The sequence below is a fragment of the Maritimibacter alkaliphilus HTCC2654 genome (genome assembly GCF_000152805.1).
GTDB lineage: Bacteria > Pseudomonadota > Alphaproteobacteria > Rhodobacterales > Rhodobacteraceae > Maritimibacter > Maritimibacter alkaliphilus.
The window spans coordinates 2,003,354-2,060,380 of the sequence record NZ_CH902578.1; the positions used below are offsets into that span (position 1 = coordinate 2,003,354).

The 57,027-nt window shown below is 63.5% G+C and carries 48 protein-coding genes and 2 tRNA genes (2 of these 50 only partly in view); 29 read left to right on the forward strand and 21 right to left on the reverse strand.

Annotated elements, in window-relative coordinates; all coding sequences use genetic code 11:
* Nucleotides 1-1,384 carry the 5' portion of a transglycosylase domain-containing protein gene (locus RB2654_RS10820; RefSeq protein WP_008331359.1) on the reverse strand. 818 nt of this gene lie to the left of the window's left edge, so the window shows 1,384 of its 2,202 coding nt (coding positions 1-1,384); its start codon is at nt 1,382-1,384; the stop codon falls past the left edge of the window.
* A gap of 268 nt (nt 1,385-1,652) precedes the next feature.
* Between RB2654_RS10820 and RB2654_RS10825 the strand changes: the two genes are divergently transcribed.
* Nucleotides 1,653-1,991, forward strand: a complete 339-nt coding sequence (locus RB2654_RS10825; RefSeq protein ID WP_008331361.1) for a P-II family nitrogen regulator — start codon at nt 1,653-1,655, stop codon at nt 1,989-1,991.
* Between the two features lie 25 nt (nt 1,992-2,016).
* Entirely contained in the window at nt 2,017-3,369 is a 1,353-nt protein-coding gene (locus RB2654_RS10830; RefSeq protein WP_008331362.1) for an ammonium transporter, read from the forward strand.
* 160 nt (nt 3,370-3,529) lie between these two features.
* On the opposite strand, the gene RB2654_RS10835 is transcribed toward RB2654_RS10830, so the two are convergent.
* From RB2654_RS10835 to RB2654_RS10845, 3 genes are all read right to left on the reverse strand, one after another.
* Nucleotides 3,530-4,228, reverse strand: a complete 699-nt coding sequence (locus RB2654_RS10835; RefSeq protein ID WP_008331365.1) for an intradiol ring-cleavage dioxygenase — start codon at nt 4,226-4,228, stop codon at nt 3,530-3,532.
* Nucleotides 4,229-4,312: 84 nt separating this feature from the next.
* Complete coding sequence (locus RB2654_RS10840) at nt 4,313-4,978, reverse strand: GntR family transcriptional regulator (RefSeq protein ID WP_008331367.1); 666 nt, start codon at nt 4,976-4,978, stop codon at nt 4,313-4,315.
* Nucleotides 4,979-5,008: 30 nt separating this feature from the next.
* Nucleotides 5,009-5,749: a M48 family metallopeptidase gene (locus tag RB2654_RS10845; protein WP_050772035.1), complete on the reverse strand. Its 741-nt coding sequence runs from the start codon at nt 5,747-5,749 to the stop codon at nt 5,009-5,011.
* 120 nt (nt 5,750-5,869) lie between these two features.
* Here RB2654_RS10845 and RB2654_RS10850 point away from each other — a divergent pair, with 120 nt between their 5' ends.
* The 3 genes from RB2654_RS10850 to RB2654_RS22415 all read left to right on the forward strand — a co-directional run bounded on the left by RB2654_RS10850 (nt 5,870) and on the right by RB2654_RS22415 (nt 11,027).
* On the forward strand, nt 5,870-6,202 hold the full coding sequence (locus RB2654_RS10850; RefSeq protein WP_008331371.1) for a TIGR02300 family protein: 333 nt from the start codon (nt 5,870-5,872) through the stop codon (nt 6,200-6,202).
* A gap of 207 nt (nt 6,203-6,409) precedes the next feature.
* Nucleotides 6,410-6,485: transfer RNA gene (locus RB2654_RS10855), tRNA-Ala, on the forward strand.
* A gap of 261 nt (nt 6,486-6,746) precedes the next feature.
* A complete protein-coding gene (locus RB2654_RS22415) occupies nt 6,747-11,027 on the forward strand; it encodes a beta strand repeat-containing protein (RefSeq protein ID WP_050771956.1) in 4,281 nt (1,426 codons plus the stop codon).
* Between the two features lie 116 nt (nt 11,028-11,143).
* On the opposite strand, the gene RB2654_RS10865 is transcribed toward RB2654_RS22415, so the two are convergent.
* Entirely contained in the window at nt 11,144-11,608 is a 465-nt protein-coding gene (locus RB2654_RS10865) for a hypothetical protein (protein ID WP_040884728.1), read from the reverse strand.
* Nucleotides 11,609-11,749: 141 nt separating this feature from the next.
* Entirely contained in the window at nt 11,750-12,976 is a 1,227-nt protein-coding gene (locus tag RB2654_RS10870; protein ID WP_008331376.1) for a polysaccharide biosynthesis/export family protein, read from the reverse strand.
* 204 nt (nt 12,977-13,180) lie between these two features.
* Here RB2654_RS10870 and RB2654_RS10875 point away from each other — a divergent pair, with 204 nt between their 5' ends.
* The 4 genes from RB2654_RS10875 to RB2654_RS10890 are packed head-to-tail and all read left to right on the forward strand — an operon-like array spanning nt 13,181 to nt 17,361.
* Nucleotides 13,181-14,416: an oligosaccharide flippase family protein gene (locus tag RB2654_RS10875; protein ID WP_008331377.1), complete on the forward strand. Its 1,236-nt coding sequence runs from the start codon at nt 13,181-13,183 to the stop codon at nt 14,414-14,416.
* A gap of 3 nt (nt 14,417-14,419) precedes the next feature.
* A complete protein-coding gene (locus RB2654_RS10880) occupies nt 14,420-15,343 on the forward strand; it encodes a glycosyltransferase family 2 protein (protein WP_008331379.1) in 924 nt (307 codons plus the stop codon).
* A gap of 11 nt (nt 15,344-15,354) precedes the next feature.
* Complete coding sequence (locus RB2654_RS10885) at nt 15,355-16,341, forward strand: glycosyltransferase family 2 protein (RefSeq protein ID WP_008331381.1); 987 nt, start codon at nt 15,355-15,357, stop codon at nt 16,339-16,341.
* A 15-nt stretch (nt 16,342-16,356) separates the two neighbouring features.
* Nucleotides 16,357-17,361 (forward strand): glycosyltransferase family 4 protein, encoded by a 1,005-nt coding sequence (locus tag RB2654_RS10890; protein WP_008331383.1) that lies wholly within the window; start codon nt 16,357-16,359, stop codon nt 17,359-17,361.
* 57 nt (nt 17,362-17,418) lie between these two features.
* On the opposite strand, the gene RB2654_RS10895 is transcribed toward RB2654_RS10890, so the two are convergent.
* From RB2654_RS10895 to RB2654_RS10905, 3 genes are all read right to left on the reverse strand, one after another.
* Entirely contained in the window at nt 17,419-18,696 is a 1,278-nt protein-coding gene (locus RB2654_RS10895; protein ID WP_008331384.1) for an O-antigen ligase family protein, read from the reverse strand.
* Nucleotides 18,693-20,147: a GumC family protein gene (locus RB2654_RS10900; RefSeq protein ID WP_008331386.1), complete on the reverse strand. Its 1,455-nt coding sequence runs from the start codon at nt 20,145-20,147 to the stop codon at nt 18,693-18,695. The genes RB2654_RS10895 and RB2654_RS10900 overlap by 4 nt, the downstream gene beginning before the upstream one ends.
* A 115-nt stretch (nt 20,148-20,262) precedes the next feature.
* Nucleotides 20,263-20,874 (reverse strand): response regulator, encoded by a 612-nt coding sequence (locus RB2654_RS10905; protein ID WP_008331388.1) that lies wholly within the window; start codon nt 20,872-20,874, stop codon nt 20,263-20,265.
* 285 nt (nt 20,875-21,159) lie between these two features.
* Here RB2654_RS10905 and RB2654_RS10910 point away from each other — a divergent pair, with 285 nt between their 5' ends.
* The 7 genes from RB2654_RS10910 (at nt 21,160) to RB2654_RS10940 (ending at nt 29,878) form a co-directional block, all read left to right on the forward strand.
* On the forward strand, nt 21,160-22,518 hold the full coding sequence (locus RB2654_RS10910) for a WecB/TagA/CpsF family glycosyltransferase (protein WP_008331390.1): 1,359 nt from the start codon (nt 21,160-21,162) through the stop codon (nt 22,516-22,518).
* 23 nt (nt 22,519-22,541) lie between these two features.
* Nucleotides 22,542-23,429 carry a UTP--glucose-1-phosphate uridylyltransferase gene (locus tag RB2654_RS10915; protein WP_008331392.1) on the forward strand — a complete coding sequence of 296 codons (888 nt, stop codon included), beginning with the start codon at nt 22,542-22,544 and terminating at the stop codon, nt 23,427-23,429.
* Between the two features lie 107 nt (nt 23,430-23,536).
* Nucleotides 23,537-24,061, forward strand: a complete 525-nt coding sequence (locus RB2654_RS10920; protein ID WP_187432412.1) for a putative pterin-binding protein — start codon at nt 23,537-23,539, stop codon at nt 24,059-24,061.
* A gap of 42 nt (nt 24,062-24,103) precedes the next feature.
* The gene (locus tag RB2654_RS10925; protein ID WP_008331396.1) at nt 24,104-26,647 is read left to right on the forward strand and encodes an ATP-binding protein; all 2,544 of its coding nucleotides are present in this window, start codon (nt 24,104-24,106) and stop codon (nt 26,645-26,647) included.
* A gap of 82 nt (nt 26,648-26,729) precedes the next feature.
* Nucleotides 26,730-27,716, forward strand: coding sequence for a LacI family DNA-binding transcriptional regulator (locus tag RB2654_RS10930; protein WP_008331397.1), 987 nt, complete (start codon nt 26,730-26,732; stop codon nt 27,714-27,716).
* 81 nt (nt 27,717-27,797) lie between these two features.
* Nucleotides 27,798-29,126 carry a histidinol dehydrogenase gene (hisD, locus tag RB2654_RS10935; RefSeq protein ID WP_008331403.1) on the forward strand — a complete coding sequence of 443 codons (1,329 nt, stop codon included), beginning with the start codon at nt 27,798-27,800 and terminating at the stop codon, nt 29,124-29,126.
* The gene (locus tag RB2654_RS10940; RefSeq protein ID WP_008331406.1) at nt 29,123-29,878 is read left to right on the forward strand and encodes an SDR family NAD(P)-dependent oxidoreductase; all 756 of its coding nucleotides are present in this window, start codon (nt 29,123-29,125) and stop codon (nt 29,876-29,878) included. Before hisD ends, RB2654_RS10940 begins: the two co-directional genes overlap by 4 nt.
* Nucleotides 29,879-29,887: 9 nt before the next feature.
* Here RB2654_RS10940 and RB2654_RS10945 read toward each other — a convergent pair whose 3' ends face one another.
* From RB2654_RS10945 to RB2654_RS10955, 3 genes are all read right to left on the reverse strand, one after another.
* Nucleotides 29,888-30,973 (reverse strand): FAD-binding oxidoreductase, encoded by a 1,086-nt coding sequence (locus RB2654_RS10945; protein WP_008331408.1) that lies wholly within the window; start codon nt 30,971-30,973, stop codon nt 29,888-29,890.
* Nucleotides 30,974-30,976: 3 nt separating this feature from the next.
* Complete coding sequence (locus RB2654_RS10950; protein ID WP_008331410.1) at nt 30,977-32,215, reverse strand: aromatic ring-hydroxylating oxygenase subunit alpha; 1,239 nt, start codon at nt 32,213-32,215, stop codon at nt 30,977-30,979.
* A 271-nt stretch (nt 32,216-32,486) separates the two neighbouring features.
* Nucleotides 32,487-34,523, reverse strand: coding sequence for an NADH:flavin oxidoreductase (locus tag RB2654_RS10955; protein ID WP_008331412.1), 2,037 nt, complete (start codon nt 34,521-34,523; stop codon nt 32,487-32,489).
* 115 nt (nt 34,524-34,638) lie between these two features.
* On the opposite strand from RB2654_RS10955, the gene RB2654_RS10960 reads away from it, so the two are divergent.
* The 3 genes from RB2654_RS10960 to RB2654_RS22900 all read left to right on the forward strand — a co-directional run bounded on the left by RB2654_RS10960 (nt 34,639) and on the right by RB2654_RS22900 (nt 37,636).
* Nucleotides 34,639-35,262, forward strand: a complete 624-nt coding sequence (locus RB2654_RS10960; protein WP_008331415.1) for a TetR/AcrR family transcriptional regulator — start codon at nt 34,639-34,641, stop codon at nt 35,260-35,262.
* 435 nt (nt 35,263-35,697) lie between these two features.
* Nucleotides 35,698-36,315: an MT-A70 family methyltransferase gene (locus RB2654_RS10965; protein WP_083783459.1), complete on the forward strand. Its 618-nt coding sequence runs from the start codon at nt 35,698-35,700 to the stop codon at nt 36,313-36,315.
* 25 nt (nt 36,316-36,340) lie between these two features.
* Nucleotides 36,341-37,636 (forward strand): HNH endonuclease, encoded by a 1,296-nt coding sequence (locus RB2654_RS22900; RefSeq protein WP_161600690.1) that lies wholly within the window; start codon nt 36,341-36,343, stop codon nt 37,634-37,636.
* A gap of 121 nt (nt 37,637-37,757) precedes the next feature.
* On the opposite strand, the gene RB2654_RS10970 is transcribed toward RB2654_RS22900, so the two are convergent.
* On the reverse strand, nt 37,758-38,309 hold the full coding sequence (locus RB2654_RS10970) for a recombinase family protein (protein WP_008331417.1): 552 nt from the start codon (nt 38,307-38,309) through the stop codon (nt 37,758-37,760).
* A 249-nt stretch (nt 38,310-38,558) separates the two neighbouring features.
* Between RB2654_RS10970 and RB2654_RS10975 the strand changes: the two genes are divergently transcribed.
* Nucleotides 38,559-39,047 (forward strand): hypothetical protein, encoded by a 489-nt coding sequence (locus tag RB2654_RS10975; protein ID WP_040884731.1) that lies wholly within the window; start codon nt 38,559-38,561, stop codon nt 39,045-39,047.
* On the opposite strand, the gene RB2654_RS23395 is transcribed toward RB2654_RS10975, so the two are convergent.
* The 6 genes from RB2654_RS23395 to RB2654_RS11015 all read right to left on the reverse strand — a co-directional run bounded on the left by RB2654_RS23395 (nt 39,044) and on the right by RB2654_RS11015 (nt 47,760).
* Entirely contained in the window at nt 39,044-39,694 is a 651-nt protein-coding gene (locus RB2654_RS23395; RefSeq protein WP_008331419.1) for a hypothetical protein, read from the reverse strand. The two genes, RB2654_RS10975 and RB2654_RS23395, sit on opposite strands and share 4 nt — an antisense overlap.
* Nucleotides 39,695-42,582: 2,888 nt before the next feature.
* Nucleotides 42,583-43,959, reverse strand: coding sequence for a DUF6538 domain-containing protein (locus RB2654_RS10990; protein ID WP_083783380.1), 1,377 nt, complete (start codon nt 43,957-43,959; stop codon nt 42,583-42,585).
* Nucleotides 43,960-44,038: 79 nt separating this feature from the next.
* Nucleotides 44,039-44,115 (reverse strand) — tRNA-Arg (locus RB2654_RS11000).
* A gap of 57 nt (nt 44,116-44,172) precedes the next feature.
* The gene (locus RB2654_RS11005; RefSeq protein WP_008331424.1) at nt 44,173-45,591 is read right to left on the reverse strand and encodes a sensor histidine kinase; all 1,419 of its coding nucleotides are present in this window, start codon (nt 45,589-45,591) and stop codon (nt 44,173-44,175) included.
* A 19-nt stretch (nt 45,592-45,610) separates the two neighbouring features.
* The gene (locus RB2654_RS11010; RefSeq protein ID WP_008331426.1) at nt 45,611-46,978 is read right to left on the reverse strand and encodes a dihydrolipoyl dehydrogenase family protein; all 1,368 of its coding nucleotides are present in this window, start codon (nt 46,976-46,978) and stop codon (nt 45,611-45,613) included.
* Nucleotides 46,975-47,760, reverse strand: a complete 786-nt coding sequence (locus RB2654_RS11015) for a TVP38/TMEM64 family protein (RefSeq protein ID WP_008331437.1) — start codon at nt 47,758-47,760, stop codon at nt 46,975-46,977. The genes RB2654_RS11010 and RB2654_RS11015 overlap by 4 nt, the downstream gene beginning before the upstream one ends.
* Nucleotides 47,761-47,928: 168 nt before the next feature.
* Between RB2654_RS11015 and rpmH the strand changes: the two genes are divergently transcribed.
* Complete coding sequence (rpmH, locus tag RB2654_RS11020) at nt 47,929-48,063, forward strand: 50S ribosomal protein L34 (RefSeq protein ID WP_008331438.1); 135 nt, start codon at nt 47,929-47,931, stop codon at nt 48,061-48,063.
* Between the two features lie 26 nt (nt 48,064-48,089).
* Nucleotides 48,090-48,494: a ribonuclease P protein component gene (gene rnpA / locus RB2654_RS11025; RefSeq protein WP_008331440.1), complete on the forward strand. Its 405-nt coding sequence runs from the start codon at nt 48,090-48,092 to the stop codon at nt 48,492-48,494.
* Here rnpA and RB2654_RS22420 read toward each other — a convergent pair.
* Entirely contained in the window at nt 48,488-48,952 is a 465-nt protein-coding gene (locus tag RB2654_RS22420) for a hypothetical protein (protein WP_008331441.1), read from the reverse strand. The two genes, rnpA and RB2654_RS22420, sit on opposite strands and share 7 nt — an antisense overlap.
* 209 nt (nt 48,953-49,161) lie before the next feature.
* On the opposite strand from RB2654_RS22420, the gene RB2654_RS11035 reads away from it, so the two are divergent.
* Complete coding sequence (locus RB2654_RS11035; protein WP_008331442.1) at nt 49,162-50,484, forward strand: UDP-glucose dehydrogenase family protein; 1,323 nt, start codon at nt 49,162-49,164, stop codon at nt 50,482-50,484.
* A gap of 3 nt (nt 50,485-50,487) precedes the next feature.
* Here RB2654_RS11035 and RB2654_RS11040 read toward each other — a convergent pair whose 3' ends face one another.
* Nucleotides 50,488-51,501, reverse strand: coding sequence for an NAD-dependent epimerase/dehydratase family protein (locus tag RB2654_RS11040; RefSeq protein ID WP_008331445.1), 1,014 nt, complete (start codon nt 51,499-51,501; stop codon nt 50,488-50,490).
* A gap of 111 nt (nt 51,502-51,612) precedes the next feature.
* Between RB2654_RS11040 and yidD the strand changes: the two genes are divergently transcribed.
* The 6 genes from yidD to yidC all read left to right on the forward strand — a co-directional run.
* The gene (gene yidD / locus RB2654_RS11045; RefSeq protein ID WP_008331447.1) at nt 51,613-51,858 is read left to right on the forward strand and encodes a membrane protein insertion efficiency factor YidD; all 246 of its coding nucleotides are present in this window, start codon (nt 51,613-51,615) and stop codon (nt 51,856-51,858) included.
* Between the two features lie 11 nt (nt 51,859-51,869).
* Nucleotides 51,870-52,694 carry a hypothetical protein gene (locus RB2654_RS11050; protein WP_008331448.1) on the forward strand — a complete coding sequence of 275 codons (825 nt, stop codon included), beginning with the start codon at nt 51,870-51,872 and terminating at the stop codon, nt 52,692-52,694.
* 112 nt (nt 52,695-52,806) lie between these two features.
* A complete protein-coding gene (locus RB2654_RS22425) occupies nt 52,807-53,628 on the forward strand; it encodes a LytTR family DNA-binding domain-containing protein (RefSeq protein ID WP_050771958.1) in 822 nt (273 codons plus the stop codon).
* Nucleotides 53,629-53,961: 333 nt separating this feature from the next.
* The gene (gene ttcA, locus RB2654_RS11060) at nt 53,962-54,825 is read left to right on the forward strand and encodes a tRNA 2-thiocytidine(32) synthetase TtcA (protein WP_008331451.1); all 864 of its coding nucleotides are present in this window, start codon (nt 53,962-53,964) and stop codon (nt 54,823-54,825) included.
* A 93-nt stretch (nt 54,826-54,918) separates the two neighbouring features.
* Nucleotides 54,919-56,487: a putative bifunctional diguanylate cyclase/phosphodiesterase gene (locus RB2654_RS11065; RefSeq protein WP_008331453.1), complete on the forward strand. Its 1,569-nt coding sequence runs from the start codon at nt 54,919-54,921 to the stop codon at nt 56,485-56,487.
* A 148-nt stretch (nt 56,488-56,635) separates the two neighbouring features.
* Nucleotides 56,636-57,027: the 5' portion of a membrane protein insertase YidC gene (yidC, locus tag RB2654_RS11070; protein WP_008331458.1), read on the forward strand. It continues 1,450 nt past the right edge of the window; only the first 392 of its 1,842 coding nucleotides appear in the window; its start codon is at nt 56,636-56,638; its stop codon lies off the right edge, out of view.

Sequence of the window (57,027 nt, forward strand, 5' to 3'; positions counted from 1 at the left end):
GCTCGTCCACGATCACGTCGGCATAGGACCAGCCGAGGTCGAGCGCGGCGGCGTAGATGAACGGCTTGAAGGCCGAGCCGGTCTGGCGCATCGCCTGCGTCGCGCGGTTGAAGGCGCCCGACACCTTGGTCTTGCGCCCGCCGACCATCGCGCGGACCGCGCCGTCCGCGCTCATCACCACGATCGCGGCCTGCGCTTCGGACCCTTCGGACACCTTGGTTTCGAAGATATGGGCCAGCGCCTCTTCGGCGGCGGTCTGGATCTTCTGGTCGAAGGTCGTCTTGATGATGACGTCCTCGGTCGTGTCGCGGGTCAGGAAGCTCGGCCCCTCGCCCATGACCCAATCCGCGAAATACCCGCCCGCCTTGCGCTCGGCCGCTTCCGACAGTTGTGCGGGATTGGCGCGGGAATATTCCGCATCTGCTTCGGAAAGGTAACCCTGCTGCTCCATCAGCTTGAGCACGGTCAGGGCACGGGCCCAGCTGCGATCCATGCTGCTGGTTGGCGAATAGGTCGAAGGCGCGGTGAGCAGACCTGCGAGCGTCGCGCTTTCCGCCGGGCTGAGTTCGGCGGAGGAAATGCCGTAATAGCGTCCCGCCGCGGCCTCGGCCCCGTAGGAGCCACCGCCGAAATAGGCCCGGTTCAGGTAGATCGTGAGGATGTCGTCCTTGGAGAATTTCAACTCCAGCGCCATCGCGTAGATCGCCTCTTTGGCCTTGCGGGCAAGCGACGAGCGGCGGCAATCGGCCTCGTATTCCGCTTCGGTCATGCCGGACGAGGAATCGTAGGGCGTGCCGAGGCACAGCAATTTCGCGGTCTGCTGCGTGATGGTCGAGCCGCCATGACCTTCGAGCGGGCCGCGCCCCTCGGCCATGTTGATGCGGATCGCGCTGGCGATCCCGCGCGGGCTGACGCCGAAGTGGCGATAGAACCGCCGATCCTCGGTCGCGACCACAGCATTCTTGAGATGCGGGCTGACGGTTTCGGCCGTGACGAGCCCGCCGAACTGGTTGCCGCGCCACGCATAGGTGTTGCCGTAACGGTCGAGCATGGTGACCGACCCCTTGGCGCGCCCGTCCACGAGCTGATTGAGCGGCGGGATCGTCGTCGAGGTATACCAGACGGCCGCGCCGAGCCCGAGCACGGCGATGATCGCGGTCACGAATCCAAGGCGGAAGACGATACGGAAAACCCAACGGACCAGACCGATGGGCAACGCGAGGATCAGGGGCAAGTTGCGACGGGGTTTGCGCTTGGCCGATTTCCGCGTCTTGCGCGGCGGTTTCCCCGACGGACCCTTGGTCGGTTTTTTCCTTGTTTTCTGCGGCTTTGCATAGCGCTTGTCCGCGACGAGCGGCGGGCGCCGATTTCCGTTCTGTGCCATGTGTCCGCTGTCTCAGCTGCTCTTTTCGGCCCAAGGTAACGACTCGCCGGACCGTTTGCGAGGGCTATGGCGGGAGTCCGCTTAAATGCTGCTTTCTTGTGCGCTCAATTCTTGCACACGGCGCGTGGTTATTGACTAAAATTTGTGCAGTTGCCCACAATGCGGGCACATGGACCCCGTGGATTCCTTGTTGGCCGGGGTCCGCATGCGCTTGCTAAGGGCGTGATTTCGCGCGGGGACACACCCGCATAAATAAAAGGGGAATGACGTGAAACTGATCATTGCAGCGATCAAGCCGTTCAAGCTGGAGGAGGTCCGCGAGGCGCTGACCACCATCGGCGTGCGCGGCATGATGGTGACGGAAATCAAGGGTTTCGGTTCCCAGTCTGGCCACACGGAAATCTATCGCGGTGCGGAATACGCCGTGAACTTCGTGCCGAAGGTCAAACTGGAAATCGTCGTCGAAGACGGGCTTGCCGAGCAGGTCGTCGAAACCATCGCCAAGACGGCCCAGACGGGCAAGATCGGCGACGGCAAGATCTTCACCATGGACGTTTCGGGCGCTCTGCGCGTGCGGACCGGCGAAACCGACGGGGACGCGCTTTAAGCGCGGGAAACAGGGGAACAACGACATGCAACTCAAGAAACTTCTTCCGCTTGGCGTCGCGGCAGCTACCCTGCTGCCGATGGTCGCCTTCGGTCAGGACGAAGGGCCCGCCGCGGGCACCGATGCGTCGTCCGACTCGATCTTCATCTTCAACTCGCTGCTTTTCCTCATCGGCGGTTTCCTCGTCATGTGGATGGCTGCCGGCTTCTCGATGCTCGAAGCCGGTCTCGTTCGCTCCAAGAACGTGACCATGCAGCTCACCAAGAACATCGCGCTCTTCTCGCTCGCGGCGATCATGTACTACCTCATCGGCTACAACCTCATGTATCCGCTGGGCAACTGGTCCATCGGCACCGATGAAACCGGCGGCTACCTCGGCGCCTTCGGCGTGGCGGTACTGGAAGCTGTCGGCGTTGGCCGCGACGCAGCCGACGACTACGGCTACGCCTCGACCGGCTCGGACTTCTTCTTCCAGCTGATGTTCTGCGCCACGACCGCTTCGATCGTGTCCGGTACGCTCGCCGAGCGCATCAAACTGTGGCCGTTCCTGATCTTCACGATCATCCTGACCGGCTTCATCTACCCGATCCAGGCCTCCTGGAAATGGGGCGGCGGTTTCCTCGACAGCCAGTTCGGCTTCCTCGACTTCGCCGGTTCGACCGTCGTGCACTCGGTCGGCGGCTGGGCGGCTCTCGCCGGTGCGCTGATCCTCGGCCCGCGTCTCGGCAAGTATGTCGACGGCAAAGTGACGGCCTTCCCGGGTTCGAACCTGACCCTCGCAACGCTGGGGACGTTCATCCTGTGGCTCGGCTGGTTCGGCTTCAACGGCGGCTCGCAGCTTGCCATGGGCACCGTGGGTGACGTGGCCGACGTGTCGCGCATCTTCTCGAACACCAACACGGCCGCTGCCGGTGGCGCCATCGCCGCCCTTATCCTGACCCAGATCGTCTACAAAAAGGTCGACCTGACGATGGTTCTGAACGGCGCGCTCGCCGGTCTCGTGTCGATCACCGCTGAACCGCTCACCCCGTCGCTGGGTGCCGCGACCATCATCGGTGCCATCGGTGGCGTCATCGTGGTCTTCACCGTGCCGCTGCTCGACAAGCTGAAGATCGACGACGTGGTCGGCGCCATCCCGGTGCACCTCTTCGCCGGTATCTGGGGCACCATCGCGGTGATCTTCACCAACTCGGACGCGACCTTCGGCGGTCAGATCATCTCGATCATCATCGTCGGCATCTTCGCCTTCGTCGTCTCCGCGATCATCTGGTTCATCCTCAAGGCCATCATGGGCCTGCGCGTCAGCGAAGAGGACGAGATGATGGGCCTCGACAAGGCCGAGCTGGGTATGGAAGCCTACCCGGAATTCACCAGCTAAACCTTACTGGACAGTGAAGTGGGAAAGGCCCGGGCAATCGTCCGGGCCTTTTCATTCGGTCCAGCCATGAAAAAGGCCGGGGAATTTCCCCGGCCTTTCTGCTGCGCCCGGTTCGGGCACAGCGCGGAAGGGGGCAGGACATCGCCCTCCCGTTTCCCGTTCAGGCGTCGACGCCCACCACCAGTTGCGCCGCGTAAGCCTCGGACTGCTCACGGATGGCCGCATAGCCCCCGTCGCCCACGCTGCGGGCGATCCTGTCGTTGCGGTTCATCACGTCGCGATCCGCACCGTGGGTGCTGTAGGGCTCGACGGACTGGTAGAAATACTGCGACAGCGCATCGGGAAAGAAGACCTGACTGGTCAGCACGGTGCGCTGATCCAGAAACACCTTGTAGTGGATGTGCGTCGTGCGGCCGGGATACCAGCCGGGATAGATCGTGCGGAACGTGACCACGCCGCGTGCGTCGCTGATCTGGGTGCCGCGCAGGAACGTCTCGCCCTCAGTGTCGCCCCCAGCGTTCTGGGCGTAACCGGAGTAATTCCCCTCGGCGTCGCAATGCCAGATGTCCACCCGCGCGTCCGCTATCGGATCGCATGCGGCATCCACCACTTGTATGGCCATGTCGAGCGGCACGCCGGCCCGACCCTCGGTGATGTCGGCGCGCACGAGGCCGGGGTCGAAGTAATAAGGCCCCTCGGTCGTTTCCGGCATCACCATGCAGACGTTCGGCGCGATGAGGCCCGCCGAACTCGCCTGCGCCCGCGCGGCTCTCGGAAAGACGCCGACGCCGGTCAACACGATGGGGGACGCGGCGAAGGCGGCCAGAAGCTGCCGGCGGGTCGGTGAGGTGTCGGTCATGGCGCTGCCTTTCGTTTGCCTGTCCGACCCTAACGTGGGGGCGGCGGCAGTCCGTCGGCAGGGGCGATTACAGATTTGTAATCTTCACAAGCCCACCAGCATCCGCAGCCCTTGCGTCACATCCGTCCGCACCGCCAGCCGCAGCCCCGGCTCGTCGCCTGCCGCGAGGGCGGCGAGAATCGAACGGTGGTGCTTTTGCAGGTCGGAACGGTCGCGGGACTGATAGAGCGCCCGCATCGTCGGCCCGAGTTGCAGCCAGACGGTTTCGACCATCGCAAGCATCGCGGGGGCCTGCGCGCGCAGATAAAGCGTGCGATGGAATTCGAGGTTCGAACGGATGTATCCCGTTACGTCATGCTTCGCCACGACCTCGGCCACCCGTCCGTTGATCGTGCGCAGCCGCTCGATCAGGGCGTTGTGGGCGCGTGGCAGGGCGCGGGCGGCAAGCTCCGGCTCCAGCAGGGCACGCAGGGCGGCCAGTTCCTCGATCCGTTCCGGGGACAGGTCGGGCGTCGTGACGCGACCCGAGGAGGACAGCGTCAGGGCACCCTCGGCCGCAAGACGCCGCACCGCTTCGCGCGCAGGGGTCATCGAGACATCGAATTCCCGCCCGATGCCGCGCAGGGTCAGGGCCACCCCCGGCTCCATCTCGCCCGCCATGATGCGGCCACGCAGAGTGCGGTAGACCCGCTCATGCGCCGAGGTATTCGGGTCGGGCGGCTGGATCGGAGTGGGGGCTGGCTGGTCCATGCCTATTCGTGATCACAAATTGCGGATTGGTCAATCGCGGAAACGATAGCGGTGGAGCGCCCCGCCCTTTTGCCGCAGCCAGCGACGCTGCGCCTTGTGATCCGGGAACAAGTCCGCGCATTGGCGCCAGAACGCATCGGAGTGATCCATATGGACCATGTGCGACACCTCATGCGCGGCCACATAGTCGAGCACGTCGGGCGGCGCCATCACCAGCCGCCACGAATACATGAGGTTGCCCTCGTGGGTGCACGACCCCCAGCGCGAGCGTGTGTCGCGCAGCGTGACCTTGCCGATCTCGCGCCCGATGGCGGCGGCATGGCGCTCGGACGCCGCGACCAGCCGCTCGCGCGCCGCGACCTTGAGGAACGCGCCGAGCCGGGCCGGGGTCGCCTCGACCCCGCTCGAAGGCACTTCGATCCGGCCGCCCACCTGCGCCACGCCACGGCGGGCGACGGCGACGACCTCGCACATCTGCCCTTCGAACGGAATCAGATCGCCGGGCATCGGGCGAAGCTCGCCCGGCAGGTCGGCAAGATGCCCGCGAATCCAGTCGGCTTTCTCATGCACGAAAGCCTCGGCTTCGCGACGCGGAACATGGGTCGGCAGCGTGAGCGTCACCTGCCCGTCGAGCCGCGAAATCCGCAAGGAGAGGCGGCGTGCGCGGGACGACCGCTTGAACCGCACGGTGACCTCGGGTGACCCGGCAACCCGAATCACGCCCGGCCCCGCATCCGGCACCCCACCGAACAATGCCCGTCTCAGCCCCATTTCCGGCCCCCGCTCGCCCATATCGCCAATGCGGTTTTGAAAGGCTTTGACACCCTCTTGCACATATGGCAGTTGCACCCAGATTCTCGCATGACGACACGATGACGGAAAGGGTTATCCATGCCCAAAGAAGAATGGGGCACCAAGCGCGTTTGCCCAACGACCGGCAAACGGTTCTATGACCTGAACGCCAACCCGATCGTTTCGCCCTACACCGGCGAAGTGGTCGAGATCGACACCGGCAAGACCCGGACGATGGTGGCCGACAAGGCCGACAAGAACTCGCGCAAAGACGATACGCAGAGCGACGACCTCATCGACAACGATGATGACGTGATCGACGACGATGACGACAACGATGTCGATCTGGGCGACGACGTTCTCGAAGACGACGAAGACGACGATGTGTCGCTGGACGACATCGCCGACGTCGCCTCGGACGACGACGAGTGATCGTCTGACATGACGGATCTGGGCCGGGCCGCAGCGCCCGGCCTTTTTCGTTCGCGACGGGCGGTTTTCGACCGCGCAGGCCCGGGAAACCCAGATTTTGCAGGGCCAACCGGCGCGTCGACGCAAAAGCCACCGCGGACAACTTTTTCGCTTGAAACGCATCCCCGCCTCGCCTAAACACCGCGAACGAACGGCACAGCCGTCATCGGGGCCTTAGCTCAGTTGGGAGAGCGCTTGCATGGCATGCAAGAGGTCAGGGGTTCGACTCCCCTAGGCTCCACCAAATCCCCCTCCAAGTCCTAGAAGCGGTTTTCTCGCGCGTTTCGATGCGTGTGCTTGATAGCCCTGCACCCGCGTCGCTACGCCTTCGGCCCTGCACAACCCGTCCCCCCGATCGCCGTCAGCCGGGATGGCCGACCGACGCCAGAGTTGCGGGACACGCTCGTTTCCCTATGCTTGTTAACAGTAACTCAGACCTGAGCGCCCAACATTCCGGGCGCCGCTATTCGAGTTGGAAATGCATTGGTTCGGGGGGGACCGCATTATGGCTGCACGCGTTATCGACCTAACTTTTCTGACCTCGGCGCAGGGGTTCATCATTCAAGGCGACGTGTCCGGCAATCAGGCTGGTTGGAGTGTCTCGAACGCCGGTGACGTGAACGGCGACGGGATCGCCGATGTGATCGTCGGGGCGAGATATGGCGACAACGGCGGCTCGTTCGCGGGCGAAGCCTATGTGGTTTTCGGTAAGACCAGCGGTTTCACGAACATCGACCTTTCGAGCTTCACGCTCGCGGACGGGTTCATCATTCAGGGCGATGCGGCAAACGATCTAGCCGCTTACAGCGTGTCCTATGCGGGTGATGTGAACGGGGACGGCGTAGACGACGTGATCGTTGGCGCGCCCAATGGCGACGACGGTGATCCGAACGCCGGCGAAGCCTATGTCATCTTCGGGAAGACGAGCGGGATCGCGAACATCGATTTGTCGAGCCTGACGCTCGCGGACGGGTTCATCATTCAGGGCGACGCGTCGAACGACTACGCTGGATGGAGCGTGTCATATGCTGGCGATGTGAACGGGGACGGGATCGACGACGTGATCGTCGGCGCACCCTTTGGCGATGACGGTGGCTCGAACGCAGGCGAGGCCTATGTCATCTTCGGCAAGTCGAGCGGGATCGCGAACATCGACCTGACGAGCCTGACGACAGCTGACGGGTTCATCGTTCAGGGCGATGTGGCGAACGACCGGGCTGGTTGGAGCGTCTCGGCTGCGGGCGACGTGAACGGCGACGGGATCGACGATGTGATTGTCGGCGCGCCGACGGGCAGTAATGGCGGGACATACGCTGGCGAGGCTTATGTCATCTTCGGCAAATCGACCGGTTTCACGAACATCGACCTGTCCGCTCTCACGCTTGCGGACGGCTTCGTCATTGAGGGTGACACGGATTTCGATAGCGCAGGAGGCAGTGTTTCAGCGGCAGGTGATGTGAATGGCGACGGCATCGACGATATTGTCGTTGGGGCAGAAAGTGGCGGCAATGGCGGCACAAACGCGGGCGAAGCGTATGTGATTTTCGGCAGGTCGAGCGGCTTCACCAATATCGATCTGACGAATCTGACCCTATCCGACGGCTTCGTGATTCAGGGCGACGCCGCCAACGATCTTGCGGGCGTTAGCGTTTCTTCCGCTGGTGACGTAAACGGCGACGGGATCGACGACCTGATCGTCGGGGCTCGAAACGGCGACGATGGCGGCACGGACGCGGGCGAGGCCTATGTCGTGTTCGGCAAGTCGAGCGGGATTTCAAATGTCGACCTGTCTTCTCTGACCGCTGCTGACGGTTTCATCATTCAGGGCGACATGTCTTACGACCGGGCAGGTTGGAGCGTCTCGGGCGCCGGTGATCTGAACGGTGACGGGATCGACGACGTGATCGTGGGCGCCTATGGCGGCGACGACGGCGGCACCGACGCGGGCGAGGCCTATGTCATCTACGGCGGCTCGGCGACCGGGTTCGGTGGGCGGGTCGGTCTCGGTTCACTGGGCGCGGACTTCGGGTCTTCGATTCAGGGCGGCCCTGCGGACTTGGCCGGTTGGAGCGTCTCCGGTGCAGGCGACGTAAACGGCGACGGGATCGATGACGTGATCGTCGGCGCTTTCGATGCCGACGGCGGGGGCGCGGCGTCGGGAGAAGCCTATGTCGTTTTCGGCAAGGCCGGCGGGATTCCCGAGATTGACCTGACCACACTAAGCCTTTCTGACGGCTTCACAATTCAGGGCGATGCCGCATCCGACTGGGCGGGCTACAGCGTCTCGGGCGCGGGCGACGTGAATGGCGACGGCATCGACGACGTGATCGTCGGAGCTTTCCGAAACGACAATGGCGGCGTCAGTGCGGGCGAGGCCTATGTGGTCTTCGGCAAATCCAGCGGGACCGCGAACATCGACCTGTCCAGCCTCGCGCTATCCGACGGTTTCACCATCCGGGGCGACGCGGCGGGCGACGCCGCGGGCGTCAGCGTGTCCGCAGCGGGCGACGTCAACGGCGACGGCATCGACGATGTGATCGTCGGGGCGAATGGCGGCGATGATGGCGGCAGTGCCGCTGGCGAGGCTTACGTCGTCTTCGGCAGGTCGAGCGGGATCGCGAATGTCGATCTGTCTAACCTGACGTTGGCGGACGGCTTCATCATTCAGGGCGGCGCGACCGACGATCAGGCGGGTTACAGTGTCTCGGGCGCCGGAGATGTGAACGGCGACGGCATCGACGATGTTATCATCGGGGCGCGCGCGGGCACCGACGGCGGATTCAACGCCGGTGAAGCCTATGTGATCTTCGGAAAATCGAGTGGCATCGCGAACATCGATTTGTCCAGCCTCACCGTGGCGGACGGGTTCATCATTCAGGGTGACGAGGCGGGCGATTTCGCCGGTTACAGCGTCTCAGGCGCGGGCGACGTGAACGGAGACGGCTTCGCCGATGTCATCGTCGGAGCCACGAGCGCCGACGGGAGCGGAGGCGTAGCGGGCGAGGCCTATGTCATCTTCGGGAAATCGAGTGGCATCGCCAATATCGATCTGTCCGGCCTTTCGGCTGCGGACGGGATCGTCATTCTGGGGGCCACCGATTTCGATAACGCCGGTTACAGCGTCTCAGGCGCGGGCGACGTGAACGGAGACGGTTTCGACGATTTCATTTTGGGTGCGCCTTACGGCGATGATACGGCGCCTAATGCCGGCGAGGCCTATTTGATCTTCGGCAAAGCGACCGGGTGGGCCGATATCGACCTTTCCGACCTCTCGGCCTCGGAAGGTTTCATACTTCAAGGAGCCAATGGAGACGACCGCGCCGGCACCAGTGTCTCGGCTGCCGGCGATGTGAACGGCGACGGGATCGACGACCTGATCGTCGGCGCGCATCAAAATGACGACGGCGGAGCTCAAGCCGGCAAGGCCTACATCGTCCACGGCCGGGCGCCCACGGCGTCTGCGGATCGCACCGGCACCGACATCGGCCAGCGGATCCTCGGGGGCCATCTGGACGACATCCTGAACGGTCTCGGCGGCGAGGACGATCTGCAAGGGGGCGATGGGGACGACACGCTCGATGGTGGGGATGACGACGATCGGGTTCTGGGTGGCGCGGGTTCGGACACCTTACGCGGCGGGGCCGGGCGCGACTGGGTTCGGGGTGGCGATGACGGCGACATGGTCGAAGGCGGGGATGACCGCGACTGGCTTTTCGGGGACGACGGCGACGACGATCTGGACGGGGGCGAGGGCGCGGACCGGCTCGAGGGCGGGGCTGGCGCGGATGACCTCGACGGCGGCCTCGGGGGCGCGGATCTGGCGGTCTACAAGAAGTCCGCGGCGGGGGTGACCGTCGATCTCGGCGCGGGCACCGGCACGGGCGGCGATGCGCAGGGCGACACGCTCACCGGCATCGAACGGGTGATGGGCTCTGACCATGGCGACACGCTCATGGGCGACGCGAACGCCAACCTGCTCATCGGGCGCGGCGGCGACGACGTGCTGACGGGCCTCGGCGGGCGCGACAAGCTGCGCGGCGACGCGGGTGAAGACGAGCTTTACGGCGGCAACGAGCGCGACGTGTTGGAGGGCGGCGCCGACGACGACATCCTCGACGGCGGCGACGGCGACGACCGGCTCACCGGCGGCGCAGGGGGCGACGACATCGACGGCGGCGCGGGCGAGGACACGGCGCTCTACACCGGGTCGGGGTCGGGGGTGACGATCAGCCTCGCGGCGGGCTCGGCCTCGGGCGGCGACGCGACGGGCGACACGCTGACGGGCATCGAGCACCTGACGGGCTCGGACCACGCCGACACGCTGCGCGGCGACAACGGGGCCAACACCCTGAACGGGCGCGGCGGCGCGGACATCCTGTTCGGCTTCGAGGGCAACGACCGGCTGATCGGCGGCGACGGCGACGACACGCTCCTGAACGGGGCCGAGGGGCGCGACGTCCTGATCGGCGGCGGAGGGCGCGATTTCCTGATCGGCGGGGCGGACGCGGACCGGTTCGTGTTCCGCGAGGGCGACACCGGGACCGGCGCGGCCGCCGACCGGATCGACGATTTCGAGGCCGGGGTGGACCGCATCATCCTGCGCTCCATCGACGCCGACACGACCACGGGCGGCGATCAGGCCTTCACCTTCGGCGGCACGCTGACGCTGAGCCAGTCGGGCGGCGACACCATCATCGCGCTCGACACCGACGGCGATACGGTGGCGGATGCGGAGATCCACCTCACCGGGCTGCTCACGCTCACGGCGGGGGATTTCGTGCTGTAGGGGGCGGGGCGGGGCCAATCGGCTTCCAGGTCATACGCGATGCCGACCGACGGTGTTCGCAGGAACGGCTCAACGCATCGCACTTCACCCGCACGCGTCCTTACGCCGCGCAGCCGTCAGACCTGTTTCCGGGCTGGGCCGTCCTTTAACACCTCGAGTTGACCCACAAGCCCGGGCGGCGTTTCGGGCATGAGGCCCGACACCCAGCTTTCCACTTCGTCGGGACGTTCCGACACGAGCGTCTTGGCCTCGGAGGTCACGTCCGAAAGGGCCGAATAGACCAAAGCCAGTCGGACCTTCGCCTGCGCTTCGACACTGTCCACCAGATAGGCGCAATTGACGTTGGTTATGCTCTTGTCGACCGTGCTTTTGAACATGGCGTGGCGCCGCATTTCCGCGTCCGTCAGGCCCGACAGATCGACCCCCCTGAGGTCGATGATGATCGTCTTCAAGGGGGGCATGTCGACGTCGTCGAATGGCGCTCCCCCGCTCAACAGGGCCCGGAATTCATCAAGGCTGAACGGGTCACGCACGCGAAGATGGTGAACGCCGAAGTCGCGCAGATACGTGTGGTCTATCATCCGTTTGCGTCCTGCATCCCGCGCCGATGCGCCCTGACCCGGAGGCCGTGCACCCATTTGCAAAGAGTATGCCGCGCGCGCCGACTTGTCGATCAGCGACGGGGCTAATCGTCCAGGATGAACCGCTCCACAAGCAAGGCGCTAGGGCAGGATCGAGAGCGGCAATGACCCGATCGCGCTGCCCAGACCGGTGGCGTTCGTGACGGCGCTGTCATAGCAGGCAATCGCGTCCCCCGGCAGAAGAAAGGGATCGTAGTCGTCCCGGTCGGCCCGGCGCATCATGCCTTCGATGTCGCGTTCTACGACGGCGGAAACCCCGGTCATCGGGTTGCGGGTGTAGAGCGCGGCGGAGCGGTGGGCGTTGGTCGTGCGGGTGCCGCCCACGCAGTTGGTGTCGATCACGGCCTGCATGTAGCGCGTGCCATAGGGCACTTCGCGCACATCCTTGCCGATCGCGGACAGGGCATTGCCCGCCGCCGGTTGCGTGAGGTTCGACAGGAACAGCGTGATGCCCGGCGGGCTGATCGGACTTGGCACCATCAGGTGATCCTGAAAGCACATGCGGCTGGGCACCGTGATTTCGTCCCCGGTCAGGAGCATGATGTCCGCCCGGTCGCGGCCCGTCAGCACTTCGCGCAGGTCGAGGATATAGAGCTGGCCGTTGCGCCGCAGTTCGACGGCAGACAGGTCTGCATCCGGGCGGATACCGCCTGCGGCCCGGATCGCGTTGGCAAGGTCGCGCGCCTCGGTGGTGGCGCCGAGCGTGTCCTGGCGGCCCCGGTCGACCTCCCCCCCGTTGACGCCGCCAATCTCGACCGGGCGCGGTTCGAACACCGCCCCAGTCACGCCGACGCTGGCCGCCGCGTAGTCCTGCAAGCGGACCGAGACCAGCGGGCGGGTGTCGAAATATCCACCGGACATGAGGGCCGAGGCGATGTCCGCCTCGACCTCTTCGATCCGGCGCCCCTGTGCCACGACCGGGGACAGGTATGGCAGACGGATCACGCCGTCGCGCGAGACCTCGTAACGGTCCGAGAACGTCTCATCCCCCGACACCAGCACCTCGACCAGATCGCCGCGCGACAGGAACTCGCCCCGCAACGCGAACACGGCCCCCACCGTGCCCTTGCCGCCTTCGAAGCTGTCGCCGACCTCGCCCCCGCGGGGCGGCAGACATTTCGAGGCGTTCATGTCGCGGGCGCGCAGGATCGGTGCGTCTTCGCGCGGCGCCGGTTCGCGATACTGTGCCTGATAGGCGTCGCCCTGGGCGACCGGTTCGATGTTGTCGTGATCCACGACGGCGGCGCAGGCGGTTAGGCCCAGCGCGGCGGCGCACAGGGCGAGAAGTGGTTTGGGGGCGGTGGTCATGGCAGCGTCATCGTCCGGTTGCTTCGGTCTCCCTGCCTTGTAGGCGCGCCCCTTGGACCGTGCATCGCGGCAGACGGGTGAACGGGCTACCCTGAAGGATAGCGAGTGATCCGAACGTCCGATCCGGCTCGCCCGTGGCGCGGGAGACAGGCGTCCCGCCAGCGTTCAGAACCGGGACACAACGATCTGAACCCGGACCCCGCCATGCGCCCTGCCCTGCTCAACGCCCCTTTCGCCCGCAATCTTGCGGCCTACGGGGCGTCCGAAGTCGCCGCCAAGGCGTCGCGGATATTCGTGGTCATGGCGGTGGCGCGCAGTCTGGGCGCCGAGGAAATCGGGATCGCGGCGGCGGCCATGGCGGCCTCGGACATCCTGAAATCGCTTACCGAGAACGGGATCGGTCAACGCCTGATCGCCTGCCGCGAAAGCGACCTCGCCGGGTTGGCCCGCACCGCGCTGCGCCTGTTCTGGGTCTGGGCCGTCGCGCTGTTCGTAATCCAGCTCGCCCTTGGCACGGCTCTCGCTCTCGCCTCCGGCGACGTGATGCTGCTGATCCTCGTCGCCGTGCTCGCGGGCGAGTTCCTGTTCATGCCCGCGGGCCTCGTTCAGGCCGCGCTTGCGATGCGGGCCGGCAAGCTCAAGCAGACGGCGGCCATCGCCGGGGGACAGGTGGTCGGGGCGAACCTGCTGACGGCCGTTTTGGTGCTGGTCTGGCCTTCGCCGCTGGCACTCGTCTTGCCGAAACTCCTTTCGGCGCCGATCTGGCTCATCTCTATGCGGCGGCTGCACCCCTGGCGCGCGGATCGCGGCGCGCGCTTCGCCCCCATCCGGCCTTTCATCGGCTTCGGCGCGCCCGTGCTGGGGGTCGAAATGGTCAAGGCGCTGCGCCTTCATGCCGACAAGCTGCTGGTCGGTGCGCTGCTGGGGCCCGAGGCGCTGGGGCTTTACTTCATGGCCTTCAACGCCGGTCTCGGGCTTGCCAATTCGTTTTCCTTCGCCTTCGCAAGCGTGCTCTTCCCGCATCTAGCGACGGCAGAGGATCGCGCGGGCGCATTGAAACAGGCGTTCCTTATGGGGGCCGGGGTCATCGCGCCGGTCGTGGTGCTGCAAGCCCTCGCCGCGCCCTACTACGTCCCGATCCTGTTCGGCGACGGATGGGACGGGGTAAGCCACATCGTTTCGATCCTGTGCCTTGCGGCGATCCCCGGCGTGATCTGGACATCGGCGGCGGGCTGGCTGCGGGCGACGGGACGCCCCGGCATCGAATTCAAGACGACCCTGGGGCTCACCGCCGCCTTGCTCGTCAACACCGTCCTCATGGCGCCCTTCGGGCTGACGGCCATCGCCGTCGGATACCTCGTGACCGCGACGGTCACCCAACTGATCGCGTCCCTTCCCGCGCTTGGCGCCGCGTTCTCACCCCATATGCAGGAAGTCTGACCCATGCCCCGCTTTTCCATCGTCATCCCGGTCTTCAATGCCGAAGCGACCATCGCCGAAACGCTGGACGCCATCGCCGCCCAGACCGTCGCGGATTGGGAGGTCATATTGGTCGACGACGGGTCGACCGATGGCACCGCCGCGATCCTGCGCGAACGTCTGCGTGAGGACAGCCGCCTGCGCGCCTTTCGCAATCCCGGCAAGGGGCCGAGTGCCGCGAGGAACTTCGGCGTGTCGAAACCTGCACGGGGCGACATCATCGCCTTCTGCGACGCGGACGATATGTGGGAGCCGGAAAAGCTTGCGCGCCTCGACCGCATGTTCGCCGATCCGGGCATCGACGCGGCCTATGGTCAGGTCGCGTTCTTTCCGGGTGACCGACGTGGCGCGATGCGGCGCTCGACGGTGCCGAGCGGCGCTTTGACCGCCGAGATGCTGATGGGCGAAAACCCCGTCTGCACGATGTCGAACCTGTCGATCCGGCGCAGCGTCTTTCGGGCACAAGGCGGGCTGGACGAAACGATGGTCTACAACGAAGACCTAGATTTCCTGATCCGTCTGGTCACGCGGGGCATCCGGATCGTCGGGGATCCGGCGCTTCACATTCGCTATCGTACGGACAACGGCGGATTGTCGTCGCGGCTGGTGGCCATGCGCGACGGGCGGCGGGCGGTCCTTGCGCGGGCGAAACGGTCTGGCCTGCGCCCCAGTCGGGCGCAGGAGGCCGTTTTCCTGCGCCACCTCGCCCGCCGCGCCCTGCGCACCGAGGACGGCACGCGGGCCGCGCTCCGGTTCGCGCTCGAAGGTCTCGCCACACACCCCCGCGCTTTTCTGTCGCCCGTGCGCCGGGGGCTGGCGACCGCCGTCGCCGCCCTCGTCTCGCCCGCTCTTCCAAGACCCCTGCGCCGCGCCCTGTTCGCCGCTTGAAAGGATCGCACATGCCCTTTGCCTCCATCGTCGTCCCGGCTTTCAATGTCGAGACCACCCTGTCCGCCACCCTCGCCTCGCTCCTTGCGCAGAGTTTTCGCGACGTCGAGGTGATCGTCGTCGATGACGGCAGCTACGACCGCACCTACGAGATCGCCGACTGGTACACGCGCGACAAACGCCTGAAGGTCGTGCGCCAGTCGAACCGAGGACTGGCCGGGGCCCGCAACACCGGGATCGCACATGCGACCGGCGAGATCGTGGGCTTCTGCGACTCTGACGATTTGTGGCATCCCGAAAAGCTCGCGGCCCATGTCGATTTCCTGCGTGCCAACCCCTCTGTCGGGTTGAGCTATTCGGGGTCGCAACTGATCGACGATGCCGGGGAACCCACCGGGCTTTTCCAACGACCGAAAATGCGCGGCGTCACCCCGGCGCACCTGTTCCGCCGCAATCCGGTGGGCAACGGGTCCGCCCCGGTCATGCGCCGCGCGGCGCTGGAGGATCTGGCCTTCCGCCCGGCCATCGAAAAGGTGCGCGACTGGGTGTTCGATGAAACCTTCGCCCAGTCCGAAGATATCGAATGCTGGATGCGTCTCGCCCTGACGACCGAGTGGGAGGTGGCTGGCCTGCGCGCGCCCCTGACGCTCTACCGGGTGAATGGCGCGGGCCTGTCAGCCGGGACCGAACGGCAGCTTGCAAGCTGGGAGCGGATGGTGACCAAGTTGAGCACAATCGACCCGGCCTTCATCGCGCGCCATGCCCCTGCGGCTCGCGCCTATCAGTTGCGCTACCTTGCCCGCCGCGCGGTGAGCGCGCGCGACGGTGGTCGCGCCCGGGCGCTTTCGTCCCGGTCGCTGTCCACGTCGCTGCATCCGCTTTTCTTCGAGCCGCTCAAGACGATCACCACCCACGCGGCGGCACTGGCGCTGGACCTGTCCGGTCCGCGCGTGGTCACCGCTGCCGAGACCGCGCTTCGGCGCGCGCGCAACAACTGACAAAGGCACACCGGCATGACGACCATCGCACATCTTGTCGACGACACGACCCCGGGCGGGGTCATGCGCGTCATCGAGCACATCCAGCGGGATGCGGACATGGCCCGCCTGGCCCGCCACCGCATCATCCCGCTGCCGCGCACGGGTTGGGCCGTTCCGCGTGTCGAGGCCGACCTGATCGTCTCACACCTGTCGCTGAACTGGCGGCGGTTGCCGTGGCTCATGCAGCTTCGGGCCATCCATTCGGGCACGCCGATGGTGCATGTCGAACACAGCTACACCGCCGCCTTCGCGCGACACAACGTGGCGCGCATGGGCCGGTTCTCAACGATGCTACGGATCTCGTTCTCGCTGTTCGAACGCATCGTCGCGGTGAGCGAGGCGCAGGCCACATGGATGGTGGAAAAAGGTCTGGCCGACGCCGAACAGATCGAGGTGATCGCATCGGCCATCGACGTGGCACCGTTTCTTGCGCTGCACCCCATCCAGAAGGCGCCCCGCGTGATCGGTGCCTTTGGCCGTTTTGAACCGCAGAAGGGTTTCGACACGCTGATCGCCGCGATGCGGGCCAGTCCGCGACAGGATCTCGAGCTTCGCCTTTTTGGCGACGGCGGCGAACGCGAGGCGCTGGTCGCGCTGGCGGCTGGTGACCCCCGCATCCGGTTCATGGGCCACGTGTCCGACCCGGCCCGCGCGATGGGCGAGGTCGAAGCGGTCGCGATGCCGTCAAGGTGGGAGGCCTATGGCCTTGTCGCGCTCGAAGCCCGCGCCGCCGGGCGCGTGCTGCTCGTATCGAATGTTGACGGCCTGCGCGACCACGCCTCAGCCGGTGCGACACTCGTGCGCGATGGCTCGGTGCGTGGCTGGACGGCCGCGCTCGACGGGTTGGACACGCCCGACATGGTCGCGATCAAGCGGGCGCGCGTCGACGCGTCCGAGGCGACGCATTGGTTCGCCGAATGCTGGGAGCGGCTGGTGGAAACGCTTCTGAAAGACAAGGAAACTGCGCACGCGGCATAACGCACCCCCGCTCCGCATGTGCAGGGCCGCGCCTCGGGCAACCGGGCGCGGCCATTTTTATGTGCGGTCGGGTCTGTCGTCCGCCATTTCGCGGGCATGAAGCCCGAGGATCATGAGGCCGGGCCAGAGCATGTAGGCTTCGATCTCGACGTTCTCGCCGAAGCTGAGAAGGATCAGGGTCATCATGATCCCCAGCGGCAGCCGACCCCGCGGCCCGCGTGCCGCGTCGACAAGCGCGAGGCCGGTTTGCCACAGCATCGGCACGAGGAGGGCCAGAAATCCGACGAGCCCTTTGACGAACAAAAGCCCCCACCAGGTGTGGTGACTGCCGATCGGCATGTATTCCACGATATGCGGTCCCGGCTCGGGCCTGCCGTGACCGAACCAGAACGCCTCGTTCCGCCAGCGTTCGCCCGCGATGCGCTGAAGCGTCGCCCTGACTCGCGTGCTGTCGGCGCGCGCGTCCTTGAAGGTGCGCACGGCATCCGACGCGATGCGCGCCACGGCCGGGCCGATCACGGCGAACGAGGCGGCAATGCCAGCACCCACCTTCCACGCCCAGCTTTTCGCAATGAGCGGCATGGCGCGGGGAACCACCGTGCAGGCGACCAGACCAACAAGGCCCATGCGCGATTTCGACGCGAAGATCATCACCATCGCTGCGGTCAGGCCGATGGTGCGCCAGCGTTTATCGCGTTCCTCGAGCGCGAACAGGGCGAGGACGACACCCAGCAAGGCCGCGAAGGGCGACCATGGCGCGTAGAACTGCCAACGCGGGGTCCAGCTTGCCGGATCCCAGGTGAAAAAGAAGACGCTGAAATACTCCGGTCCGGGACCACCCACGGCCTTGAGCGGCGAGGTGAAGATGCGTTCCGGCAGGCCGACATAGGGGGCGGCGATCAGGATCGGCGTCAGGATCAGCGTCCAGAGCGCGATCTTCATCTGGCCCCGCACGTAGACCTCGCGCCGGATCGGCAGGACCGCGCCCGCCAGCGGAAACAGCGCCATGAGCGCCCAGCCCTTCGCCCAGCCGATTGTCGACTTGATGGTCGCGCCCATGCCGTAGGACCAGTTGACGTGGCCGACCCAGAGCGCGACGAGCATGACGACCATGCCCAGCATCCACGCCCAGACGACGGGCGGAATGCGGCCCGTCGCGCGCAGATCGGGCCGGATCGCGGGTCCGAGGTAAAGCGACAGGCCGGCAAGACCCGCCAGTATCCACCCCAGCACCGGCCCGACGACATAGAGCGCCCCGATCCCGTAGAAAGCCCAGGTCAGCGCCTGAGTCCGGTAGACGATCCGCTCGGCCGGGTTGGCGGGCGTCACGTTCACGGTGCGGGCTTTGCGAGCAGGCGATTGATGAGCGGCCTGCGCATCCAGCCGAGTGCGAGGCCCATGAAGAGCATCAGCGTCGCCGCGATCCCCGCGGCGAGGGCGAGTTTCTTGCGCGGCGATGACGGCTGGTCGGGCAGGTTCGGGTCTTCGAGCACCTGAACCAGCGGGTAGGAGGCATAGAGGTCCGACTTGGTGGTCTGCGCCCGCGCCATCGCCGAGGCGAAAACCGCCTCGGCCACCTGAAAATTGCGTTGCAGGTCTTCAAGCCGCGCGGCGGGTTCCAGAAGCGCGGCGGTCTTCGCCTCGTCCGCCGCGAGTTGCGCGGCCAGCGTAGCATGTTCGGCAGCCAGCCCCTGCCGGGCGGCATCGTATTCCACGAGCCGGGCGAGCAGGTCCGCACGGCCCCCGACCGGGGCAAGGTCGAGGGCGTCGAGCTGATCCGCGCTCAGGCCTGTGATGCGCCCCGCGCGCCTGCGCGCTTCGGCCAGCGTCGCTTGGTACTTCGTGCGGATGCCCACTCGCTCGGGATGGTTCGCGCCGTATTGCTGGGCCGCCATCGCCAAGGCGGCGGACTGCTCGGCCATCTGATCGGCCAGCGCCGCAAACTCGCTGTCGGCGTGAAGCTTGATCGTGGCCGCAGCCAGCGTCGGAGAGATCGCGAGTGAGGCGACCAAGGCATCGACCTGCCGTGTCTGTTCGTCCAAGTCGGTTTCGAGGTCGAGCACGCGGCGACGCAGCGCATCGGTTTCCGAGACGATCTGCTCATACTGTCCCGCCGAGACGAGCCCGGTTTCGCGCTGAAGCGCCTCCATCTCGGCGCGGGTCGCGGCGACCGAGGCGCGGAATTCCTCGATCGCACCCTCGCCGCTGGTTTCGCGTGTGCCCAGTTCGTCCGCACGCAGCGCATCGAGTTCTTCGAAGAAGGCCGCGATCAGCGCATCCCCGCGTTCCTGCGCGGCGATGGGCGACCCGGCGGTGATCGAAAGCTGGATCATCCCGGTCTGGTCGATCAGTTGCACCTGTGGCGATCCGAAATCGGCCCGGCTCGTCCCCACCGTTTCGGCCGCGTGCGCGATGATCCGATCCGCACCGATCAGGCGTTTATAGGTGACGGTCGGGCTGACGGAATTGTTGGCGAAGGGCGAACTGGCATGGGACGAGGCCTGCCCGATGCTGTCCAGCGTGACCGACGCGGACGCGCCCGAGCCGGGCAGGATAAGGACGGCCTGAGACGTGTAGCGGGCCGGTGCGGTCGCGAGGTAGCCCAGGATCGGTGCCCAGATCAGCGAGGTGGCCAGAAGCGTGATGCCGATGTAGCGGGGAAGGCGCCCGGCGTCGTCGATGCGACCGCCAACAAGCACCCGGCCGATGCTGGCTTTGCCGATCGGGGTCCGGATCGGGCGCAGATGACGCAGAACGGTCGAAAACTCTCGGGGTCGCGCGAACATGGGGGGCTCCTTCGCGCACAGACCTACGCCAAGTGCCGTGCGAAAGCCCCGGCGCGGGGGGAGGAGCCGACGCCCCCGTTGGGACGTGCCCTATCCGGTCGGATAGTCGGCGCGGTCAGTAAAGCCCGGCTTCACGCGCGACGAGCGCCGCCTGCGTCCGGTTGTTGACGTCGATCTTGCGATAGAGCGTCTTGAGATAAAGCTTGATGGTCGGTTCGGTCAGGTCGAGATCGCGGGCGATTTCCTTGTTCGACTTGCCTTCGGTCAGGCCCTTCAGAACCTGCATCTCGCGTTCGGCCAGCTTTTCGGCCAGCGGATGCTTCGCCTCTTCCTTGGCGGTCATGAAATCGACGGGCACGTATTGCTCGCCCATCGCCATGAAGCGCACGGCGTTGACCAGCGACTTGGCCGACAGCGTCTTCGGCAGGAAACCGGCGGCGCCGAGGTCGAGCGCCTGTTGCGCGATCTCGCGCGTGGCCGTGCCGGTGATGAGGGCGACGCGCTGGTCGCCGCCGATCTTCATCGCCCGCTCCAACCCGTCGATCCCGTTCATGCCCGGCATGTTCAGATCGAGCAGGACGAGGTCGAAGGGTTCGCTTTGCTCCATAAGCGCAATCGCACCGTCGTAATCCGCAGCCGTTTCCGTCTCGAAACCGCTGGCGGCTTCGAGAAAGGCGACGAGCGTGTCGCGCAACAGGTCATGGTCATCGGCAATCAGGATACGCATGGTGCGATAAGCTCTTTTTTGTCGGGGCCGTCCCTTTCGCAAAGGAAATCGGCCAAAATTTGGCAGCGGTGCCAGCTCGTCTCATTAAATCGCGAGTTAATTTAGCGCAAACGGTCATTCGCGGCGTCCGCTATCCGATCGGATAGTCGCCGATACCCGCTGGCTTGGCAACGCGTCCCTTCGGACGGATGGTGCCTCCGTTCAGGCTTGGGGGCTGTCCGCCTGTTCGCTGGAAATGAGGAAGGCCGACAAGCAGAAACTCTGTAATTCAAGGAGTTATCTGCCATGCACCACGATCACGCCGCTTTCGCCCTACCTGCCCCGGAACCGCTCACGACCGTTCGTCTGTTCGACTTCGACGTCGTTTCGGAATCGGGCGACCGGGTCGTCGACCACCTGCTCGCCCCGGGGCGGCGGCGGGTTCATTTCGTCAATGCGCATTGCATCAACCTCGCCGCGCGCGACCTGTCCTATGCCCGTGCCCTGCGCTCGGCGGACGTGGTTCTGCCCGATGGTGCGGGCATCGAACTGGCGTTCCGCGCGGTCGGGCACCGGATGGCCGAGAACCTGAACGGCACCGATTTCGGCCCTCGCCTGCTTGCCGAGGCGGCCGGACGCGGTAAATCGGTGTTCCTGTTCGGCGGGCGCCCCGGCACGGCGGACGCTGCGGCGGCGCGTCTCGCCCGCGACATCCCCGGTCTGGTCATCGCGGGCACCCGCGACGGATACGAGGGCGCGCGCGATACCGAGGCCGCGATCCGGGCGATCAACGCGTCGGGCGCCGACATTCTGATGGTCGCCATGGGCGTGCCGCTTCAGGACCAGTGGATCGCGGATCATGGCGACGACCTTACCCCACCCCTGACGCTCGGCGTCGGCGCGCTGTTCGATTTCCTCGCGGGCAACGTCTCGCGCGCGCCGCGCCTGTTGCGGAAAGTGCGCGGCGAATGGCTGTGGCGACTGGCCGTGGAACCGCGGCGGATGTTTCGGCGGTACGTGATCGGCAATCCCGAATTCCTGTTCCGCACTCTGGGTCTGATCGCGCCGCACACCATCGCGAAGCGTGCGTTCGATCTGCTGGTCGCGGGCGCGGTGATCCTTGCCCTGTCTCCGCTGTTCGCGCTCACCGCGTTGGCGATCAAAGCCGATACGCGCGGGCCGGTGTTCTTTCGCCAGACCCGTGTGGGGCGCAACGGCCAGCCGTTCAGCATGCTCAAATTCCGCTCGATGGCGGTGGATGCCGAGGCGCGGCGCGATGCCCTGCTCGCAACTTCGGACCGCAGCGGCGTGTGCTTCAAGTCCCGGACCGACCCCCGTGTCACGCGCGTCGGTCGCCTCCTGCGCCGTTATTCCATCGACGAGCTGCCGCAGGTCTTCAACGTGCTCACGGGCGATATGTCCATCGTCGGGCCCCGCCCGGCCCTGCCGAACGAAGTCGCCGCCTATCCGCCGCGCGCCCTTGGGCGGCTCGCAGTCAAACCCGGTCTGACTGGCGTCTGGCAGGTGTCGGGGCGTGCCGAGATCGGGTTCGACAAGATGGTCGACATGGACATCGCCTATGCCCGGACCCGGTCGGTGCTGCTCGACGCCGTTCTGCTCGCCCTCACCTTTCGCGCCGTCCTGACCGGGCGCGGCGCTTACTGACGCTTCAATCAAGGAGATTTTTCATGTCCCACATTCGCAAAGCCGTCTTTCCCGTCGCCGGTCTCGGCACCCGTTTCCTGCCCGCGACCAAATCGGTCCCGAAGGAAATGCTGCCTCTCATTGACCGCCCCCTGATCCAATACGCCATCGACGAGGCGCGGGCCGCCGGGATCGAAGAGTTCATCTTCGTGACCGCTGCGGGGAAAGGAGCGCTCGAGGATTATTTCGATACCGCCGAAATGCTGGAAACGCGACTCGCCGCGTTGGACAAGCATGACCTGCTCGCCCGACTGGAGCAGACGCGGCTGGGCGAAGGCGCTCTGACCATCCTGCGGCAGGACAAGCCGCGTGGGTTGGGCCATGCCGTGCGCGTCGCCCGCAAGGCGGTTGGGGACGAGCCGTTCGCGGTCCTCCTCCCCGATGACGTGATCCGCGCGGGGCGCCCGGCCTTGGCGCAGGTGATCGCCGCCCATGCCGAAACCGGGGGGCATATGGTGGCGACGATGGAGGTCGCGAAACCTGACGTGTCCAAGTACGGCGTGCTGGCGGTTCAGTCCACGACCGGGCGGTTGTCGCGCGCAAGCGGCATGGTCGAAAAGCCGCGGCCCGAGGTCGCGCCATCGCGTGAGGCCGTGGTGGGCCGCTATATCCTCGCCCCGTCGATCTTCGACCGTCTCGCGATGATCGCGCCCGGCGCCGGAGGGGAGCTGCAACTGACCGACGCGATCAACGCGGATGCCGCGTCGGTCCCGGTGCACGGCTATGCCTTCGAAGGGACGCGCTATGATTGCGGGTCGCAGGCCGGGTTCGTCGCGGCAACGATCGCCTATGCGATGGACCGGCCCGAACTTGCCGCTTCGGTCCATGACGAGCTTGCGCGGTGGAACCGGCCGGCCGCACTTGCGGGCTGATCTCAGGGCGCACTATCCGAACGGGTAGTGCGCTATCCCGAAGCCCGTTTCGGATGGGACGAAACGTGCGATACATGGACAGCGTCGGAAAAACGGAGGTTGTCTTCATGTTCACCACTCACGGACCCATCGCCCGCGGGGTCGTCGTGGCAGCACTCACGGTCGCTGCCCCACTTTCGGGCATGGCGGATGACCTTCCGCAACCGACCGGCGATGTCGTCCTCCGCGTGACCGGCGACATCGCCGTCACCAATGCCGAAGGCGCGGCGGTCCTCGACACCCAAATGCTTGCCGACATCGGCGAGACCACCTTTTCGACGACGACGATCTGGACCGAGGGCGAACAGAGCTTCACCGGCGTCGAACTCGAAGACCTGCTCGACGCACTCGGCGTCGACGGCGGCATGCTCGAAGCCCGCGCGCTGAACGACTACATGGTCGAAATCCCGGTCTCCGATGCGGTCGAAGGCGGCCCGATCATCGCCTATCTGCGCAACGGCGAACCGATGTCCATCCGCGACAAGGGGCCGCTCTGGATCGTCTACCCGTATGATCTAAACACCGACTATGCCAGCGAACTGATCTATTCGCGCAGCATCTGGCAACTGGACCGGATCGAAGTGGTCCGCTAACACCTCGGGCGGGCAAAGACCCACCCGTTTCGACAGGTCGCCATGCCGTTCACCCGTCGCCACCGTTACCTGCGCACGCTCGCAATCGCCGCATTGGCCATCGCGGGCGTCGTCGTGTCGGTGGCCCTTGGTGGCGAGGTTCTGCGCAAGCTTCGGCTGCTCGAAACGGCCGCATCCGACAACATCCAATGGACCCTGTCGCAGGTCGAGGTCGAATACCTAGACCTCGCCATCGCAATCGAGCAATTCCAACTCGGCCGGACCGACGACCTCGACACCGTCCGGCGCGAGTTCGACATCTTCTACAGCCGTATCCGGACCCTGTCGGAGGGCGATCTTTATGCCGGACTGCGCGAACAGCCTGCTTTCGCCCGCCAGCTTTCCGTCATCCGGGATTTCCTCGATACCTCCGTGCCGCTGATCGACGGTGCGGATGACGCTCTGGCCCGAGAACTCCCCGTTCTTTTCGAGGATATGCTCGACACCCGCACCACCGTGCGCGAACTGGCGGCGACGGGGCTGGGCTATTTCGCCCAACAGGCCGATCTGCGGCGCGAGGAGATCGCCGACACGCTGTTCTATCTGGCGATCCTGACCATCGTGGTCCTGACCGGCCTTTTCGCGGCCTCGGTCGTTCTGTTCCGTTTGAACCGCAGCAACGAGGCGCGCGCGCGCACCATCGAAGCGGCCTCGCGCCGGATGGAGACCATCGTCAACACCTCGCTCGATGCCATCGTCGTCTCGAACCGGACGGGGCGCATCATCGCATTCAACGACGCGGCCGAAATCATCTTCGGCTACAAGCGTGAACAGGTGATCGGGCAACTGATGAGCGAGATCATCGTGCCGCCGCATCTGCGCAATGCCCATGAGGCCGGCATGGAGCGGTTTCGCACGACCGGAGAAAAGCGGGTGATCGGTCAGGGGCGGATCAAGCTGGAAGCGATGCGGTCGGACGGGTCGGTCTTTCCGGCGGAAATGGCCATCGAGTCCGCCGAGGGCAGCGACGGCGAGATTTTCGTCGGCTACCTGCGCGACATTTCGCACCGGGTCAAAGCCGAGACCGACCTCGTGGAAGCCCGCGACAAAGCCGTGGCGGGCGAAAAGGCGAAGTCGGAATTCCTGGCCGTCATGAGCCATGAAATGCGCACCCCCCTGAACGGTCTGCTCGGCACGCTGGCCTTGCTCAAGGGCACCAAGCTGTCTGCGAAACAGGCGCAATATGTCGACAATCTCGAGGTGTCCGGGGGCCTGCTGCTGACCCATATCAACGACGTGCTCGACGTGACGAAATACGAAGCGGGCAAACTCGACGTCGATTTCGTGCCGACCGACCTGTCGGCGCTCGTGCGAAGCGTCGTCGACAACCAGCGCGACCTCGCCTCGGCCTCTGAAAACACGATCGAATGGTCCTGGGTCGGCAAGCCGCTGCCGCCTGTCATGACCGACCCGCAGCGCCTGCGGCAGGTCCTTATCAACCTCGTCGGCAATGCGGTGAAATTCACGCGCGGTGGGCGCATCCGGATCGAGATCGGCGCGGTGCCGCAAGGCGGTGGGGCCGATGTGACGATCACGGTCTCGGACACCGGGATCGGTATCGCACCCGAGGATATCGACAGGCTGTTCGAGGATTTCGAGACCGGCGACCGATCCTATGGACGGGCCCGCAACGGCACCGGTCTGGGCCTTGGCATCGCGCGGCGTCTGACGCGGGCGCTTGGCGGCACGATCGGCGCGGAAAGCGAGCTTGGCGAAGGCAGCACCTTCTGGATCGACCTGCCGCTCGATTACGCAAGCGATCCCGTCGAGACCGGGACCAAGACCAAGCTTCCGGCCCGGCCCGCACAGGCGCAATCGATCCTCGTCATCGAGGACAACGAGATCAACCGCACGGTTCTGCGTGAAATGCTCATCGCGGACGGGCATCGGGTGGTCGAGGCCGAGGATGGTCTGCAAGGCGTTCATCTGGCGCAGTCGGCGGCCTTCGACCTGATCCTGATGGATATTTCCATGCCCGTGCTCGACGGCGTGGCGGCAACGGAACTGATCCGGTCGACGCCGGGGCCGTGCCAGACCGCGCGCATCGTCGCGGTGACCGCGCATGTCATGCCGGGGGAGGTGTCGCGGTTCACCGAGGCCGGGATGAACGGCGTCCTGTCCAAGCCCATCGACCGCGCGAGGCTGCGCCAGCTTCTTGTCGCGCAGGAGACCACGACCGAACCGGCACTGTCCGAGACCGGCCTCGTCGATCCGGGGCGTTTGGCGGAATTCCGGTCGGAAATCGGCGACGACCTGTTCGCCAAGTTGCGCCAGACCTTCGTCGATGACGGCGACGCGCTGGTCGCCATGCTGTCGGCAGGGGGCGAAGGCCCGACCCAAGTCGCGGACCGCTGTCACAAGATGGCGGGCGCGGCGGCGATCTTCGGAGCGGGCCCGCTTCGCGAGGCGCTCAAGACGACCGAAAGCGCGTGCCGCGAAGGCGTTTCCGAGGGTCGTCTTGCCGATCTGATCGCCACGCTCGTGCCCTTGTGGGCCGACACCCGCAAGGCGGTCCTGTCCGACACGGGCGCCCCTGTTGCACTCTGAAACCGCTCGTGGCCCCGGCCGACCCCTTGATCCACGGATTGAAATGTTTTCAAGTCACCTCCCAGCAGAGGGCGAGGATCACGTGGCGCGGAAAATCACTGCTAAGGATGTCGCGGAACGGGCGGGCGTGTCCCGGTCCGCCGTGTCGCGCGCGTTCCGGTCGGATCGGTCCCTGTCCGACGACAAGCGCGTCCGTGTGATCGAAGCTGCCCGCGCGCTTGGCTATGTCTCGCCTGCCGCGCAAGCTGTGGCGTCGGTCACGACCGGGACGATCACCCTCGTCGCGGGTGATCTGGAGAACCCGTTCTATCCCGTGGCGGCTGCCGAGCTTTCACAGGCGATCCACGCGGCAGGGCGACGCCTGATCCTGCATACGGTACCGCCCGACATGGATGTGGACGCGGTGTTGCAGCAGGTGCTCGACTATCGTTCGGACGCGGCCATCGTCACCTCGGCCCATATGTCGTCACGCATTGCGCGCACCTGTCGCGACGCCGGGATGCCGGTGATCCTGTTCAACCGGGTGCAACCTGACGCCGCCATGACGGCAGTGACCTGCGACAACTACGCGGGCGGGCGACTGGCGGCCCAACATTTCGCGAGGCTTGATCGGCAGCGCATCGCCATGGTCGGGGGGAGCGCCGATACATCGACGCACATCGAACGCAGCCGGGGATTTCGCGATGCGCTGACCGCGTTGGGTCGACCGCTCACTGCCGCGCCCGACGGGGCCTATCGCTACGATACGGCCTTTGCGGCGGCGCGGGCTTTGTTCGACGGTCCGAACCCGCCCGACGCGGTTTTTGCCCTGAACGACGTCATGGCGCTGGCGGTGGTCGACGCGGCGCGCGAGGCGGGGCTGGGCGTGCCGGACGACGTGGCGATCATCGGGTTCGACGATATTCCAATGGCCGCGTGGCCCTCTTACCGGCTGACCACGATCCGCCAGCCGCTGCGCCGGATGGTGGCCGAAACGCTGGATCTGATCGACGCGCAGAAGGCCGATCCGACTGTCGGCGGCACGATCCGTATTCTGCCGGTCGAAATGATCCGGCGCGAAACGGCTTGAAAATTTTTCACGCTCAGTGGTCACCCTTGCCCGATCCGCGATGCTGCCGCTAGGTGAAGGCGACGAAGTGGAGGACATCGCATGGCCATCGAACATCTCAAACGCAGCAAACCCGAAACCGAGCGGGCCGAGGACGACGCCAAAGTGCGCGCCACGGTCGAAGCGACGCTGAAAGATATCGAAACGCGGGGCGATGCCGCCGTGCGCGATCTGTCGGAAAAGTTCGACGGCTACACGCCCAAGGCGTTCCGCCTGACCCCGTCCGAGATCGAGGCCGCGATGCAGAAGGTCACGACGCGCGAGATGGAGGACATCAAGTTCGCCCAGACCCAGATCCGCCGCTTCGCCGAGGCCCAGCGCGCCACGATGACCGATACCGAGGTCGAGACGATGCCGGGCGTGATCCTCGGCCACAAGAACATCCCGGTGCAATCCGTGGGCTGCTACGTGCCCGGCGGCAAGTTCCCCATGGTCGCCTCGGCGCATATGTCGGTGTTGACGGCGTCGGTCGCGGGCGTCCCGCGCATCGTCGCCTCGGCCCCGCCGGTCAAGGGTGCCCCCCACCCCGCTATCGTCGCCGCGATGCAATTGGGCGGCGCGCATGAAATCCTCGTGCTCGGCGGTATTCAGGCCGTGGGCGCCATGGCCATCGGGACGGAAAGCATCGACCCGGTGCATATGCTCGTCGGCCCCGGAAACGCCTTTGTCGCCGAAGCCAAGCGGCAGCTTTTCGGGCGCGTGGGCATAGACCTGTTCGCTGGTCCGACCGAGACGATGGTGATCGCGGACGACACGGTGGATGCCGAGATGTGCGCGACCGACCTTCTGGGTCAGGCCGAGCACGGCTACAACTCCCCCGCCTGTCTCATCACCAATTCGCGCAGGCTGGCCGAGGCGACGCTGGCCGAGATCGACCGCCTGCTCGAAATCCTGCCCACCGCCGAAACGGCGAGCGTCAGCTGGCGCGACTATGGCGACGTGATCCTCTGCGACACCTACGACGAGATGCTCTCGGTCGCGAACGACATGGCCTATGAACATGTGCAGGTGATGACGGATCGCGACGACTGGTTCCTCGACAACATGCACTCTTATGGCGCGCTCTTTCTTGGCCCCCGCACCAACGTCGCGAACGGCGACAAGGTGATCGGCACGAACCACACGCTGCCGACGAAAAAGGCCGGGCGCTATACGGGTGGCCTCTGGGTCGGCAAGTTCCTGAAAACTCACAGCTATCAGAAAGTGACGAGCGACGAGGCGGCCACGCTGGTCGGCGAATACGGCTCGCGCCTGTGTATGCTCGAAGGGTTCGTGGGCCACGCCGAACAGTGCAACGTCCGCGTGCGCCGCTACGGCGGGATCAACGTGCCTTATGGCGAGGCCGCACCCTACCGCGGGGCCGCGGAATGAGCGCGCCGGATTTCTCGCTTTCGGGCAAGCGCGCCTTGGTGACGGGCGCGGGCCGGGGGATCGGCCGCGCGATCGCCGAGGCCTACGCCGCCGCCGGGGCCGAGGTCACGCTCTGCGCCCGGACGGGCGCGGAGGTCGAGGCCGTGGCCAAGGCGCTCACCGATCAGGGGTTCAAGGCGGACGCGATGGTCGCGGACGTGACCGACATCGCGGGCTTCGCCGCCCTCATCGCCCAGCGCCCCGCCTTCGACGTCTTCGTGAACAACGCAGGCACCAACCGGCCCAAGCCCTTGTCCGATGTGAGCGAGGACGACTACGACGCGGTCATCGACCTGAACGTCAAAGCCGCGATCTTCGCGGCGCAGGCGGTGTCGGCCAAGATGGTCGAGAACGGCACCAAAGGGTCGATCATCAATATGTCCTCCCAGATGGGTCACGTCGGCGCGGCCAATCGCACGCTCTATTGCGCGTCGAAATGGGCCATCGAAGGTTTCACCAAGGCGCTGGCGGTGGAACTGGGACCGAAGGGCATCCGCGTGAACACGATCTGCCCGACTTTCATCGAAACCCCGATGACCAAACCGTTCTTCGAGGATCCGGCGTTTCTGGACAGCGTGTTGGCCAAGATCAAGCTGGGGCGCATCGGGCAAGTGGGCGATATCACGGGCGCCGCCGTGTTCCTCGCCTCGGACGCCTCCGGACTGATGACCGGAAGTGCAATGATGCTGGACGGGGGGTGGACGGCCGACTAAGCCGCCCGCTCAGGCATCGACTTCGACCGCGCCGATGGGGTGCGAACAGCAGGCGAGCACATAGCCCGCCTCGATGTCGTCGTCCGAAATTCCGCCGTTGTGAACCATGTGGACCTGACCCGAGGTCTTCTTGATCTTGCAGGTGCCGCAGACGCCGAAGGTGCAGCCCGACGGAATCACGATGCCCGAATTGCGCGCGACCTGTAGGATCGTGTCGGTCTCGGTGCAGTCCGCCGTCGTGTCCGACCGCGCGAAGGTGACGCGCGCTTCGGCCGCATCGTCGAGCACCAGATCGTCCGGGTCGGGTAGCTGCTCTTCCGTCTTGACCGGGGCGACGAAGGTTTCCTGCGCATATCGGTCCATGTCGTAGCCGAGACCGATGAGCATTTCGCGCACCGCATCCATGAACGGTTCGGGACCGCAGCAATAGACCTCGCGGTCCATGTAGTCGCCCGCGATCAGACCGATCATCAACTGGTTCAGACGGCCCCGGAACCCGGTCCAGACGTGGTAAGGATCGTCCTCTTCCACGAGGAAATAGAGCTTCAGTTCCGGCACGCGGGCCGCCATCATTTCCAGCCGCTGACGCGCGATGATCTCGCTCGGTCGTTTGGCGCAGTGCAGGAACACGATGTCGGTGCCAGCGCCACGGTCATAGAGATAGGTCGTCATCGACAGGGACGGCGTGATGCCTGAGCCGGCCGAGATGAACAGGTATTTCTTCCGCTCGCGCGTCGGCAGGGTGAAGATGCCCGCAGGCCCCGTGGCCTTGATCTTCATCCCCGGACGCAGATGGTCGAGCATCCAGCGCGTGCCGATGGAATCCGCCTGCGCCTTGACCGTCACCGACAGGGTCAGCGGGCGCGAGGGCGACGAGCTTATCGTGTAGGTGCGCCAGACCGTGCCACCGGGCACCGGAAGCTCCAGCGTGACGAACTGCCCCGGCTCGTATTTGAACACGGCCCCCGACGGCGCGATGAAGCTGAAAGACGCGGTGTTCGGCGCCTCGGGCACCACCGCGCAGCATTCCAGCAGTTCCTCGTCACGCCAGATCGCGGCGTCGGCGGAAGCGGTCAGGTCGGTCTGCAAGCCCATCTCTTACTCCGCCGCGAGGACAGCGGGACCGGTGATCGCGCGGATGAGGGTGCGGGCATACCAATCGACGAACTGGATGTTGCCGCTTTCCTGCACCGGAGAATACGGCCCCGGCTCGTAGGCGGGCGAAAGAATGCCGCGCTGGTTGTTCTCGACCACCTCGCGGTCTTCCTCGTTGGTGTGTTCCCACACTTCGGTCAGGCGTTTGACGTCGTAATCCTGCCCCTCGACCGCGTCCTTGTGGACAAGCCACGTGGTCTGCACCTCGGTCCGCATGGGGCCGATGGGGGTCACGCGGAAGGTGATGGCGTGATCGCCGAGAAAGTGGTTCCAGGTCGTCGGGTAGTGGAACTTGAGCAGCGTGCCCGGCGTGTCGTCCGTGACCCGGCCCAGCTTTTTGGCCACGGCCCATTTCGTGTCCATCGTGTAACTCTGCGCACCACCCAGTAGCGGCATACGCGCGAGGCGGTATTGGCCAGTATCGGACAGGTGGAACCGCGACGGCACGCCTGCGGCCTCGAGCCGCTGGAAATGGCTTTCGACCGACGGCGGGAATGTCCCGTCCTCGGAAATCCCGGCGACCGCCGGATCTTCGGGAAAGGTGCGGCACAGCGACGGGTGGTTGCCCGAGCAGTGATAGCACTCCCGGTTGTTTTCCCACACGAGCTTCCAGTTGCCCTCTTCGATGATCGTCGACTGGTGCGCGATTTTCGCGTTGGTCAGATCGTGGGGGGCGAGATAGGGCTCGGCCACGGCGGCGAAGGTATCGAAATCCGGCGCGCGGTCGGCGAGGCAGATGTAGACCAGCCCCGAAAGAACGCGACAATGCACCTGCTTCAGCCCGAACTTCGAAGCGTCGAAATCCGGCCCCATGTCGCGCGCCCACAGGAGCTTGCCGTCCAACTCATAGGTCCACTGATGGTAAGGGCAGACAAGCTTGGGGTTGGTGCCCTTCTTGGTCTTGCACAGGACCGATCCACGGTGGCGGCAGGAGTTGTGGAAGGCGCGGATCTCGCCGTCGTTGCCGCGCACGATGACGACCGAATAGGCACCCACCTCGTACACCACGTAACTCCCGGCCTTCGGCACTTCGACGGCGGGCACGGCGTACAGCCATTCGCGATACCAGATGTTCTCAAGATCGACGGCATAGGTGCCCGCGTCGCAATACAGATCCTGCGACAGCGAATAGCCCGGCTTGCGGCGCATGAGTTGCGAAAGAACGTCCGAGTCGCGCAACATGTGACTTCTCCGATGTGGTCCGCGGGTGATGCATCCACCCGGCGGGGTGAGGTTTCCGATTTGCAGAAAGCTCGCGAGTCAGTCGACCCGGCGCGCGCCATTCCTGCGTTTCCAAAACACGATTTTGCGCCTCTGGAACGGACGGAATCCGACACGCGCAAATCCGTCCGCGACCTGCGCGAAAATTGGCGCCTTGCCGCTGTCCGTTCCGGCATCGAAGCGCCCCGATCCGCACCCAATCCGTGTGCGTCCTGCGAACATCGCACGCCGCCTACAGGGCCCGGGCGAGGCGCAGCGCGTCGTAAATCGCCGCATGGGTGTTGCGCGCGGCCACGGCATCGCCGATGCGGAAAAGCCGATAGGTGCCATCGGAGTTCGTGGAGACGGTTTGCGGCGCATTGGCGATGAGGGCTTCGTAATCGACCTCGCCCAGATTGGAGGAACCGGGGCGCAGGTCGAAATAGAGATCGTCCAAGGGCCGGGTGCCGTGGTTCACCACCACCTGATCCACCCGACGCTCGCGTTGGACACCGCCGTAATCGCTGCCGATGTCCGCGACGAGTTCATTGCCGTCCCGCCGCACCGCGTCCAGCCGCCATGTCACGGTAAAGGTCACGTCGCGCGCCTGAAGCTCGCGCAGCGAGGGGGTCAGCGACATCGCCATGACCTCGGGCACGATGTTACGGTCGCGTGTCATCACTTCGACTTTCGCGCCCGTCGCCGCGATCTTTTCGGCGGCCTGCAACGCGGGGTAGTCGCCCGCGTCGTCATAGATCAGAACGTTCGCGCCGGGGCGCACGTCGCCCGATAGAATGTCCCATGTCGAGGTGACGAGGTCGTCGCCCTCACGCAGCACCTCGACATGCGGCAGGCCCCCGGTGGCGACGATCACCACGTCCGGCGCATGGGCGGCGACCGTCCCCGCATCCGCGAAACTGTTGTAACGGAAGGTGACGCCGAGCCGCTCACACTCCGCAACGCGCCACTGGATGAGCTGCATCATTTCGGCGCGCCGTGGCGTCTGCGCGGTCAGACGCACCTGCCCGCCGGGATCGTTCGCGGCCTCGTGCACGATCACCTCATGCCCTCTGAGCGCGGCGACCCGTGCCGCCTCCAGCCCCGCAGGCCCGGCGCCGACGATGACCACGCGGCGAGGTGTCTCGGCTGGTGCGATCTCATGCGGCTGCTCGATCTCCCGGCCCGTCGAGGGGTTGTGCAGACAAAGCGCCATGCCGCCTTGGTAAATCCTGTCGAGGCAGTAGTTCGCCCCGACGCAGGGCCGAATGCGATCCTCCTCCCCCCGCATGATCTTGGCGACGATATGCGGATCGGCCATGTGCGCGCGGGTCATCCCGACCATGTCGAGCTTGCCGGAGGCGATGGCATGGCGCGCGGTCGCCACGTCCTGAATCTTGGCGGCGTGAAAGGTGGGGAACTGCGTCGCGGCCCGGATGTCGCCCGCGAAATCCAGATGCGGGGCCGAGCGCATCCCCTGCACCGGGATCACGTCGGTCAGGCCCGCGTCGGTGTCGATATGCCCTTTCACCACGTTCAGGAAATCGACCATGCCGCTGTCTTTAAGTCGCCTGGAAATCTCCAGCCCGTCCTCGCGCGTCAGGCCGCCCGGCAGATCCTCGTCCCCGGTGTAGCGCACGCCGACGATGAACTCGGACCCGACCCGGTCGCGGATCGCTTTCAGCGTGTCGAAGGTGAAGCGCAGGCGCCCGTCCAGATCGCCACCATAGGGGCCGTCGAGCGTGTTGGTCAGCGGCGACCAGAACTGATCCATCAGGTGCCCGTAGGCCTGCAATTCGATCCCGTCGAGCCCCGCCGCCTGCATTCGTTCGGCGGCATCGGCGTAATCCGCGATGATCCGGGCCACGTCCCAATCCTCGGCCTTTTTCGGAAACGCCTTGTGCGACGGCTCGCGCTCATGGCTGGGCGACACGACCGGGAGCCAGTCGGCCTTATCCCACCGCGTCCGACGGCCAAGGTGGGTCAGCTGGATCATCACCGCGCAGCCATGCCCGTGGCACTCGTCGGTGAGGGTCTTCATCCAGCCCACGACCTCGTCCTTCCACGCGAGGATGTTGTTGAACACCGGCGGACTGTCGCGGGAGACGCTCGCCGACCCCGCCGTCATCGTCAGCGCCACGCCCGCCCGCGCGCGTTCCACGTGATAGGCGCGATACCGGTCCTTGGGCATCCCGTCCTCGGGATAGGCCGGCTCGTGACTCGTGATCATCAGCCGGTTCTTCAACGTCAGGTGTTTGAGTTGATAGGGCTGGAGAAGCGGGTCGTTGGACATGGAAACCTCCGTGGCTTGGCAAGCGATTCCACAAAATGTTCACTTATGTCAAGTTTAGAGACATAGGTGTCTATTCTCCTTGCTCGGCCTCGCCCACGCGCATAGGATCGTCGCCATGACCGACGCACGGGACATCACCGAAACCGGCTGGCGCGGATCGCGTGAGGGGTGGCTCGACGCGGCCAAGTCCGCGTTGATCGAAAGCGGCATCGGCGCGGTGAAGATCCAGCCCCTCGCCGAACGGATCGGCCTTTCGCGCACCAGCTTCTACTGGTTCTTCAAGGATCGCGCCGCCGTGCTGGACGCCCTTCTGGAAGACTGGGAAGCGACCAACACCGGCGCGCTCGTCTCGGCCTGTGACGCCTATGCCGAAACCGTGCAGGAGGCGGTTCTGAACCTGATCGCGGTGTTTCTGGACGACGGCGGCTTCGAGGCGCGGTTCGACTTCGCGATCCGCGGATGGGCGCACCAGTCCGACGCCGTCCGGGCCCGCGTCGCGCAGGCCGACGAAACCCGCCTCGCCGCGATCCGCGCCCTTTTCGCCCGCTACGGCTATGACGGGGACGAAGCCGACGTGCGCGCGCGCACCATCTACCTTGTTCAGATCGGCTATATCTCGATGCAGGTGGAAGAAGACCTCGAAACCCGCCTCGCGCGCTTTCCGCACTATGTGCAGACCTACACCGGACAGCCACCGACCGCGAACGAAATGGCGCGCTTCGCGTCCCGGTTCAGGTGAACCTCGGATCGATCCGGCAGGGAAGGAAAGTGGCGCGCTGGGGAGGATGCCGGTAGGAAATTCTAGTTTCATAACTGTCTGATTTTACTTATAAAGTCAAGCTACATCTCGGCCAATACAGGCTCTTGTGTGACCTTTTGTGTAACCTGATAGACGAGGTGGTGTGCACCACTGGTCCAGGGCAAATCCACTTCGACCGGTCCGAAACCGGGTGAGCTCCCAACGTAGTTTCTCAGCAACGAATTACTTCATGCCGAGTTGACCAACTTGTATGGGGTGCGAGAAAGTGGCATCTCGATGGTCTGGGACCACTAGATTTGGTGTCCGTCTGGTATATCGTCTCAAGGAAAAGCAGGGGAGAACGCAGTGGCGGATGGTAAAGAAGCGGCAGAACATCTGTCGCAATTCTTGAACGGGCAGACCTTTGGCACAGTGATGGCCGATCCGCCTTGGCGCTTCACAAACAGAACGGGCAAGATGGCCCCCGAACACAAACGCCTCGCAAGATATCCAACCTTGTCCGTTGAGGAAATTTGTGACTTGCCGGTGGCCGAGAACATGGCCGAGCGCTCGCATTGTTACCTGTGGGTTCCAAATGCTTTGTTGCCGGAGGGCCTGAGGGTTCTTCAAGCGTGGGGATTTGAGTACAAGTCGAACATCGTTTGGCAAAAGGTCCGTAAGGACGGTGGCCCGGATGGTCGAGGTGTGGGTTTCTACTTCCGTAACGTAACGGAACTACTGCTTTTCGGAGTGCGGGGCAAGAATGCGCGGACCCTCTCTCCGGGCAGACGGCAGGTCAACTACCTCTTGGGCGAAGAACCTAATGGACCTGATGGAGATATCCTCAAGACACGCAAGCGAGAGCATAGCCGCAAGCCTGACGAGCAGTACCAGATTATCGAAGAGTGTTCCTGGGGCCCCTACCTTGAGTTGTTCGGTCGAGGCGTACGTGAGGGCTGGACCGTCTGGGGCAACCAAGCCGATGCAGATTACAAGCCTGATTGGAAGACCTACCCCTACAACTCTGGATCAGTCGTCAACGCGGCTGAGTAGTCTTAGGAACATTGATAGGATCGCTTTGGATTGGAAAACGCTTGAGAGCCGACCAGGCTCATTCTCAAAGAATTTTGGGTGGGGGGATAAACCCGGTCTCGGCCTACTTCACGAAGCCATCAATGCAATTTTCGCGAGTGGCTTGGAGCCGGTCCCAAGAGACGAAGCTCGAGAGATAATCGACGCCCTAGCTGACGGCGATCCTCTCGTCCCTCTCAATTTCTTTTTGTACCATCGCGTTATCGATGGGGTTAGCTGCGTTGTGCCAGATCAACTAGTTGTCGAGGCCCAAGCACGCGACCACGATAAGTCATTTGACCTCCTTGGCATGTGTGCGTTGAATTTTAGCCGGGTCGGTGTTTGGGAAAGAGCCAGACCATTTCAGAGCCATCCCGCCCCTTGGGCTAGGAGATTTGTCGTAGAAGAAGTGTGGAACGGTACACAGTGGGACACCACCAAGATCAACTCCGACACAATCGAGGACTTTCTGAAGGGGAATATGATTTTTGGGGCCGACCGTCCCCGAAAGTTTGCGACAAATCTCAACTACCTCTATCACCACTCCGGTCTCATCGGAGTCAGAAGTTCTGAGAAAGAAGATTGGTGGGCGAGCGCTGTATTCTTGTTCCTTGATAGGTGCATCATGGACGGCGAACTGGACATCAACACACCCGTTACTGATGTTATCGATTTCTTTGAAAAGGAAGACCTATGGGCATTGACTGCAGCTAACCCTCGTTTAGCGAGGTTTGCCGCTCGCCCGATAGTGGAAGAATACAAGAACTTACTTGGACTTGAGCGCCTTGGTGAAAAGGCCAATCCACCAAAACCACGAACTCGTTCTGCGAGAACGCCCCTTTCCACGTCCGCTAGGAGGAAGAAGGCACAGGCCAGAAGGCCCCAGGACCTAGGCATGAACTCCGTTCAGCGAGCGTATGCCCAGGCTCAACGACAAATTCGTAATAAGCAGCACGCGATGTGGGTCAAAGGCCTATACGGTAACCGTTGCGCAATTTGCGGCAAAGCTCTCGTGATAGATAAGTCTGGCTCGACCTATTCAGAGGCAGGTCACGTCAAGCCTGTCGGTGATCCATTCAAAGGTCCAGATCACTTCAGCAATATACTGCCTTTCTGCCCCAATCACCACAAAGCCTTCGACCGAGGGGGAGTGTGGATCGATCCAAACGGTGCAAGTCCACGAGCGATGAGCACGACAAACGACCTGAGCTTTTCAAACCGGCCTATCGACCTAGAAGCTGAGCATGCCTTTGACCTGACTTTCGCTGAATGGCATGCAAAGTACTTCGGGCACATCAGATAGCGTCTCGATCGCGCTGTGCGGGGAGACAGCGAAGGTATCCTTTGCACAAGATACGATCCAATAACTTTCTAGGAAGCTTGCCGTTTCGCTCTTTCCAATAAAAGCTGTTCGCCACCGCACGTCAGCCGCTGTCACCGGCGATGCGATACACCGACCTCTCAGAAATCCCCAGGCGCCCTGCAGCCTCCTTTTTTGAAACCCCGTCCGCCAATAACAGGCGCACCTCGTCCGCTTTCTCCATCGCCGTGGGACGCCGTCCCTTGTACTTTCCCTCCGCTTTTGCCTTTGCAATCCCCTCCCGCTGCCGCTCTAGCATCATTTCCCGTTCAAACTGCGCAACGGAGCCCAAGACGTTCATCATGAGCTTTCCAGTTGCATTGGACGTATCCAACGCAAGGTCTAGGACCCGAAGGCTCACACCTTTGCCCTCAAGTTCTTCAATCAACTCCCCCAAGTGCTTCACCGAGCGAGCCAAGCGGTCCAGCTTAGTCACCACTAGCGTGTCACCTTCCCTAGCGAAGCTTAGAGCCTCTGAGAGCGCCTCTCGCGCCGCTATAGAGCTAACCTGCTCCTCCCATACCCGCTCGCACCCGAGAGCCCTCAGCGACTCTCTCTGAGCCTCTAGCGATGCCTTCTGTTCCAGGGTCGATGTCCGTGCATATCCGATCAGCATGTCTGACCTCCTGTCTGCCAATGAAGTTTTAGAACTAGGGACAGGTCGTCTGCCAAAAGGCGAAACCCATCCATCTGGCAGTAATTGCGCCAAGCGCCAGCACCTGACGCATGAGCAAGGTCTATTGGCAGGTGCTCCCAATAATGTTCAAACGCAGCGCTGGGCAGGTTTGGCCTCGCAGCCGAAAAGTTCTGAGTTATTGATGTCGTCGTGTTAAAGTGAGTTGCTAGGTAAGAGGAGCGCCTCAAGATGAAAAACCCGTATCTGGCTGAAGGACGATTACCAGACATTATTGCCGCGCTTACGGCTATGGGATCATACAAGTTTTACAAGCTCGACTTCGATGGTTGGGCAAATCGGATCGGCGGACCGAACAAGCCAGGTTCCCATTGGGAGGTTGTCTTATCAGAACACCCAGAGTTCTTCCGATTTAACCAAGAGCGCACCAAGGCCTCACTAGTCTGGAGGCGCACTTTCCCACGCAATTACAATGTCGACGACGAGCCCGAGCGCCTTCCCGATCACCAAATCTCGGGTAGACCATACGACCGGATTAGTCGTCGGCCACTGTCTACTGATGAGGTGCAAGCTCTCATTTCCGTTGCCATCGAACTTCACGAGCGCGCCTTGGAGCAGAAAAAGGCATCCTTCATCAACTCACCTTTCGTTACTGCGCTGGTGGCGTCGTTGAGTGCGGGGATCGGCGCAGCGGTCGGCGCGATTTTGGGAAGCCCTTAGGCCTTTCGGATCGCATTTGATATCAGCTTCAATGCCTCAGGGACATCGGCTTCGCCTCTCACTTTGAACCGCGTGTTTCCCCGGTCGTCTTTTACTTCAAGGCTCGTCATACCTTGGAAACGAGTCACCGGCCCTCTTACAGTGATCTGTAGTTCGTCAACCCTTGGCTGTATGATGACATACCAAAAGTTGTCAGGCGTCTCACTGAAGTTGCGCATCTTGCCTCTTTTGAGATTTCCGGAATAGCTTGTGCGCACACCTCTCAACAATTGCTCGGCTGCTAAAGCGCTCTGCGTGGATAGGTTTCTCTTCGCCATTTCTAGGAACTCACGGTCGCCAGGTCCCACCTCATAAGAAGATTCCGGCGCGTCCTCGGAATTTTGAGCCGTAGGCTCACTGCTACCTGACGCCAAGATTCCGATTGCTTGGGCTGTTGTCCCCACATTGATTGGCGACACATCTTCGAGGTTGAAGTGGAGTTGGCCAGTTTCGGCATCAAATGAGCATGCATTGAACAGAAGCACGCTCTTAGTCCCAATTGATTGGTTAGTATTTCCGAAGTGCCTCACTTGGTGCGGCGGTAACTTGAGCGCCCAGATACCAGGGGAAAGTTCGGAAACTTCAGTTGCAGTCATTTGCAGGGTCATTTCATTCTCCAGAGCAAAACGTTCTGCGCAGATAAATCTGCAGCGCAATTGTGTCAAGCTTCTTAGTCGATATGCCTGCTATGCTCGGCCATCACGCGGTTGTTCGCCCCCCCGGTTCCTGGCATTCTTGGAAGGCTTTCAGGAACCGAAACTTGAAGGGGGGGCGGGGGTCAGCAGAAATAAACTTCAAAAATGGGGCGTATATATTATTGATATTATTGTTTTTTTGAAATGATGTGTGCCATGGACTTCAAGCCTGAAACAGTGCAGCACCTCCGCCTCGCCTTCGACAAGGCTCTACAGTCCGGCAAGCTCAACAGCTGGGAGACCCGCTTTGTCTCCGACATGAATGCCAAGTTCGCCCGCTACGGCACCAGGGCCCGACTGACGGACAAACAAGAGGCGAAGCTTCGCCAGGTCCTTAGGCCCTATATGCAGTCAGAGGCCGAGACAGAGCCGCTGACTGGGGGAGTCAGAACCACGTCTTCGGGACGGCGGGGCGGGAGGCCAACGCAGAGCCCTTCAGGGCGCCCTCAGAGGGCTAAGAGCGCTCCTTCTAGACCGACCTACCAGAGGTCCTCCAGGCCCTCTAGGAGGCCCTACAGACGCTACAGGAGCACCCCTTGGCTTCTAAGGATTTGGCGGAGGGATGTCCAAACAGTTTATGTGCTAATGCTCGCCGGTGTCGTCTGGCTTTTCTCTCAGTTCGACCCGTCTCCAAGCTACCGGCAGCAAGTAACTCCGTCTTCTCCTCAGCGCGTTGGGGCACAAACACTGAGCCTCTCGGACTTCAGTGTGACAGATGGGGACACGATCCAGCTGAGGGGAAGATCGACCGGAACGCGATTGGTGGGCTTCAACACCCCAGAGACCTTCAATCCGGTATGTGACAGAGGCTATGCGCTGGGCCTTCAGGCAACAGCGAGGCTCAAAGACCTTGTCCAAGCCGCATCTGCTATCGAGCTTCAGATTGTTGCCTGCGCCTGCAAGCCTGGGACCCAAGGCACGAGCAGATGCAACTTTGGGCGTTCGTGTGGTATCCTTAAGGTGGATGGAAGGGATGTCGGACAGACTCTGATTTCTGAGGGACTGGCAGCGCCTTTCAACTGCGGTCGGACAACCTGCCCCCCAACGCCAAGGCCCTGGTGCCAGTAAGGCGGCAAGTCGTTTGTGACTGGACACCTGACAGGAGGTTCGGTTGCGGTTGCAAACACTGCGACGGGCCTAGGAGCTTTTTCACAGTTTCGCCGATGAAGGGCCATCTCACTAGGTGAGTCGTAGTGAACTAGCATCTGTTTACTGCCACAGGGATGCGGCGACTAGGTCAGTCCTCCGAAATCCGTGATGTCTATTAATACATGGTGACGACGTTTTATGTGACCTCCCCAGTCTCTGGCTCTTGAACTCGCCCCATGACCACATCGGCTACAGATGCGTTCCAGAATCTACGACAGTAGATGTCGGCCGCTTGCGTGATCGTTTTGTAGGAACCGGGTTGACTACGGTAGAAGCGTCTTCGTTCATTGGGACCCGCTGCGAGGAGGTATTGATTGCTTAGAACTTCACGTAACCGCCCAGTCTCTGACCTAGCTCGATCTACCAGGTTCTTAATGAATCCCAGTCGCTCTTTAGGCGGTATCGTGTAAAGCATCTCTCCCAACCTATCAGAAGTATCGAGCAGCTCGTAGTTCGCCCTCCATCTTCGCTTGCTGTTGTTCGAGTTGACTGGGTTCTGTGCCCTTTGCGCTTTCTGATACCTGTTTTTTCTACATGGCTCGCTGCAGTAGCGTTGGTTGGTTCGTTTTCTCGCGAAGTCACCCCCGCAATATTCGCAAGGAATGGATTGCATGGACGAAAGCGCCGAGTCTTCCGTTTCCAAGATTGTATCTTTCATAGGGATTCCAAATGAAAAGACCCCGACGCTTTGAGCGTCAGGGCCGTGCTTCCAGAGTTTGTTCAGTTGTGGGTTAGCGACAATAGACAGCTAATGGTGACCGCCAGATCGCCACCTCGTGTAGGATCATGTGGGACCTAGTCCTAATGCTAGTTCTAGGAGGAGCAGAACGGTTGCTTGCTCCTATTCAGTACGTTTTCGGCCCTGCCTTGCTTTGGAACCGACCAAATCAACGACTTTGCTTGGGCTGCGGAGAAACTGCAGCGGCTTGCATGCCGGGCCGGAAAACAGGTCGCTCCGCTCCTATTGAGGTCGAATGCTGTCCGCCCTGCACTGGGTGAAACCGCTGCTGCGAGTTTTTTGCGCCTATGCGGTAGGTGAGTAGTTTGGTTTTGGCGGTCGGCGGCCCGGTTTATACCACGGACCTGTCTGGCATTCCAAAACCACAATTGGGAAGGACTGCCTGTGCTCAATCGTATGATCGTCAACCGGGTTCTGGTCACCAAGGCCCAAGAAAGCAGCTCGTTCGCGCAACTTCTCAATGGCTCTGAAATGTGTAGCACAACGCTGATGTCAACGAACCACCAAGTAGCAATCGTGCGCAGGCCTAGGGAGCCAAGCAGTGGCTCCAGTCCAAAGCTGACCCACTGGTTGCTTGCTTCTGTAATGTTCGAATTGGGTCCTCCCTAACTTAGAAGGCACCAAAGCGTGGACTTCCTGTTGGTCTAGTTGCGCACAAAACCGCTAACACTCCGGCCCTCTAGTCAGGTGCTCTGCTCCTTGTCAGGTCGAAAGCTGTCCGCCTACAATGGACTAATCCAAGACAAAAACGTCCCAACGACAATAGGAAGCACACGGAGACGGGTCTAGCCGGTCGGCAGACGGTTACCGGCTCCAAGTCAGTCCGGTAGCTGTCAGTCCTGCTTTGGGCCAATCTGAAGATGTGTCGCCTGTCGATCTTGAGAGCACGAACTTGCCTCGAAACTGCTCTGGTTCAGACGCCATCCCAAAAACTTTGATCGACGATCTTCTGCATCCAATCTCGTCTGACCTCTAGGCTATGTCCGTGGCCATATCGCTGACCAACGCTCTTCAACGACCACCCACCGATCCGATCGATGAGCTCCTCAGGAGCGTTCCTGTTACGCAAGCGATCTCGCATCGAATGGCGGAGTGATTGGTTGTTCTTCCCAACTAGTCCGATGCTCTGATAGTTTTGCCTCAGGGTGTTAGACGCGCTTTTCGCTCGAACAGTCTGGTCGTCCTTGCCAATGTATCGCTCAAAGACGTACTCACCGAATTGAGAAGTCGAATGAATTCGCTTCGCTGCCCAAAGAGCACTCCCTACCAGAGGTACAGCTCGGACAGAAGCTGCGGTCTTTAGCCTGCGGCCCTCGTGCACCATGACGTCCACGAACGGCACTGGCGATGAAAGGTTGATATCTTCTGGCTTCAAGCCACACCCTTCGGCCAGCCTCATGCCTGTGTCGGCCAACAATGCAATCAGCCAACGAATGTCGTCATCTTTCTCAACACAAAATGCATAAAGGGTTCGCAACTCCCTTTGGTCCAGCACTTCGACCTTCTTGGCATCCTGGCCTAGCCCCGGCACTCTAAGGCTTTCGAACACGTTTTTGATGTCCAGTTCATTCTCCCGGATACATGTGGCGAACACCGGGCTTATGTAGTTCAGATATCGCTTGGCAGTCGTGGTCTTGACGCCCCTCGAGAGCAGCAACTTCAAGAAGTCCCTGGCTTGCTCTCTTGTATAGCCGCTAATTGGTCGGTCACCGGCGAACTCGACAAATCGATTCACAGCCCTCCAGCGAGACACGCTGCCTTTCGACCCGGCAAGCTCGCCGCAGACTTCTTGGTGCAATTGAACAGCTTCACTGAGGAATGGGACATTTTTCTTGTTTCCGAAGAACAGGTCTGCGGCAAACGCAGCTCCAGGTGGGAGGTCTTCGTAATCGATCTGACCCTCTTCACCGCCCGAAAGGAGGGAAAGCCGATTCAAAAAATCTTCAGGTTCGATACCGACGCGGCGATACTCGTCTGCTTGCCCCGGCTTTAGTCCGTAGGCTTCCAGCATTGCACGTCCTGCAGCAACTGCTTCAGGGCCAACAGGAAGTCTGCCTTCTCGGTGAGCTCGCCACATCGCGTCTTGCTGTAAAGCGAAACTGTGAGCAAGGCGTGCCGCCTCAACGTCATTGGAAGTACCAAGCGAGAAGAAGAGCTCCGCTTTTCTCTTCGGGTATAGAGCGCGAACGTCAGATGGCACTCGACGGCGAAAATACCAGACATTGCCCTTCTTCTGGAGATGCTTTGCTTTCAAGGAGAGCGCTCCTGAGTCGTAGAGTATCAGCGTCATGTGTTACCTTTTGTGTAACCTCAAAACGCAACTTATCCCGCCCAAGTCTTTGAATTCATTGATATATGTGGGGGGAAAGTGGCGCGCTGGGGAGGATTCGAACCCCCGACCCCTTGATTCGTAGTCAAGTACTCTATCCAACTGAGCTACCAGCGCGCGGGGTAGCGGCGATGTAACGGCACTGGCGGGGCATTGCAAGGGGCAATCCGCGAATTACTGCGCCGCTTCCTCACGCGCCACCGGATCGGCCAGCGTTTCCAGCCCGCGCGGAAGGTGGATCGCAAAGACGGTGCCGTCCGGCCCGGTCCGCTCAAGCTCGAGCCGCCCGCCATGGCCACGCACCAGTTCGGCGGAAATCGCCAGCCCCAGCCCGGTGCCGCCCTTGCGCCCACCTGCCGCGAAGGGCTGGAACAGAAGTTCCTGCGCCTTGGGCGGCAGGCCCGGCCCGGTGTCTTCGACGCGGATCGTCCATTCGTCGGCGGTCTCGTAGCCCGACACCATGATCTCGCCGCCGCTCGCACCCTGAAGCGCCTGACGGGCGTTGCGCACGAGGTTGCGCAGGATGCGGTAGAGTTGTTCGGGATCGGCCCGCACCGACAGGTTCGCGGGCACGTCTTCGGAATAGGAGATGTCGTCTTCACCGGCGGCAAGTCGTTCGCTGTCGACCACGTCGCCGACCACTTCCGACAGGTTGAACCGGGTCAGGCGCGGCGCGGGTTCTTCGGCCTTGCCGAAGGCGAGCGTGGATTCGCACAGGTTCACCGCGCGGCTGATCGACCCCATCAGCTTGGGCACGGCGCGCTGCACGCCGGGGTCTTCGCTCATCTCGACACGGTCCGCGAAAAGCTGGGCCGTGGTCAGGATATTGCGCAGGTCATGGCTGATCCGGGCGACCGCACCGCCCAGCTGGGCCAGCCGTTCCTTTTGCTTGAGCGCACTCGAAAGCTGTTCCTGCAAATCGTGGAGGGCCTCTTCCGCCTCGCGCAATTCCCGCACCCGCGACGCGGGCGCGATGATCTGCCGGGCGTCCTCGGGGGCCTTCGCATAGCCCATCATGTTCTGCACGACCTTCTTGATCGGCCGCACCATCAGCGTGCGGACGGACAGGAACAGGAGCACGGCCGTGGCGATCGAAATGATTGCCGACAGGGCGAGGATACGGCGGCCATATTCCAGCATGGCATCGCGCAAGGGTGCGCTTTCCATCGTGACCTCGATCACCAGCCCGCCTTCGCGCACCGGGTCGCCGATCACCCGGATCACCTCGTTCTCGCTGTCGAAAAGGCGCACGACGGCATCGCGCATCAGCATGGCGAAACTCTCTTCGCGCAGGTCGAAACTCGCGGCGACCGGACCCGGCACGGGCGACGACAGCATCAGTTCACGCGCCTCGTCGCGACGCAGCACGACGTTGAACACCTCGGCGTTCAGCAGAAGCTCCCGCTCCAGCTCCGCGTCGATCATGTCGTCGGCCAGCAGGACGAGCGACGCGATCTGCGCGCGTTCGAGCCGGGATTGCAGGTAATCTTCGCGAAAACTGGCGATGGAGGGGACAAAGATCAGCACTTCCGCCAGCATGACGAATGCGGCGGTCAGGATCAGGAACCTGCCGGAGAGCGAGTTCAAAAACATCTCGTCCCTACCTGCGTGTCTACGGCACGAGCCTTTGAAGGACCCGAACCACACGTTTTAGTGTTTCATTCTCAAATAGTTTTGGCGAGTAGAAGTTCCCAGAGGCGCGCTTGGAAATTTCTGACAGCGTGGGATAGGGCAGGACCATGCCGGATATGGCCGAGAGCGACAGGCCCTGAGAAATGGCGAGCGACCAGGGCGCGATCAGTTCGCCTGCGTTCTTGCCGACGAGCGTCACCCCCACGGGCTTTGATTTCACGACCATGACCTTGATGAAGCCCTTGGTCTCCCCCGTCGCGATGGCACGGTCGTTGCCTGCGAAGTCGGCGCGCACGACGGTCAGCTGGTCGCCATGCGCCTTGCGCGCGGCCTCTTCGGTCAGCCCGACCTGCGCCAGTTCCGGGTCGGTATAGGTGCACCACGGGATATGGTCGGTGCGCGCCTTGGCCGGGAGCCGCAGAACGGTGGGCCGGATCACCACCCCGCCGTGATAGCCCGCGACATGGGTGAATTGCAGACCGCCGGTGATGTCGCCCACGGCGAAAATGCGGCGGTTCGTGGTGCGCAGGCGGTCGTCCACCTTGATCCCGCGGTCCGCGGTTTCGACCCCGGCCTTGTCCAGCCCCATGTCGTCCGTATTCGCCTTGCGCCCGACGGCGACGAGGATGTGAGAGCCTGTGAAGACCCGCCCGAATTCGGTCACCACTTCGATCCTGCCATCGGTGTCGCGCACGCGCACGGCCTGCGCCCCCTCGACGATCTCGATGCCCTTGTCGCGCAGCGTGTCCAGCACCAGCGCGGCGGCTTCGGGGTCGTCCTTGCCAAGTGCCTTCTGCGCCTCGAGCACTGTCACCTCACAGCCCAGCAGCCGATGCGCCAGCGCCATTTCGCAGCCGATGGGGCCGCCGCCGATCACCAAGAGGTGTTTCGGCTTTTCGGCCAGATCGAAGACCGTTTCGTTCGTGTAGTGCGGCACCTCGTCCAACCCCGGAACCTCGGGCACGAAGGGGCGCGATCCGGTGGCGATGACGAAGCGCCTCGCACGGATCGTCGTGTCGCCCGCCCGCACCTCGCGCGGGCCGGTGAACCGCGCATGGTCCCGGATCACGGTGCAGCCCAGACCTTCGAACCGCTCCTGACTGTCGTGCGGCGCAATGGTCGCGATGGCGGATTTGACATGCGCGTGGGCCGCGTCCCAATCCAGTCCCTTGGCGCCGGCGGACAGAAGCGCCTTCGACGGCACGCAGCCGGTATTGAGGCAATCGCCCCCCATTTCGCCCTTTTCGATCAGCACCACCTTCGCCCCCATCTGGGCGGCGCCCGAGGCGACCGACAGCCCGCCGGACCCGGCCCCGATGACGCAGATGTCGGTCTTGATGACGGTCATGCGATGGGCTCCTTCCGAAAGACGCGCAGGATGAGGGGGAGCAGGGCCAGAGCGCACAAGCCGATGATCGGCCCGAGGATATAGGGTTTGAAGATGATGCCGAGGTCGGGCGTGCCGCCTGCCTCGAACACCTCGCCCAGACCGGAGCCGACCGAGGTGTAGATCAACGCGCCCGGAATGATCCCGACCACGGTCGTCACCGCAAAGACCCATGTGCGCACGTTCACGAGGGCGGGCAGCACGTTGGCCACGAAGAACGGCACCACCGGGATCAGGCGCATGAGGAACAGGACCGACCATTGGCTTTTGTCGATGGCGGCCTTGAGCCTTGCGATCCGGCCCGGCGACGCCTCCATCCGGGCTGCCAATCGCTCGCCTAGCCCAAGTTTCGCGGCAGAGAAGATGATGAGTGCGCCCATGGACGCGGCGGCGACGTTGTAGAAAACGCCGGGGAAAAGACCAAAGAGGAAGCCGCCCGTGAGCGTGGCGATGGTGGCGCCGGGCAGAGAAAAGCCCACGATGGCGGTGTAGGCCGCGATGAACACCAGAACGGCAAGCAGGTAGTTGTCGTCGCGAAACGCGATCAGATCGGCGCGGTTTTCGGCCAGCGCGTCATAGGTCAGGCGGTCGCGGAACAGGACGAAACCGACCAGCGCCACGATGGCGATGATCGTGATCGGGATCAGGCGTTTGATCCGTTCGGCGTTCAAGGTGTCCTCCTTGCTCAAGTGATCGCACCATGACGATGAAGCGTTGGTCCCGCCACCCCCCTCACGCCGCATTGATCCGCGTCGCGAAAATGTTTCAAAAGGACCGACGCGGGGTTTGACTTGGCCCCGAACCGCCCCTATAGACCGGGCTTCAACGAATTCCGCCCCGATTCCATCGGGATCAGTGGGCATGAGACGAAGATGGACCTTTCGGGGTCCAGAACCTGACGGAGACGGGCGATGAAACGCACCTACCAACCTTCGAACCTGGTTCGCAAGCGCCGCCACGGTTTCCGTGCGCGCATGGCGACCAAGGCCGGCCGCAAGATCCTGAACGCGCGTCGCGCCAAGGGCCGCAAGTCGCTGTCCGCGTAAGCGGGTCCGACATCTCGGCTGAAGACATGACACCGCCGGAGGCACCCGTGGACGGCCATGAGGCCGGGCACGAAGCGCCCCCGGCGGTTTCCGTTTGTCTGGAGACGCTGAAAAAGCGCCCGGACTTTCTGGCTTGTGCCCGCGCCCGCAAGGCGCCTGCGCCTGCGTTCCTTTTGCAGGGCCGCGACCGGCGCGACGACGATACGGTCGTGCGCGTCGGCTACACGGCATCCAAGAAGGTCGGCAACGCGGTCGCCCGCAACCGGGCCAAACGCCGCTTGCGTGAGATCGCCCGCGCCGTCATCGCCGACGAAGGGCGCGCAGGCTGGGATTACGTGCTCGTCGCGCGCCCCGGAAGCACGGTCGACCGGGATTTCGATGCGATGACAACCGATCTCCGTGCGGCGCTCGCCCGCGTCCACGGTCAGTAAAGACCAAGCCCCAACAGCGCCATGATGAGGATCAGCAGGGTCATGCCGCCTGCGGTCACCCATGCCGTGCGCCGCGCGATGCCGCCTGCGACCGTGGGATAGGTGGACGGGTCGTCGAAAGACCGGCGCAGACGCGCCCGCCCGGCCCCGTCGAACCCCGATACCGCCACCACGATCACGAAGGCCGCGATGACCCACAGGCCATAGGGCGATCCAAGCGCCCCGAGGCTGGGAATGCCGCCGCCCGCCCACGCGCGAAGCGGCCCTGTGACGAGGACGAGCACACCGCTGACCCCCATCACGAGGCCGGAGGCCGGGCCGATCCGGTCGAACAGGGCCGAGGCCTCGGCCGCCGGGCTGCGCGCCATTGCGGGCAACAGGATCAGTGCGAAAAACAGGTTGCCGCCGGCCCATGTGGTCGCCGCCAGCAGATGCAGGATGTGGATGATCTCGTTCATGGTGCGTCCCCCTGCCCCCGGATCATGCTGAACCGGACAGTGCGGCGCAAGTTTTTCCGACCGCGATGCTGCAATGCGGCAACACTGGCGGACCAGTCGTTCGCACCCCGTTGGCGTCTTGTGGATTTCAAGGAAATCTGGAAAGTGCGACCTGCGACCCCCTTTGGGTCACTCGATGACGAAACCAGTTTTCTTGTGAAGGACATTCCATGAAAATCGCCATGATCGGCACCGGATACGTCGGCCTCGTGTCCGGCGTGTGCTTCTCGGACTTCGGGCACGAAGTCATCTGCGTCGACAAGGACCCGCGCAAGATCGAGATGCTGGAGCGTGGCGAGGTTCCGATCTACGAACCGGGGCTGGATCGTCTGATGAACAAGAACGTCGAAGCCGGGCGGCTGTCCTTCACGCTCGACCTCGAACGCGCCATCGACGGGGCCGAAGCGGTGTTCATCGCGGTCGGCACACCCACGCGGCGCGGCGACGGTCACGCCGATCTCACCTATGTCATGGCCGCCGCCGAAGAGATCGCGAAGGCCGCCAAGGATTACATCGTCATCGTCACCAAATCGACCGTCCCGGTCGGCACGAACGCCAAGGTCCGCGACGTGGTCGCTGCGGCGAACCCCGACCTCGATTTCGATGTGGCGTCGAACCCCGAGTTTCTGCGCGAAGGCGCGGCGATCGACGATTTCATGAAGCCCGACCGTGTGGTCGTGGGGGTCGAAACCGACCGCGCCGCCAAGGTGATGGAGGAGATCTATCGCCCGCTCTACCTGCGCGACTTCCCCATCGTGACCACGGACCTCGAGTCGGCCGAAATGATCAAATACGCCGCCAATGCCTTTCTCGCGACCAAGATCACCTTCATCAACGAGATCGCGGCGCTGTGCGAAAAGGTGGGCGCGGACGTGAAAGCCGTGTCCAAGGGCATGGGTATGGACGGGCGCATCGGCAACAAGTTCCTGCACGCAGGCCCCGGCTACGGCGGCTCGTGCTTTCCGAAAGACACCAAGGCGCTGGCCCGGATCGGGCAGGAACATGCCGCGCCCATCTCCATCGTGGAAACCGTCATCAAGGTGAACGAGGACGTGAAGCGGCGGATGATCGACAAGCTGGTCGACCTCTGCGGCGGCTCGTTCAACGGCAAGACCGTCGCGGTGCTGGGCGTGACCTTCAAACCCAACACCGACGACATGCGCGACGCCCCGTCGCTGACAATCGTGCCATCGCTCGTCGGGGGAGGCGCGCGGGTGCGCGTGTGTGATCCGCAGGGCAAACGCGAGGGCGAGCATCTGCTGCCCAGCGTCGAATGGCAGGATGACCCCTATGCCGCGGCCAAGGACGCCGACCTCATCGTTATCCTGACCGAATGGAACGAATTCCGCGCCCTCGACCTCGACAAGATCGCGTCCGGCATGAAATCGGCGAAAATGGCGGACCTGCGCAATATCTACAGCGCCGACGCCGCTGCCGAAGCGGGGTTCGTGGCTTATGACAGCATCGGGCGCGTGGGTCTGATCCGCGCCTGAGCGTCAGACCTCGTAATAGTCGCGATACCAGTCGACGAAGGCGCGCACACCGTCGCGCACGTCGGTCTGCGGGCGATAGCCGGTAAGGCGCTCCAGCAAACCCGCATCCGCCCATGTCGCAGGCACGTCGCCGGGCTGGATGTCCATGTAGTTGCGCCGGGTCTTCATGCCCAGCGCGTCCTCGATGGCATCCACGAAATCCAAAAGCCGCACGCTCTGAGAATTCCCGATGTTCACCACGCGGTAGGGCGCGACGGGTGACAGGCTGTCGCCCTCCGGCACCTCGCCCCCCTCGGGGCGCGCGGGCACCGCGTCGAACATCAGAAGCCGGATCGCGCGCACGAGGTCTTCGACATAGGTGAAGTCGCGGAACATCTCGCCGTGGTTGTAGACGTCGATCGCCTCACCGCCGAGGGTCGCGCGCACGAACTTGAACAGCGCCATGTCGGGGCGGCCCCACGGGCCGTAGACGGTGAAGAACCGGAACATGGTGGTCGGCAGATCGTAGAGGTGCGCATAGGAATGCCCCATCGCCTCGGTCGCCTTCTTGGTCGCGGCATAGATCGTCATGGGCGTGTCGGCCTTGTCGGTTTCCTTGAACGGCATCTCGGTGTTCGCGCCGTAGACCGACGAGGTGGAGGCCATCATCAGGTGCCGCACCTCGTGACGCCGCGCGGCTTCCATGATGTTGAAGGTGCCGACGACGTTCGCATCGACATAGGCGCGCGGGTTCTCGAGGCTGTAACGCACCCCCGCCTGCCCCGCGAGATGGACGATGATCTCCGGCACGAAACCGTCGATGGCGGTATCGACAGCGGCCAAATCCTCCAGCATCGCTTCGGTCGCGGCGAACCGCTCGCTCTGCGACAGCATCGCGTGGCGGCGTTGCTTCAGCGTGACGTCGTAGTAGTCGGTCATGCCGTCGAAACCGTGGACGGTATGGCCCTCGTCCAGCAGCAGGCGGGCGAGGTGGTAACCGATGAACCCAGCCGTGCCGGTGATGAAAATTCGTGCCATGAACCGCCTCTTGCGCTGTCCTTCCGTCCTACCTGCATTCCTCCGAAGTGCAAGCGTCCCGCGGCGCTTTGACGACTCGCGGATGGCACCCGGCCACCCTATATCCCTCGTATGACGCCGCTCGCCCATATCGTCGCGCTTCCCGTGCGCTTCTACCGTCTCGTGTTCTCGCCATGGGTCGGCCATTCGTGCCGCTATCAGCCGACCTGCTCGGCCTATGCGCTCGAGGCGCTCGAAAAACACGGCGCGTTCAAGGGCGGCTGGTTGACCATCCGGCGCATCGGGCGCTGCCATCCGCTTGGCGGCATGGGATTTGACCCGGTGCCGGACCCCGGCGATAAGAGGAAAAAGCCGTAGCCGGAGGGCCGATGCCCCGCCAATTCCTCTTCCCCCTGACGACGGGCCGCTCGGGAACCGTATTCCTGACCGAGCTTCTGCGCCTGAACTGGACCGGGGCCGAGGTGCATCACGAACGGCTGGCGTATGAGACGCTGGGGGTCGACAGCCCGGACGCGTCGCACCTCACGAATTTTAACTCCATCGGCAATGTGGAGCATGTGCGCGCCTTCTGGCTTCAGAAACTTGCGCGGGTCATGGACAGCCCGGCAGACCGATATGCCGAGGTGTCGCATTTCCTGTTCAAGGCCGGACTGGTCGAAAACATCGCCCCGCTGACCGAGGTCGGGGAGGTGCATCTGGTCATCCTCACCCGCGATGCGTTCAAGATCCAATGGAGCTACGTGAACCGCTTCGAGTTCGCCAATTTCGGCTTCACATGGCTTTTCGCGCTCGATCCCCGTTATCCCAACACCATCGTCAAGGCCGAGCCGTTCATGCAACACGGGCCAGCGGGCACGTCGCTGTGGTATGTGCACGAGGTGTTCGCCCGCGCCGAGTATTACGCGCGGTTGACCGCCACGAACCCCCACATCCACATCCACCGCGCCGACCTGTCCGAGATCACCAGACCCGAAGGCGCGGCACGCCTGCTTTCCGAGCTCGGTCAGCCGATGACACCGGACGCGGTGCGGATGCCGCCACGCCAGAACGCGACCAAGGCCGTCATGTTCGACGAGAAGATGGAGAATTTCTGTCGCCGCCTCGCCAAGGGCACGCCGCTCAGGTCGGCCGAAATCGCCGAAGCCTACTGGAACACGGGCAAGCGGCTGGGCGACGGTATGCGGGCCGGGTGACAGGGGCCGCCCCGCCCCTCCCAATTAATAATGGACAGGATAACCTGACCTTCGTTACGAATGCGTCAGGCACCGGTCGGGAGCGATGGTGCCGCAGGGGGCACATCGCAGCATGACATCCAAAGCGGGAAACACCGCTACGCGCGGTCGGGATATCGAAACGATTCTTCAGGGCTATATTCTGTCGCCCTACTGCTTCGGAACCGCGCTGGTCCTCGCCCTGTTCATTACGATCTTCGCGCCCGGCGGGCTGTTCGCGCATCAGCCGTTGTGGCTGCGCGCCGGAATTCATCTGTTCGACACCGTCGTGTTTCTGGCCCACAGCTATTTCGTCCTCCCCCGCGTGTTTCGCGAGGCGTTCGACCGGGGCTGGCCGATCCTTCCGGTCCACATCGCGATCTACATTCCACTCGCCCTCGTCCTCGCGGTTGTCTTCGCGCTTGTCGAAGGTCACGGGCTGACGGGGGCCGAGATCGTCTGGCACGTCGCCATCGTCGTCGCCTGGGTCGTCCTTTCCGCCGTCATCGGCCTGTTCATCTTCTGGGTCTATTTCCTGCCGCATGCGGGGATCGAGGTGAAGCCGGAGCAGATCTGGTCCTATCGCCCGCCCACGTCCTGCCGGCTTCAGGATCACCTGTCGCCCGCCGTGAGGGGCCGGGTACTGAGGATGCTTGCCGAAAACCAATACGTGCGCGTTTTCACCGAGCGGGGCGAAGAACTGATCCGCCTGCCCTTGTCCGAGGCCGTCGGACTGGTCCCCGACGAGGCCGGGATCAGGGTGCATCGGTCGCACTGGATCGCGACCGACCGCATGGCAGGCGTGAAATTCGAAAGCGGCAACCCGAAGTTGTTGACGGTGGACGGATCACAACTCCCGGTAAGTCGCTCTCGTGTGGGCGACGTGCGCTCGGCGCTTTCGCATCGTGAAATGTGAAACCCGGCCGGTTCGCGAACCCCTGGGCGTCAACCGCTCCAAATCCAGCGTCATCCGCACCATCGCGCACACAGGCACCTGATTTATCAGTACAAATCACGCCGTGGCGCAGGTGGTTCGTATTTCGAACCGTTCATGCAGGCAGCACCGATTGAGCACGCGTCATAGACCGGCGACCCGCTTGGGCCGTCGGGTGTATTGAAGGCCGGGCCGTGCAGAGTATTTCGCGCGGAGGGGCACTTTTCCATCGGCGCGGCGGGCGGGCATATTCTCGCTCGCAACCGTCGCGCCACTTCCCTTGCCAGACGCCCCGCCCCACGGTAATCCGCGCTCATGCTCGACGAGTCCGATGACATCCACCCGCTGTTTCGCGGCGCCCCTTCGACCACGGAGTTCAAGAAGCTCCGCAAACGCATCCTGCGCAATGTGCGGGAGGCGGTGGAGCACTATGGCATGGTCGAGCGGGACGAGACCGGGCAGGCCAAGCCGGGTCAGAAATGGCTCGTCTGCCTGTCGGGCGGCAAAGACAGCTACACGATGCTGGCCGCGCTTTATGAGATGAAGTGGCGCGGGCTTCTCCCCGTCGAAATCCTCGCCTGCAATCTCGATCAGGGCCAGCCGGGGTTTCCGGCCACCGTGCTGCCGGAATTTCTGGAAGACCGTCAGGTGCCGCACCGGATCGAGTACGAAGACACCTATTCCATCGTGATGGGCAAGGTGCCCGAGGGCCGGACGTTCTGCGCGCTCTGTTCCCGTCTGCGCCGGGGCAACCTCTATCGCATCGCGCGTGAGGAAGGGTGCAACGCGGTCGTGCTTGGCCATCACCGCGACGACATCCTCGAAACCTTCTTCATGAACCTGTTTCACGGCGGACGCCTTGCGACCATGCCGCCGAAACTGGTCAACGAAGAAGGCGACCTGTTCGTGTTCCGCCCCCTTGCCCATGTGGCCGAGGCGGATTGCGAAAAATTTTCCCGCGATATGGGTTACCCGATCATCCCCTGCGATCTGTGCGGGTCGCAGGACGGATTGCAGCGCCAGCAGGTGAAACAGATTCTCGACGGCTGGGAAAAGAACTCGCCCGGTCGGCGGCAGGTCATGTTCCGTGCCCTTATGAATGCCCGCCCCTCACATCTGCTCGACCCGAAACTCTTCGATTTCGCGGGGCTGACGCGCGGCCAAACGGAAGACACCTGAAGGCCCAAGCTGTTAACCGCAGGTTGACTCGTTCCCCATATGGTCCAGCGGACCGAAGAGGCGGCTCATGCGCCTCGGATAGGGGAGCAGACGATGAGCATCACGACTTCGGCACAGCGCGACGCGCTTCGCAAGAAACTCCGCATGATCCTGCTCGGGCCGCAGATGCTCGCGTTTCTCCCCGCGATCATGCTCGGCGCGTTCTGGTTCGGGGGCGAAGGTCTGGCGCTCGTGATCGCGGTGACGCTTCCGGGCATCCTCGTTCTGACCGGGCATGTTCCGGCGCCTTGGCGGGTCCGGGCGCGGCGCGACATGCTGACGGGGCTGCCCGGTCGGCAGGACTTGATCGCGACCCTGTCACAGGGGTTTTCGAGCGGGTCGAACGATGCCGGCGATCCGCCCGTGTGCCTCGTCCTCGAGATCGACAATGCCAGCGCGCTCGAATCCCAGTTCGGCGAGGCGGGCGCAGGCACCGTCTTGCGCACCTGCGCCGAACGGCTGAAAGCGGTCTTGCGTGAAAGCGACGTGGTGACCGCGCTGAAACCCGGGTGTTTCGGCATCGCGATCGCGCGCACGCCGCGCACCGATCTTGAGGTCATGATCCAACTCTCCGGTCGCCTGCAAGACGCCGTCGGCCAGCCCATATCGCTCGACGGCACACGGGTGTTGCTGTCGTCCTGCCTCGGGTTCTCGATGCCCTCCCGCGTGCCCGATCAGGTCGGGGAAAGCCTGCTCGACGCCGCCGAAAGCGCGCTGGAAGAGGCGCAAAAAGCCGGGCCGGGGTCGATCCGTGCCTTCTCCAACGGGATGCGTCCGCGCGTATCGGTGCCCGACAACCTCACGCGCGAGGTTCTGCGCGCTCTGGAAGACGGCGAAATCCGCCCGTGGTTCCAGCCGCAGGTGTCGACCGACACCGGCCAGTTGACGGGGTTCGAGGCGCTCGCGCGCTGGGAACACCCCGAGAAAGGGCAGATCGCCCCCGCCGCGTTCCTGCCCGCCATCGCCGAGGCCGGGCTGTTCGAACGGCTGGGCGAGGTCATCCTCTATCACGCGCTCACGGCGCTCAAGGCGTGGGACAAGGCGGGGCTGAAAGTGCCCAATGTCGCGGTCAACGTCTCACCGGAAGAGCTGCGGAACCCGCGCATGTTCGAAAAGATCAGGTGGGAGCTTGACCGTTTCGACCTCGGCCCCGACCGCCTCGTGATCGAAGTGCTGGAAAACGTGGTCGCGCAATCGGAAGACGACACCACGACCCGCAACATCGCCGCCCTGTCTCGACTGGGCTGCGGCATCGACCTTGACGATTTCGGCACCGGCCATGCCTCGATCTCGAACATCCGGCGTTTCGACGTCACCCGCATCAAGATCGATCGCAGCTTCATCAGCCAGGTGGATACCGACCGCGACCAGCAGAACATGGTCTCGGCGATCCTCACCATGGCCGAACGGCTTGGGCTGGATACGCTGGGCGAAGGGGTCGAAACCCACGGCGAACACGCGATGCTCGCCCAGCTCGGGTGCGGTCATGTGCAGGGCTATTCCATCGCCCGCCCGATGCCGTTCGAAGACACCGCGACCTGGATCGACACACATCAGGCCAAGCTGTCGACGATGCCCACGATCGACCACGCCGAGAATCCGCGTGGCAAGAAAGCGAGTTGACGTTTAAGGGGTTACAAACGGCATGAAAACCGCGTCCGGATCGCGCGGCAAGACGCCTCGCACCGCCGTGAATTCCGGTAAAACCGCTTGACGTTTGGCCTTGCGGGGGTTTGAACCCCACCATCCGAAATTCACGTGGTGGGCCTTTATGGAAAACCAGAATCGAAACCTCCTGATCGCGACGGTCCTGAGCTTTGTGGTCATCACGGCATGGATGCTCCTGTTCCCACCAGCGGAACCGGAAGCCGTCCAGCCCGAGGAGGTTGCCGAAACCCTCGCCCCCGGTGCAACCGACGGGGCCGCCACACCCCCGAATGCGGCCGAGCAGACCGGCACTGACGCCGCGCCGGAGGCCACGCCCGACACGACGACCACGGCGCAGACGCTGGAAAACAGCCCGCGCATTCCGGTCGAGACGCCGAAACTGTCCGGTTCGATCTCGCTCATCGGCGGCCGTATCGACGACCTGCATCTGTCCGATTACCGCGTCTCGCTCGACAAGGGGTCCGATACCGTCACGCTGTTGCGGCCGTCGGGTTC

What these genes read in the sequence shown, in the direction of transcription:
- RB2654_RS10830 (WP_008331362.1), top strand. Translation starts at nt 2,017, where the DNA reads ATGCAACTCAAGAAACTTCTTCCGCTTGGCGTCGCGGCAGCTACCCTG.
- RB2654_RS10835 (WP_008331365.1), bottom strand. Translation starts at nt 4,228, where the DNA reads ATGACCGACACCTCACCGACCCGCCGGCAGCTTCTGGCCGCCTTCGCC.
- RB2654_RS10840 (WP_008331367.1), bottom strand. Translation starts at nt 4,978, where the DNA reads ATGGACCAGCCAGCCCCCACTCCGATCCAGCCGCCCGACCCGAATACC.
- RB2654_RS10845 (WP_050772035.1), bottom strand. Translation starts at nt 5,749, where the DNA reads ATGGGGCTGAGACGGGCATTGTTCGGTGGGGTGCCGGATGCGGGGCCG.
- RB2654_RS10850 (WP_008331371.1), top strand. Translation starts at nt 5,870, where the DNA reads ATGCCCAAAGAAGAATGGGGCACCAAGCGCGTTTGCCCAACGACCGGC.
- RB2654_RS22415 (WP_050771956.1), top strand. Translation starts at nt 6,747, where the DNA reads ATGGCTGCACGCGTTATCGACCTAACTTTTCTGACCTCGGCGCAGGGG.
- RB2654_RS10865 (WP_040884728.1), bottom strand. Translation starts at nt 11,608, where the DNA reads ATGATAGACCACACGTATCTGCGCGACTTCGGCGTTCACCATCTTCGC.
- RB2654_RS10870 (WP_008331376.1), bottom strand. Translation starts at nt 12,976, where the DNA reads ATGACCACCGCCCCCAAACCACTTCTCGCCCTGTGCGCCGCCGCGCTG.
- RB2654_RS10875 (WP_008331377.1), top strand. Translation starts at nt 13,181, where the DNA reads ATGCGCCCTGCCCTGCTCAACGCCCCTTTCGCCCGCAATCTTGCGGCC.
- RB2654_RS10880 (WP_008331379.1), top strand. Translation starts at nt 14,420, where the DNA reads ATGCCCCGCTTTTCCATCGTCATCCCGGTCTTCAATGCCGAAGCGACC.
- RB2654_RS10885 (WP_008331381.1), top strand. Translation starts at nt 15,355, where the DNA reads ATGCCCTTTGCCTCCATCGTCGTCCCGGCTTTCAATGTCGAGACCACC.
- RB2654_RS10890 (WP_008331383.1), top strand. Translation starts at nt 16,357, where the DNA reads ATGACGACCATCGCACATCTTGTCGACGACACGACCCCGGGCGGGGTC.
- RB2654_RS10900 (WP_008331386.1), bottom strand. Translation starts at nt 20,147, where the DNA reads ATGTTCGCGCGACCCCGAGAGTTTTCGACCGTTCTGCGTCATCTGCGC.
- RB2654_RS10905 (WP_008331388.1), bottom strand. Translation starts at nt 20,874, where the DNA reads ATGCGTATCCTGATTGCCGATGACCATGACCTGTTGCGCGACACGCTC.
- RB2654_RS10910 (WP_008331390.1), top strand. Translation starts at nt 21,160, where the DNA reads ATGCACCACGATCACGCCGCTTTCGCCCTACCTGCCCCGGAACCGCTC.
- RB2654_RS10915 (WP_008331392.1), top strand. Translation starts at nt 22,542, where the DNA reads ATGTCCCACATTCGCAAAGCCGTCTTTCCCGTCGCCGGTCTCGGCACC.
- RB2654_RS10920 (WP_187432412.1), top strand. Translation starts at nt 23,537, where the DNA reads ATGTTCACCACTCACGGACCCATCGCCCGCGGGGTCGTCGTGGCAGCA.
- RB2654_RS10925 (WP_008331396.1), top strand. Translation starts at nt 24,104, where the DNA reads ATGCCGTTCACCCGTCGCCACCGTTACCTGCGCACGCTCGCAATCGCC.
- hisD (WP_008331403.1), top strand. Translation starts at nt 27,798, where the DNA reads ATGGCCATCGAACATCTCAAACGCAGCAAACCCGAAACCGAGCGGGCC.
- RB2654_RS10940 (WP_008331406.1), top strand. Translation starts at nt 29,123, where the DNA reads ATGAGCGCGCCGGATTTCTCGCTTTCGGGCAAGCGCGCCTTGGTGACG.
- RB2654_RS10945 (WP_008331408.1), bottom strand. Translation starts at nt 30,973, where the DNA reads ATGGGCTTGCAGACCGACCTGACCGCTTCCGCCGACGCCGCGATCTGG.
- RB2654_RS10950 (WP_008331410.1), bottom strand. Translation starts at nt 32,215, where the DNA reads ATGTTGCGCGACTCGGACGTTCTTTCGCAACTCATGCGCCGCAAGCCG.
- RB2654_RS10955 (WP_008331412.1), bottom strand. Translation starts at nt 34,523, where the DNA reads ATGTCCAACGACCCGCTTCTCCAGCCCTATCAACTCAAACACCTGACG.
- RB2654_RS10960 (WP_008331415.1), top strand. Translation starts at nt 34,639, where the DNA reads ATGACCGACGCACGGGACATCACCGAAACCGGCTGGCGCGGATCGCGT.
- RB2654_RS10965 (WP_083783459.1), top strand. Translation starts at nt 35,698, where the DNA reads ATGGCCGATCCGCCTTGGCGCTTCACAAACAGAACGGGCAAGATGGCC.
- RB2654_RS10970 (WP_008331417.1), bottom strand. Translation starts at nt 38,309, where the DNA reads ATGCTGATCGGATATGCACGGACATCGACCCTGGAACAGAAGGCATCG.
- RB2654_RS10975 (WP_040884731.1), top strand. Translation starts at nt 38,559, where the DNA reads ATGAAAAACCCGTATCTGGCTGAAGGACGATTACCAGACATTATTGCC.
- RB2654_RS23395 (WP_008331419.1), bottom strand. Translation starts at nt 39,694, where the DNA reads ATGACCCTGCAAATGACTGCAACTGAAGTTTCCGAACTTTCCCCTGGT.
- RB2654_RS10990 (WP_083783380.1), bottom strand. Translation starts at nt 43,959, where the DNA reads ATGACGCTGATACTCTACGACTCAGGAGCGCTCTCCTTGAAAGCAAAG.
- RB2654_RS11005 (WP_008331424.1), bottom strand. Translation starts at nt 45,591, where the DNA reads ATGTTTTTGAACTCGCTCTCCGGCAGGTTCCTGATCCTGACCGCCGCA.
- RB2654_RS11010 (WP_008331426.1), bottom strand. Translation starts at nt 46,978, where the DNA reads ATGACCGTCATCAAGACCGACATCTGCGTCATCGGGGCCGGGTCCGGC.
- RB2654_RS11015 (WP_008331437.1), bottom strand. Translation starts at nt 47,760, where the DNA reads ATGCGGCGTGAGGGGGGTGGCGGGACCAACGCTTCATCGTCATGGTGC.
- rpmH (WP_008331438.1), top strand. Translation starts at nt 47,929, where the DNA reads ATGAAACGCACCTACCAACCTTCGAACCTGGTTCGCAAGCGCCGCCAC.
- rnpA (WP_008331440.1), top strand. Translation starts at nt 48,090, where the DNA reads ATGACACCGCCGGAGGCACCCGTGGACGGCCATGAGGCCGGGCACGAA.
- RB2654_RS22420 (WP_008331441.1), bottom strand. Translation starts at nt 48,952, where the DNA reads ATGAACGAGATCATCCACATCCTGCATCTGCTGGCGGCGACCACATGG.
- RB2654_RS11035 (WP_008331442.1), top strand. Translation starts at nt 49,162, where the DNA reads ATGAAAATCGCCATGATCGGCACCGGATACGTCGGCCTCGTGTCCGGC.
- RB2654_RS11040 (WP_008331445.1), bottom strand. Translation starts at nt 51,501, where the DNA reads ATGGCACGAATTTTCATCACCGGCACGGCTGGGTTCATCGGTTACCAC.
- yidD (WP_008331447.1), top strand. Translation starts at nt 51,613, where the DNA reads ATGACGCCGCTCGCCCATATCGTCGCGCTTCCCGTGCGCTTCTACCGT.
- RB2654_RS11050 (WP_008331448.1), top strand. Translation starts at nt 51,870, where the DNA reads ATGCCCCGCCAATTCCTCTTCCCCCTGACGACGGGCCGCTCGGGAACC.
- RB2654_RS22425 (WP_050771958.1), top strand. Translation starts at nt 52,807, where the DNA reads ATGACATCCAAAGCGGGAAACACCGCTACGCGCGGTCGGGATATCGAA.
- ttcA (WP_008331451.1), top strand. Translation starts at nt 53,962, where the DNA reads ATGCTCGACGAGTCCGATGACATCCACCCGCTGTTTCGCGGCGCCCCT.
- RB2654_RS11065 (WP_008331453.1), top strand. Translation starts at nt 54,919, where the DNA reads ATGAGCATCACGACTTCGGCACAGCGCGACGCGCTTCGCAAGAAACTC.